The 40,524-nt window shown below is 50.7% G+C and carries 35 protein-coding genes and 1 pseudogene; 13 read left to right on the top strand and 23 right to left on the bottom strand.

All coding sequences use genetic code 11. From position 1 onward, the window contains the following. Positions 1-188: 188 nt before the first annotated feature. Both ACTJJS_RS20370 and ACTJJS_RS20365 read right to left on the bottom strand, forming a co-directional pair. The gene (locus tag ACTJJS_RS20370; RefSeq protein ID WP_440665045.1) at positions 189-1,355 is read right to left on the bottom strand and encodes a hypothetical protein; all 1,167 of its coding nucleotides are present in this window, start codon (positions 1,353-1,355) and stop codon (positions 189-191) included. Then, positions 1,352-2,317 (bottom strand): DUF2157 domain-containing protein, encoded by a 966-nt coding sequence (locus ACTJJS_RS20365; protein WP_440665044.1) that lies wholly within the window; start codon positions 2,315-2,317, stop codon positions 1,352-1,354. Before ACTJJS_RS20365 ends, ACTJJS_RS20370 begins: the two co-directional genes overlap by 4 nt. Positions 2,318-2,441: 124 nt before the next feature. On the opposite strand from ACTJJS_RS20365, the gene ACTJJS_RS20360 reads away from it, so the two are divergent. Both ACTJJS_RS20360 and ACTJJS_RS20355 read left to right on the top strand, forming a co-directional pair. After that, positions 2,442-3,314 (top strand): SMP-30/gluconolactonase/LRE family protein, encoded by an 873-nt coding sequence (locus ACTJJS_RS20360; RefSeq protein ID WP_168872141.1) that lies wholly within the window; start codon positions 2,442-2,444, stop codon positions 3,312-3,314. A 183-nt stretch (positions 3,315-3,497) separates the two neighbouring features. After that, positions 3,498-3,791 (top strand): GNAT family N-acetyltransferase, encoded by a 294-nt coding sequence (locus tag ACTJJS_RS20355; protein WP_168872142.1) that lies wholly within the window; start codon positions 3,498-3,500, stop codon positions 3,789-3,791. 166 nt (positions 3,792-3,957) lie between these two features. On the opposite strand, the gene ACTJJS_RS20350 is transcribed toward ACTJJS_RS20355, so the two are convergent. Next, a complete protein-coding gene (locus tag ACTJJS_RS20350; protein WP_168872143.1) occupies positions 3,958-4,455 on the bottom strand; it encodes an OmpH family outer membrane protein in 498 nt (165 codons plus the stop codon). Between the two features lie 267 nt (positions 4,456-4,722). On the opposite strand from ACTJJS_RS20350, the gene ACTJJS_RS20345 reads away from it, so the two are divergent. From ACTJJS_RS20345 to ACTJJS_RS20330, 4 genes are all read left to right on the top strand, one after another. After that, positions 4,723-5,358, top strand: coding sequence for an RNA polymerase sigma-70 factor (locus tag ACTJJS_RS20345; RefSeq protein ID WP_247654969.1), 636 nt, complete (start codon positions 4,723-4,725; stop codon positions 5,356-5,358). A 10-nt stretch (positions 5,359-5,368) separates the two neighbouring features. Next, a complete protein-coding gene (locus tag ACTJJS_RS20340; protein ID WP_440665043.1) occupies positions 5,369-6,349 on the top strand; it encodes a FecR family protein in 981 nt (326 codons plus the stop codon). Positions 6,350-6,364: 15 nt separating this feature from the next. Next, on the top strand, positions 6,365-8,173 hold the full coding sequence (locus tag ACTJJS_RS20335; RefSeq protein WP_440665042.1) for an LA_2272 family surface repeat-containing protein: 1,809 nt from the start codon (positions 6,365-6,367) through the stop codon (positions 8,171-8,173). A gap of 73 nt (positions 8,174-8,246) precedes the next feature. After that, the gene (locus ACTJJS_RS20330; RefSeq protein WP_440665041.1) at positions 8,247-9,386 is read left to right on the top strand and encodes a hypothetical protein; all 1,140 of its coding nucleotides are present in this window, start codon (positions 8,247-8,249) and stop codon (positions 9,384-9,386) included. A gap of 79 nt (positions 9,387-9,465) precedes the next feature. On the opposite strand, the gene ACTJJS_RS20325 is transcribed toward ACTJJS_RS20330, so the two are convergent. Further along, positions 9,466-10,332 carry a hypothetical protein gene (locus ACTJJS_RS20325; RefSeq protein ID WP_168872147.1) on the bottom strand — a complete coding sequence of 289 codons (867 nt, stop codon included), beginning with the start codon at positions 10,330-10,332 and terminating at the stop codon, positions 9,466-9,468. Positions 10,333-10,393: 61 nt separating this feature from the next. Then, the gene (locus tag ACTJJS_RS20320; RefSeq protein ID WP_440665040.1) at positions 10,394-11,260 is read right to left on the bottom strand and encodes a helix-turn-helix transcriptional regulator; all 867 of its coding nucleotides are present in this window, start codon (positions 11,258-11,260) and stop codon (positions 10,394-10,396) included. Between the two features lie 112 nt (positions 11,261-11,372). Here ACTJJS_RS20320 and ACTJJS_RS20315 point away from each other — a divergent pair, with 112 nt between their 5' ends. From ACTJJS_RS20315 to ACTJJS_RS20305, 3 genes are all read left to right on the top strand, one after another. Continuing rightward, complete coding sequence (locus tag ACTJJS_RS20315; protein ID WP_440665039.1) at positions 11,373-11,792, top strand: hypothetical protein; 420 nt, start codon at positions 11,373-11,375, stop codon at positions 11,790-11,792. Positions 11,793-11,963: 171 nt separating this feature from the next. Further along, positions 11,964-14,495: a phosphocholine-specific phospholipase C gene (locus ACTJJS_RS20310; protein WP_440665038.1), complete on the top strand. Its 2,532-nt coding sequence runs from the start codon at positions 11,964-11,966 to the stop codon at positions 14,493-14,495. Between the two features lie 218 nt (positions 14,496-14,713). Then, complete coding sequence (locus ACTJJS_RS20305) at positions 14,714-16,285, top strand: L,D-transpeptidase family protein (RefSeq protein WP_440665037.1); 1,572 nt, start codon at positions 14,714-14,716, stop codon at positions 16,283-16,285. Here ACTJJS_RS20305 and ACTJJS_RS20300 read toward each other — a convergent pair. Continuing rightward, the gene (locus ACTJJS_RS20300; protein WP_440665036.1) at positions 16,282-16,971 is read right to left on the bottom strand and encodes a murein L,D-transpeptidase catalytic domain family protein; all 690 of its coding nucleotides are present in this window, start codon (positions 16,969-16,971) and stop codon (positions 16,282-16,284) included. The genes ACTJJS_RS20305 and ACTJJS_RS20300 overlap by 4 nt on opposite strands. A gap of 318 nt (positions 16,972-17,289) precedes the next feature. Between ACTJJS_RS20300 and ACTJJS_RS20295 the strand changes: the two genes are divergently transcribed. Both ACTJJS_RS20295 and ACTJJS_RS20290 read left to right on the top strand, forming a co-directional pair. Further along, positions 17,290-19,005 carry a DUF885 family protein gene (locus tag ACTJJS_RS20295; protein ID WP_440665035.1) on the top strand — a complete coding sequence of 572 codons (1,716 nt, stop codon included), beginning with the start codon at positions 17,290-17,292 and terminating at the stop codon, positions 19,003-19,005. A gap of 29 nt (positions 19,006-19,034) precedes the next feature. After that, positions 19,035-19,811, top strand: coding sequence for a DNA-formamidopyrimidine glycosylase family protein (locus ACTJJS_RS20290; protein ID WP_440665034.1), 777 nt, complete (start codon positions 19,035-19,037; stop codon positions 19,809-19,811). A gap of 19 nt (positions 19,812-19,830) precedes the next feature. Here the strand turns inward: ACTJJS_RS20290 and ACTJJS_RS20285 are convergent, their stop codons facing one another. The 15 genes and pseudogenes from ACTJJS_RS20285 to ACTJJS_RS20215 form a co-directional block, all read right to left on the bottom strand. After that, a complete protein-coding gene (locus ACTJJS_RS20285; protein ID WP_440665033.1) occupies positions 19,831-20,574 on the bottom strand; it encodes a DUF72 domain-containing protein in 744 nt (247 codons plus the stop codon). Positions 20,575-20,611: 37 nt separating this feature from the next. Then, entirely contained in the window at positions 20,612-21,424 is an 813-nt protein-coding gene (locus ACTJJS_RS20280; protein ID WP_168872155.1) for an SDR family NAD(P)-dependent oxidoreductase, read from the bottom strand. A 12-nt stretch (positions 21,425-21,436) separates the two neighbouring features. Continuing rightward, positions 21,437-22,330, bottom strand: a complete 894-nt coding sequence (locus tag ACTJJS_RS20275; protein ID WP_440665032.1) for a phytanoyl-CoA dioxygenase family protein — start codon at positions 22,328-22,330, stop codon at positions 21,437-21,439. A 46-nt stretch (positions 22,331-22,376) separates the two neighbouring features. Beyond that, positions 22,377-22,472: pseudogene (locus tag ACTJJS_RS20270) on the bottom strand (hypothetical protein); the annotation flags it as partial. A gap of 149 nt (positions 22,473-22,621) precedes the next feature. Next, complete coding sequence (locus tag ACTJJS_RS20265) at positions 22,622-23,206, bottom strand: nucleotidyltransferase family protein (protein WP_440665031.1); 585 nt, start codon at positions 23,204-23,206, stop codon at positions 22,622-22,624. After that, on the bottom strand, positions 23,206-24,363 hold the full coding sequence (locus tag ACTJJS_RS20260) for an XdhC family protein (RefSeq protein WP_440665030.1): 1,158 nt from the start codon (positions 24,361-24,363) through the stop codon (positions 23,206-23,208). The genes ACTJJS_RS20265 and ACTJJS_RS20260 overlap by 1 nt, the downstream gene beginning before the upstream one ends. Before the next feature lie 4 nt (positions 24,364-24,367). Beyond that, positions 24,368-26,551, bottom strand: coding sequence for a xanthine dehydrogenase family protein molybdopterin-binding subunit (locus ACTJJS_RS20255; protein WP_440665029.1), 2,184 nt, complete (start codon positions 26,549-26,551; stop codon positions 24,368-24,370). Further along, complete coding sequence (locus tag ACTJJS_RS20250; RefSeq protein WP_440665028.1) at positions 26,548-27,528, bottom strand: FAD binding domain-containing protein; 981 nt, start codon at positions 27,526-27,528, stop codon at positions 26,548-26,550. Before ACTJJS_RS20250 ends, ACTJJS_RS20255 begins: the two co-directional genes overlap by 4 nt. Next, positions 27,525-28,163, bottom strand: coding sequence for a (2Fe-2S)-binding protein (locus tag ACTJJS_RS20245; protein ID WP_440665027.1), 639 nt, complete (start codon positions 28,161-28,163; stop codon positions 27,525-27,527). The genes ACTJJS_RS20250 and ACTJJS_RS20245 overlap by 4 nt, the downstream gene beginning before the upstream one ends. 145 nt (positions 28,164-28,308) lie before the next feature. Next, entirely contained in the window at positions 28,309-29,892 is a 1,584-nt protein-coding gene (locus tag ACTJJS_RS20240) for a RagB/SusD family nutrient uptake outer membrane protein (protein ID WP_440665026.1), read from the bottom strand. A 21-nt stretch (positions 29,893-29,913) separates the two neighbouring features. After that, a complete protein-coding gene (locus tag ACTJJS_RS20235) occupies positions 29,914-33,252 on the bottom strand; it encodes a TonB-dependent receptor (protein WP_440665025.1) in 3,339 nt (1,112 codons plus the stop codon). Positions 33,253-33,524: 272 nt separating this feature from the next. Then, entirely contained in the window at positions 33,525-34,682 is a 1,158-nt protein-coding gene (locus ACTJJS_RS20230) for a FecR family protein (RefSeq protein WP_440665024.1), read from the bottom strand. Positions 34,683-34,803: 121 nt separating this feature from the next. After that, on the bottom strand, positions 34,804-35,403 hold the full coding sequence (locus ACTJJS_RS20225; protein WP_168872165.1) for an RNA polymerase sigma factor: 600 nt from the start codon (positions 35,401-35,403) through the stop codon (positions 34,804-34,806). A 218-nt stretch (positions 35,404-35,621) separates the two neighbouring features. Further along, positions 35,622-36,173: a hypothetical protein gene (locus ACTJJS_RS20220; RefSeq protein ID WP_440665023.1), complete on the bottom strand. Its 552-nt coding sequence runs from the start codon at positions 36,171-36,173 to the stop codon at positions 35,622-35,624. After that, positions 36,166-37,380, bottom strand: a complete 1,215-nt coding sequence (locus ACTJJS_RS20215) for a tetratricopeptide repeat protein (RefSeq protein ID WP_440665022.1) — start codon at positions 37,378-37,380, stop codon at positions 36,166-36,168. Before ACTJJS_RS20215 ends, ACTJJS_RS20220 begins: the two co-directional genes overlap by 8 nt. Before the next feature lie 89 nt (positions 37,381-37,469). On the opposite strand from ACTJJS_RS20215, the gene ACTJJS_RS20210 reads away from it, so the two are divergent. Next, on the top strand, positions 37,470-37,862 hold the full coding sequence (locus ACTJJS_RS20210) for a hypothetical protein (protein ID WP_440665021.1): 393 nt from the start codon (positions 37,470-37,472) through the stop codon (positions 37,860-37,862). Positions 37,863-37,867: 5 nt separating this feature from the next. On the opposite strand, the gene ACTJJS_RS20205 is transcribed toward ACTJJS_RS20210, so the two are convergent. Beyond that, on the bottom strand, positions 37,868-38,845 hold the full coding sequence (locus ACTJJS_RS20205) for a sugar phosphate isomerase/epimerase family protein (RefSeq protein ID WP_440665020.1): 978 nt from the start codon (positions 38,843-38,845) through the stop codon (positions 37,868-37,870). A gap of 176 nt (positions 38,846-39,021) precedes the next feature. Between ACTJJS_RS20205 and lepB the strand changes: the two genes are divergently transcribed. Next, a complete protein-coding gene (gene lepB / locus ACTJJS_RS20200) occupies positions 39,022-40,221 on the top strand; it encodes a signal peptidase I (protein ID WP_440665019.1) in 1,200 nt (399 codons plus the stop codon). Between the two features lie 56 nt (positions 40,222-40,277). On the opposite strand, the gene ACTJJS_RS20195 is transcribed toward lepB, so the two are convergent. After that, positions 40,278-40,524, bottom strand: a 247-nt coding sequence (locus tag ACTJJS_RS20195; protein ID WP_440665018.1) for a hypothetical protein, incomplete at its 5' end; no start/stop codon positions are given.

Here is a 40,524-nt window from a genome sequence, read left to right as displayed (position 1 = left end):
AAGTAGCTCATTTGGTAGAGCACGACCTTGCCAAGGTCGGGGTGGCCGGTTCGAGCCCGGTCTTCCGCTCTAAAGCCTGATCATGAATATGGTCAGGCTTTTTTTATGCCCTGTGCTTTCAGGTCTTCTCCATAAAAAAAGCGCACCGTTGCCGATGCGCCGTTTATATCCATAGTTTCATTTATTTTTTAGAAATCACCGCTGGCGCCGCCGCCACCGCCTGAACCGCCACCGAAATTGGTACCGGTGTCTGCCGGTCGCGCTCCCGGCGTGAACGTCTGCGCGATGATCAGCGACTCTACTTTCAGCCGGTCTGCCATGCCTGGTTCATCAGAAGCTGCATAGGTAAAGCCGTTTTTAGGCGTATGCAGGTACCTGATCAATGCCCAGGCACCACCGGTTAGTACCAGTCCGCCAATGACCATAGCTGTTTCCAACGGCATTACGCTGTGGTAATAACGGATGGTAAAGACGATCATGGCGATTAAAATAATGCCGGTACGCAGCAGCACTGCATCTTTTTTCCTGACGCCCAGGAATATATACAGTGGCGGGATAATAACGGTGAGTATCCAGAAGATCCATCCGCCCGGGATACCCTGGCCGGGCTTAAGTTCCAGCATAAACATGGAGTTGGTCGTTTCCCTTACTACATAATAGTTGCCCGCCATATAAAGCGTTATCAGCGATAGTACCCGCAGCAGCGTGAGGCAATCCGCATAATGGCGGAGGGCCGGGCGTTTCTCCATTTTGGTAGCGATCAGGTAAACCGCCAGCGACAAGGCCATAAGCAGAAAGGGCAATGCCTGTACGCCGTACGGGATATACAGGGCCTGCCAGAAAACGAGCAGCAGGAAAGACAGGTAAGCTACAGCAGAAGAAACCATGTCCGCGTAACGCAATGTGCCCAGCACGGTAAGCCCGAAAACCACCAGGGCGACGGTCTTCTCAGAAGTATTATGGGATTCGAGGAATATGCCGGTGCAGAGCAGCCCGACAGCGCTCCACAACAGCGCTTCGTTTATCCCTGACCGGTAGGAGCCTTTCTGGCTGATCGCAAATTCCAACGCTCCTATACACAGGAGGGAGGCTATGACCAGCATCACCCGGAAAACGGACATCGATTCGCTGGTGATAGACAGCAGTACGAGAAAACCAGCGGTGAAAGTTGCCACGATGGTAGTGAGGATGAACAAGCCAACACGGGTAATCGGGTGGGGCGTGTACAGTTTAGCCGGGTGTGCGGCACGTACAGCTTCCAGCGTTTCGGCGCTGATGCAGCCCTGCCGGTGTGCTTTGGCTGCCTCGTTTTGTATATCGAAATTATCGAGGGTAGTAGTAGGCCAGGCAATCATTGTTTGATTTTTTTGCTGAGGTTAACCAGGAAGAAGATGATCGCTACTGAAGATGCTATCACATAGAGGAAGCCTCCGTAGATATCGCCCAGTTGATGGAACACCGTGCGTGCCAGGAGGATCGTAAAGGCAATGTAGCCGTACAGCACCGCCAGCAGTATGAAATAAAAAGAGTGGTCGCGGAACGCGCGGTACCAGGTGAGGTATACGCCTGCTGCTGCCAGCAGGAACCACAGGAAATACCATTTTTCAAAAATGCACATGCCGGCAATGGTGGCGATGAAGAAGATATGCACGCCGAAATTGCGATAGCTAAAGGCAAAGTGTTTTTTGAAATCACGTTTTTCCGATAGTTCCGCCATGCCCACCAGCGCTGCGCCCAGCACCGCGCCGGTATATATCAGCGAATGGTTGCTGAAGTCATTTTGCGACAGCACCTGGAATGGCGTAATGGCGATACCCGCCCAGGCGGCCAGGTTGGTGATGGCCATAGACAGGATGCCCAGATGGTCGAAGTAGTAGGCTGTAGCAAATAATACCACCATGGGAATAAAGGTGGCGAGGCCGTAGGCCGTACCAAAAGCGGTATACTGGTATTGCAGGTATCCGATAAATGTGACGAAAGTAAGGCTGCCTAACAGTAACGCATAATCGTAGAATGCATTGGGCGATTCCGTTTTTTCGCGGGAGAAAGGAGGGCGGTGCCTGAAGCAGTAGGCGTAACAGCCGATGCATAGCAAAGCGATGAAAAGAAGAATAACCTGGTGGCCGATGGTATCAATGTTTTTATAAACCAGGATGCCGAGGCCGCCGCTCAGTAGCAATACGCCGAGGTACAGGGCTGTTTTGATTTCCCAGTGAAGGGAGAAAAGGCGGGTGGTTTCGGTGTGGGTAACACGTTGCATTTCCTCGTCACTGATCAATCCTTCTTTTTGGAGTTTGGAGAAAGTATCAATGTTCATTGGGTGAAATTACGAATTACGAATTACGAATTACGAATTCAGGTCCGTTTTCTGAAGAAGTTACTAAATAAACCTCGCATAAGGGAGCTTAAAATTCGTAATTCGTAATTCGTAATTTCACTCAATGGAACTTTATCAGTCAACTTTATTTTCTGCCGGCCCTTTTGAATTGGGCGAAGGCGCTTTCTGGTGGCCGGAACGTTCGGCATGGTGCTGGGTGGATATTCTGGGCCATTCTCTTTATATCATGGATAGTAAAGGCCATCGTACCCAATATCATATAGGCGAGTACGTGAGCATGATGGTGCCGGTGCAGGGCAGTAATGAGTTGTTGCTGGGGCTTCATGGCCGTGTGGCGCGTTTTTCACCGGAGCAGGGCGTAGGGCGTACGCTGGCCGTCCTGGACGGTAACCCCAGTCTCCGTTGCAATGATGGCAAGTGCGACCCCGCCGGCCGCCTGTGGATAGGCACCATGCACCTGATCAACCAGCAGGGCAACGGCGCTTTGTATTGCCTGGACCATAACCGCCCGCCGGTAATCAAAATCCCGCAGGTCAGTATTTCCAATGGGTTGGTATGGCATGGCGACCGGATGTACTTTAATGATACGGTCACCAACAAGGTACAGGAGTTTGCTTATGATGTAAACTCCGGGGAAATCCGTTTCCTGCGTAATGCCGTGGTCATTCCGGCAGAACTGGGATCACCCGACGGGATGACGATAGACAGCGAAGGGATGTTGTGGATCGCCCAGTGGGGCGGTGGAGGCGTATACCGCTGGAACCCGGTCAACGGGGAGCTATTGGGCAAAATAGAGGTGCCGGCCCCGCATGTGTCCTGCTGTGTTTTTGGCGGGCCGGACATGCAGGAAATGCTGATCACGACGGCAAGGGAGCATATGACTCCCAAACAGATTGAAGCCTATCCTATGAGTGGAAACGTGTTTCACGCCAAGCTGCCTTTTAAAGGCCTGCCTGTCAGTCATTTTAAATATTAGTTTAACATAGATGTAAATGTTTCACGGGAGTGTCGTATTTTTTTCGTACATTTGTAAGGATGAACAGGCATTTTTAGGGTATTTTAATACCATTCGCAGCACTATCTTATCCAACTTCCCTTTATAAATACTTCCCTTTAGTACGCTACTGAAACATTGAAGTGTATAAACTAATGAACAGTCATGAAGGATTTCAAAATTATCGACAACAAAGAAGCCAGACAGTTTGAGGCGCATATCGCCGGACAGATGGCAAAGGTTATTTATGAGAGAAATGGTAGCCGCATTTTCCTGACAGGCGCAGAAGTGCCTCCGACACTGGAAAAACAAGGCGTACTGCCGATGATGCTGGGTAAAGTGATGGAGGAAATTTCTGCACAGAATATCCGGATGGTCCCTTCCAGCAAAAAAGTAGCAGAATACGTGCGCAGCAATCCTAAATGGAAAACACTGCTGGCGCATGGGCTCCACATCTAATGCGGAGATGTAAAGGTTATTAAATTAAACGGGCTGTTTATTTATTGGGCTGTTGCAGGAAAAGTTACTTTTTCCGAATGGCGGTTGGAGAGGAGTATCTTCAAATGGCTACAACGAACCCAATAAATAAATCAGCCCGTTTTAATTTTAGGATTTTGAAAATTGGCTATTTCAGTCCCAGCTTGGCTTTTACCGGTGTCATCAGATCGTCGGCATCAGCGCCTATCAATACTTCATCCTTGGAATTGTCAATCACCAGCGTGTAGCCTTTTTCAGCAGCAACCGCTTTCAGCGCTTTTTTTGCTTTGTCCATGATCGGTACTAACAGCTGTTGGTCTTTGAGCTGTAATTTCTCTTCCATCCGCTGGCGGTAATCCTGGATGCTTGCCTGCGCATCCTGTAATTCTTTTTCTTTCGACTCTTTCACCTGTTGGCTCCATTTGGTGCCAAGACTGTCATATTCCTGCAGTTTGCGCGTGTATTCCGCTACCAGGTATTGTCCGTCTTTTGCCAGCTCCTGCTGATATTTTTGCAGTGTGTCAGTCGCCTGTTTAGTCTCGGGCATAGCAGCAATCAGTTGCTGAAAATTGATATAGGCAGTCTTTTGCGAAAATGCTGCAGTGCTCATCAGCAGCATCAAAGTGACAGCGCAAAAATATTTCATGATATAGTTTTCAGCAATATTATGGAATAGATATATAAGAGAATGTTAAATTGTTGTTGTGCGGGCTTATCAGGCCATTTCTCTTGATAATTTAACCTGATACGGTTCCCTTTTGGATGGATGTTTTTGCTGGCTGATATCCCGTTGTTAACAATTTAATATTAATGTTAATGTATTTTTCCGCACTTTTGCGCGGCGGCTGCCAGGCACTTTTATGTGAATTTTTTCGTTTCCCCGTAGGGGTAACAGCCAACATGGGTGTCGTCTATGAAAGCATTTCAATTGGCAGAAGGACTTATCTTTGACTATAGTTATCAAAACCTACGCATGGAGTTGCAACATCCAGGTGATACTTCGTTACTGGAAAAAGAAGACGTATTAACTTTTGAACAGGCATTTAAAACCCATTTTAAAGGCTTGCACGCCTATGCCTGCACCATATTGAAAGATGAAATAATGGCGGAGGAAATGGTGCAGAATGTATTCTGCAAACTATGGGAGAAATCAGGAGATATTAAGATCAAACAAACCATCTCCGGTTACCTGTACAGGGCAGTTTATCATGAGAGCATCAATTATCTGCGCCATCAGAAAGTAAAAGCTACGCATCAGGCACATACCCAATATCAAATGAGCAATAACAGGGATACCGGCAATACTTCCGGCAAAGTGACCATGCGGGAACTGGAAGAAAAACTGGACAAAGCGCTGCGCGACCTGCCGGAAAAATGCAGGACCGTATTCCAGTTGAGCCGCTTCGAAGAATTAAAATACCAGGAGATCGCTGATAAACTCGATATCTCGATAAAAACAGTCGAGAACCAGATGGGCAAAGCCTTGAAGCTGCTGCGGCTCAACCTGGTGGATTTCCTTCCCCTGTTGTTAATATTGCTCCATCTTTAAACCTTCTACCGTGAAAAAGCAAACTGACCATATAAATGATGATCTGCTGGTGAAATATATGCTGGGCATCACCACACCGGTAGAAAAACAAGCGGTGGACGCATGGATGGCCGCTGATACGGCCAACGCCAAATATTACGAACATTTTCAGCTCATCTGGAACGAAAGTAAAAAGCTGGCCGCTGTCAGCACCGTTAATGAAGACGACGCCTGGAAACGTTTCCAGCAAAGGGTGGGCGCCAGCGAAGACGCAGGCGGCGCCCGCGTGATCAAAACCGATTTCTCTACCTGGCGCCGTAACCTGGCCATAGCAGCCACTTTACTGGTACTGCTGGGAGCAGCAGGGTTCTGGTTCATGAAATCGTCCCGCCCGCAACATACCATCTACGCCAGCAATGCTGTCAGACTGGACACATTGCCCGACGGATCATTCGTTACCCTGAACAAACAATCTTCTATCAGTTATGCTACCTCTTTCAGCAGAGAAAGACAGGTGAAACTGGAAGGCGAAGCCTTCTTCAATGTGGCACAGGACCCGGGACGCCCTTTTGTGATCACCGTAAACGACGTGACCGTAAAAGTACTCGGAACATCGTTCAACATCAAAAGCACCAACGGTAAAACAGAAGTCATTGTGGAAACAGGCGCAGTAGAAGTAACCAAACAACACTACAGCGTACAACTGCAGCACCACGAAAAAGCTGTTGTCACAGACAAGGACGCAGCGCCGGTGAAACAGGAAAACACGGATGAGCTGTATAATTACTACCGCACCCAAACATTCGTATGTAACAACACCCCGTTGTGGAAACTGGTGGACATACTGAATGAAGCGTACGGTGTTAATATCGTAATCGCCAACGCCGGCAAGCGCGATCTGCCGATCAACGTTACCTTCAGTAACAGTTCGCTCGACAGTACCCTGAATATCATCGGGCTTACCTACGGTATCACCGTAGAACAAAATGGAACCAATATCACCCTGAAATAATTGTAGCTGAAGTGTATGCCGTTTAGCAGAACATTGACAATATTGATACTGATCATCACCCTTCCGTTTTATACACAGGCACAAGGCCTGCTCAACAAGACCGTGACGGTGGAGGCAAGAAAACAAAAGTTATCGGAAGTATTAAATATCATTTCCCGACAGGGTGGTTTTTATTTCTCCTATATCAGCAACATTCTCCCGCAGGACAGCCTGGTCAGTATATCGGTAAAAAACAAAACAGTCCGGCAAACCCTTGACCAGCTGCTGGACGGAGAATATCTCTACAAGGAATCGGGCAACTATATCATTCTCTTTAAAAAATCTCCCGGACAAAATTATTATCAGATCACGGGGTTCGTCACGGACAGTAAAACAGGGCAACGGGTACCCAATGCCAGTGTGTACGAACGACAGCAACTCATTTCAACTTTAACGAACAACGATGGATATTTCAGGCTGCGGTTGCGGGATAAAACCCCTACCGCAGCCATCAGCATTAGTAAGGACCTGTATACCGACACCTCCGTAACGGTGCACGGAGGGCAGGACCAGGAAGTGGCCGTGAATATTTCGCCGGTAAGCTATCAGTTACGGGTGGTGGAAATCACCGGCCATAATACGAAGGTGGAAAAGACCTGGTGGGGCCGCACGATATTGTCTTCCCGCCAGAAAATGCAGAGCCTCAACATCGGCAGTTTCTTCGCAGACAAGCCTTATCAGGCCTCACTGACGCCCGGACTGGGCTCCCATGGCAAGATGAGCAGCCAGGTGGTCAACAAATTCTCGATCAATGTTATTGGCGGTTATACCGCAGGTGTAGATGGTTTTGAACTGGGCACCGTGTTCAATATAGTGAAAGGTAATATGCAGCATGTGCAGATAGGCGGTGTTCTCAATGTGGTAGGTGGAAAAACCAACGGCGTGCAGCTGGCCGGTGTACACAACCAGGTGCTGGATTCCATGCGTGGCGTGCAGGTAGGCGGTGTGAGCAACATCGTGGAAGGAAGCACCAATGGCGTACAGATTTCTGGTGTTGTGGGCCAGATACACGGCGACATGGAAGGGGTGCAGGCGCAGGGCGTGGTGGGCATTGTTAAAGGCAATGTAGCTGGCTGGCAGGTGTCTGGCGTGAGTAACCACACATACGGTAACATGTCCGGCGCACAGATAAGCGGCGTGTACAACTATGCCGACCGTGATGTCAGTGGCGCCCAGATATCAGACCTCGGCAATATCAGTCATGGTACCGTGAGAGGTGTGCAACTCGGCGTCCTTTTTAACTACGCCAGACATCTGAAAGGCGTGCAGATTGGCCTGGTCAATATCGCAGATACTTCTTCCGGTTACACCATCGGTCTTGTTAACATCGTCAAACATGGTTATCATAAACTGTCGATATACACCGGTGACGTCATTAATTATAATCTTGCCTGGAAAACGGGCAGCAGTAAGCTGTACAGCATTTTGGTCGCAGGGATGAACACCGGCGACAGGAAAGTATATTCTTTCGGATATGGTATCGGAAGAGAGTTCAATTTCAACAAACATTTGTTCCTCGGTGTAGAGATCACTGCTCAGAACATGTATACAGGCAGTGATGAAGACTTCTCCCAGCTGATTCGGATAAGGCCTTCGCTGAATTATCGTATCTCTGATAAAATATCCATCTTTGCGGGACCTTCTTTGTCACTTCATGTGTATGATAAATGGAACCCCAAACCAGGCTACCTGTCTGAAGTTCCGGGACCAGCCTATCATCCTTTCAAACTCGGGGATTCCGGCAATGGATGGATAGGATGGCAGGCCGGCATCACTATTTTCTGATTTTTGTTGTACTTGCATAGGGGTAGTTGTTTTCTGACGTGTCGTTAATCAATACGCATTAATACACACAGATATGAGAACAGATACCTTGACCAGAATTACCGTTTTATCCCTCCTGACCGTTATCAGCTTAACCGTTAAGGTATTGGGACAATCAGCTGTCAGACCGGCACACGTGGGCATTGTTTACCCACTCAGCACCAACGGCACACAGGCTGCCGAATACACCAACCGTTTTTCACTGCATGCCATTGCCGGATTGTCCGGGGGCGAAACAGGCGCCGCTATATCCGGTGTGTCCAACATTATCAAGGGACGTGCCACAGGAGCCGCTGTGGCCGGCTTTTCCAATCATATCGGCCTGCTGCAGAATGGCGCCGCTATTTCAGGGTTTATGAACTCGGTAAAACAAACCTCGCAGGGTGTAATGGCGACGGGCTTCATTAACCTGGGAGGAGAGATGCGCCGCGGATACCAGGTGGCCGGTTTTGGGAATTTCGCACACAAAAGCGATCCCACCAGCGGACAGATATCCGGTTTTATAAACCATACCGACAGCGTGGGCGAGGCTGTTACGGGCTTTATCAACAGCCATCGCTCCGCTAAGGTACAGATAGCGGGCGCTATTAATGTGACCAAAGATGCAAATGTACAGGTAGGAGGTCTTTTGAACGTCGCTAAAAAAGTGAAAGGCGTACAGGTGGCAGGTTTGCTGAATATTGCCGACAGCAGTGACTATTCAATTGCGCTGATCAACATCGTGAAGCATGGCGAAAAACAAATCAGCCTCAGCATCGATGAAACATCCAACACGATCCTTGCCTTCAAGTCCGGTGGCCGTGTGCTGTATGGTATCCTGGGCGTAGGATATAACTTCAAAAATGATTCTGCTACGCGTTATGCATTTCAGGGTGGTATAGGCGCGCACCTGTTTGTGAACTCCCACTTCCGCGTTAACATGGAAGCTGTTCATACCACCAATACCGACTTCCATAAAGTGGTCTTCAACAAAGGTACTTTTGGCGTTTACCCGGCCTACCGCTTTGGCAACAACATAGAAGTGTTTGCCGGCCCTACTTTTAACTGGGTACATACCAAAGACGGTGTGGGCGAAGATCTGGCGCCTTACTACATTTGGTCCAAACATCGCAGAAACGACAAGTTTGACGGCGCATACATTGGCGGATCATTGGGAGTGCAGGTACGATTGTAATTACCGGCTTGTGTTTTATAAAAAGTAAAAGGAGCAGACCACGACCTGCTCCTTTTTTGTTTTAATATATTCGTTCACGTTATTTTCCGGGAGAGAAGCGCAGGACATTGCCTTCCATCATAGCAGGCGTGACCACGTCTCCGTTTTTGTCGAGTGTGAAATCGGCAGGGCCGGGGATGGGTTCTTTATTGACCGTGGTGGTTTTTCCTGTTTTGAGATCTACTTCCAGGACCACGCCTTTCTTTTCAAAGGCCACCCAGTCAGAAACCAGCAATGTATTGTGGTTGGTGAGCATGATGCCATCGTAGTAACCGGTGCGGTCTGTGAGGCGGACAAACTTTTTATTTGCCGGCGCCAGGTCTACGTAGCCTATTTCACCATTGGGCGTGCCGGCGGAGCCAAAGCCGCATACGTAGAGGCGTTTCCGTTTACTGTCATAAATAACGCCGTTGGCGCCCTTTACCGGATTGTCGAATGTCAGCTCTTCGTAACGGGGATGTGCGCCCAGGTGTACGAGGTATACTTTGTTGATGTCTGTGGCAGAAACAAAAACGGTGGAATCGTTCATAGGTGCGATATCGTTGAGCATTACGCTGCCGGTGGCCGCCATGTCGAGCGTGAAGACCTCTTTGCCGGTAGATATGTCAAATCCCCTGAGCTTGTCCACGTCTGGTGTGTAGAGGATATTATGCAGAATCCATGTGCCTTTGGGCGAGTCCAGTCCGCTGGCGAATACTTTGACTTCTCCCTGGCTGTTCATTTTGTACAGCACACCGTCGCCGTCTTTTTTGGTAGGGTCTCCGCCGGTGTCGGAAATGTAATAATCGCTACCGTGAATGTATACACTTTCAGGGGCTTTCATGGCCGTGCGGTTAAGCTGCTGCATCTGGCCAAAGCTGCTGCCGGCAGCGGCCAGCAAAGGAAGCAGCAAATGAATTGTTTTCATAATGTTGAGTGTTTAAGGCAAAGGTAGGGGCGGTCCGGGGCAGCACGATAACAGAAAGCGCTCAGAAAATAGCAATTTTGGCCCGTTGCGCATTTTTAGGCGTATCGCCGTAGCGGCTTTTGTATTGTTTAATGAAATAGGAAGCGCTTTCAAACCCGCATTCGTCCGCTACTTCATTCACATTTTTCTGTGTATTCCGCAGCAGGTAATTGGCATGTTTCAGCCGTTCATCGTTGATCCATTTTTTAGGAGGCGCATGGTATATTTTGGCGAATTCCCTTTTGAAGGCGGAGAGGCTTAATCCGCACAGGGCGGCATATTCCTGAAGAGACAACGGTTTCAGCAAATGTTCACGGATAGTGAGGGTGAGATTTTCCGTGCTGGTATCGAACATGTGATGCAGGAAAGCCAGTACCTGCGCGCGATGCGGGCCTGCAAGCAATAACAGGAATACTTCCTGTATTTTCAGTTCCAGCAGTTTGCGGGTATTTTCGTTGGGCCGTTCCATATAGCCGATGATACTGTTGCGCACATTGACCAGCTGTTCAGAGCATGGCAACACCATGGGGATATTTGTACGCGCTTTTTTGATGTCGTCCATTTCCTCCAGGAAAGAGCGGAGGATATGATCATCCACACAAAGCATCAGGCCCTGAAAGGTGCCTTCAGGTTCCGGGAGCAGGGCAGACATGAAGTAAGTACCTCTTTTGAGCAGTATCAGATCGCCTGCTGCCGCTACAATTTCCTCATCCGGCAGATGGATGTGTTTACTGCCTGAAATGATGAATACGAGGGTATTTCCGGTAAGGAACCCTTCGGCTTTGGCCTGGCGTTCCACCAGTTTAAACCATGCCAGGGCAGATTTACCGGCGCGGTTAATACACATGCCCGGAAAACTGCCGAATTCCTGCGGTAAACGATACAACATACAACGCAGATTAAAAAAAATGAAGCTTTTTACAAATATCAGGATTTCTCCATTTATAGGAGGAATATTTATGGCATTGTATTTGAATAAATCCATACCAAACACCTTGTATATGAAAAGATGGCTATACTTATTACCCCTGCTCATGATTGCCGCGGTATTCTCCAGTTGTACCAAAACCACCAATGAAGTTGTTATTCCCAACAAAACGATCTTCTTCACCATGACGCCTGATCAATGGACGTTGGATAATAACGGTGTGTATTTCATTCAATTCAACAACCTCCCGGAACTCGACCAGAACGCCAATCAGAACGATGGCGTGGTGGTGTCTATCGCCCGTCAGCAGAACGGAGGCTATGAGCTCTACGAGCTTTTACCGGAAGTGTTCAACAATGAATCCTACAATGTGATTCACACTACGGGCAAACTGGTAATAGAACTTCGCGGGCCTAACAATACAGTTGCCCAGAAGCCTAATGTGACCATGAAATTCAAAATTGTGATCATACCATCCAATAACGTGTCTTAAATTTTTTGAACTTAATATGAAGGGCTTTCGCAGCAATGCGGGAGCCTTTTTTTATTGTCTTTATCTGACCTTTCGTCCTTTGTTAATTGTGGCATAACATACTTTTTGTTATTTTAACCCGCTTAAAGCAACCCTGTTGGATGCTTACAGCTGAACAATAAAAAGTATTTCATGAACACCAGAAGAGATTTTATCAAGAAAGCAGCCCTGCTGTCTGGTGCCGCCGGCGTAGCCGGGACCCTGCCCGGGTCCATCCAGCGTGCATTGGCCATTGACCCCCATCCCGGTACCACCTTCCGCGATGCAGAGCACATCGTGGTCCTGATGCAGGAGAACAGGTCATTTGACCACTGCTATGGCACCCTCAGAGGCGTAAGAGGATATAATGACCCCCGCGCTATCCGGCTTCCCAACAATAATCTCGTATGGCTGCAGACCAACGACAAAAACGAAACATATGCGCCTTTCCGGTTGAACATCCGCGACACCAAAGCTACCTGGATGAGCAGCCTGCCGCATTCCTGGGCCAACCAGGTAGATGCACGCAACAACGGCCGTTATGATAAATGGCTACAGGTAAAACAGTCAGGCAATAAGGACTGGGCGCCGATGCCACTGACGCTGGGCTACTACAACCGCGTGGATATCCCTTTTTATTACGCCATGGCAGACGCCTTTACCGTTTGTGACCAGAACTTCTGTTCCTCGCTGACCGGCACCACGCCCAACCGTCTGTATCTCTGGACCGGCACCCTGCGTGATGAGCAGAAAGCCAGCGCCAAAGCCAACGTATGGAACGAAGATGTGGACTACGGCGCTGAAGCTCACTGGACCACTTTCCCTGAGCGGCTGGAAGACAATGGCATCAGCTGGAAAATTTATCAGAATGAAATCAGCGCCGCAGGCCTCGAAGGGGAAAAAGACGGCATGCTCGCCAATTTTACAGACAATCCCATCGAGTGGTTTGCCGCTTTTAATGTGCGGTTTGCCACCGGCCACATAAAATATCTGCAACGCCGCATACAACAGCTGCCGGAAGAAATCGCGAAGCTGACAGCGGCCATTCCTGCTGCTGAAGGAGAGAAAGCGAAAAAAATGCAGCAGCAGCTGGAAGAGAAAAAGCAGGAACTGGAGAAAGCGAAAAAAGATGCGGAAACCTTTACCGCCGCCAACTTCGCCAAACTGCCCCAACGGGCGCAGCAACTGCATAACAAAGCCTTTACCACCAACATTGCGGACAAGGACTATCATGAACTGGAAACGCTCCAGTACAAAGATGGCGATGTGGAAAGATCTGTACAGGTGCCCAAGGGCGATATCCTGCATCAGTTCCGCACCGATGTGCATAACGGTCAGCTGCCTGCGGTTTCCTGGCTCGTAGCCCCCGGCGAATTCTCCGACCACCCCGGTTCTCCATGGTATGGCGCCTGGTACGTGTCTGAAGTGCTGGACATTCTCACGCAGAAAGAAGAGGTATGGAAGAAGACTATTTTTATCCTCTGTTACGATGAGAACGATGGATACTTTGACCATGTGCCTCCTTTTGTTGCGCCCTTCAAACCCGGTACAGGCCTTGTCTCCAAAGGGATAGACACCGCGGTGGAATACGTCACCAAAGAACAGGAGCAGGCCAAAGGCCACGTAGGGAAAAATTCCGTGCGGGAAAGCCCTATTGGTTTGGGATACCGTGTACCGTTGGTGATTGCTTCACCCTGGAGCCGTGGCGGTTATGTGAACTCACAGGTGTTTGACCACACTTCCATCCTTCAGTTCATGGAAGATTTCCTGCAACATAAAACCGGTAAGGCTATTAAAGAAACAAATATTTCCGCCTGGCGACGTACCGTATGTGGCGACCTCACGTCTGTATTCCGCCCGTTCAATGGCGAAAAAGTGAAGGTGCCTTTCCAGGAAAGAAATGAGTTTATCGAAAGCGTCTACAACGCGCGTTTCAAAAAGCTGCCGGACGAGTTCAAAAAACTCACCGCTGCCGAAATTGAGAAAATCAATACCAATCCGGCCAAGGCAGAATGGATGCCACGGCAGGAAGCCGGTACCCGTGTGTCCTGTGCGTTGCCTTACCAGTTGTACGTAAATGGTAAGCTGGGCGCTGACAAAAAAACATTTGACATCAGCTTCGCCGCTTCCAATGAGGTGTTTGGCAAAAAAGCCGCCGGCTCGCCGTTTAACGTGTATGCGCCCGGCAAATACCTGCAGGCAGACAGCCGTGAAATGGAACCGGTGCGTACCTGGTCTTATGCCGTGACGGCCGGCGACCAGCTGAAAGACGCCTGGCCTTTGTCTTCTTTTGAAGGTGAACAATATCGCCTGCGTGCGTATGGTCCCAATGGCTTTTACCGTGAATTCGCCGGTAACGCCCAGGACCCGCAGGTAGACGTTACCTGCGAGTACCAGCGTTCACTGCGTAACCGCAAACAGCTTACCGGTAATGCAGACCTGCATATCGCCAACCGCAGCAACAAAGCCATTACAGTGACTATTACTGATAATGCCTATGGCAAAGCAGTGGTGCGCAAAACCATTGCCGCCAACACACAGGCCGCCATGATCATTGATAACAGCAAAAGTCAGCACTGGTACGACTTCACCCTAAAAGTGGAGGGGCATGACCAGTTTGAGCAACGTTTTGCCGGCCGGGTGGAAACCGGTGCGGAGAGTATCAGTGACCCGGCCATGGCTTAGTCAATTACAAATTACGAATTACGAATTACGAATGAAGGGCCCTTTTATGGAAAGGTTATTTAGTAGCCGCTTTATACAACAGCTTTTAATTCGTAATTCGTAATTCGTAATTCGTAATTGATTTCCACGCTTTGTGTCGCTGCAGCCACAGCCACAGCGCTGATACCGCCGGCTACAGCCTTTTTTCGTTCTGGTGTTTATTTTGATATGAAAAAGGCATGAGATACCTTTTTCTGCTTACCCTGCTGGTATATCTCCTGTCAGGCTGCAATAGCCCTTCAGCGCCTGAGCATGCCGACGTAGCGACCGCTGACGTGCTTACCCCCAGGAACACGGCGATCACCGCCGAAAATGCCTATAATGACCTTTTTCTGGACACCACCGCCCTTGAGCAGTTTATTAACAAGCGGCAGTTGACCGATGCCGTGGCCAACCGGTTGCGCAGTTTTTATAACGCGCGTAACTATCAGTTTGCCTGGATAGACAGCCGTGGCCTTACAGAAGAAGCCGCAGCCTTCCGCAGCCTGTTCAACCAAAGCCCGGACACTACCGGCGATAAGCCGTTAAACAATAAGCTGGACCGGTTGCTGGAAGAAGACACCTTGCATGCGAAGGCGACCGATCCTGATATGATACAAACGGAACTGATGCTTACGTGGCGGCTGGTGCGGTATTTCCGGCAGAACGGCGGCAGCGTGGAACAAATGGAGCACATGGTGCCCATGCAGAAAGAAGACATGATGGAGATGGCGGACTCCATGCTGCATACCAGCGAGAAACAGTACCCGGCCATCGCAGGCCTGAAGCCTGCCCTGCGGCAGTACCGCGATATCGTCAAAAATGGCGGATGGAAGCCCGTGGATTCATCAGTCCGGGCTATAAAAAAAGGGCAGTCATCTCCCGTGATCATCTCCATAAAACAGAGGCTGGCGATAACCGGGGAGCTAAAGGAAAAAGACAGCAGTGATGTATTTACTGACGAACTGGAAGCCGCCGTGAACCGCTTTCGTAACAGTCACGGCTACTCGGAAAACGGCGTGATCAATGACACGGTCATCCGGGCCATGAACGTGCCTGCGGAGGAGCGCTTAAAACAGTTGCTGATCAATATGCAGCGGATGAAGTGGTTGCCCGCCACCCCGCAGGGAAAGCTGATCGTAGTGAACATTCCGGCCTTTATGCTGCATGTGACCAACGAAGGTAAAAAGGTATTCGACATGCCGATAGTGGTGGGGAAAGAAGGGCATAGCACGACGATGTTTTCCGGGAAATTAAACCAGGTGGTGTTTAGTCCTTACTGGAACATACCCCGCAGCATTGTGAGGAAGGAAATATTGCCGGCCATGTCGCGTAACAGCGGTTACCTGGCGCGCAAGAACATGGAGATCACCGGGCATGTGAACGGATTACCGGTGGTACGGCAAAGGCCGGGCGCCCGCAACGCTTTGGGACGGGTGAAGTTCCTGTTCCCCAACAGTTTTAATATCTACTTTCATGATACCCCCGAAAAAGGATTGTTTAACCGGGACGACCGTGCTTACAGCCACGGGTGTATACGGCTGAAAGACCCTGTCGCCATGGCCAGGTTTATATTGGAGGACTCACCCCAATGGACCGACGAAAAAATTGATGAAGCCATGAACAGCGGCAAACAAAAATATGTGGCCGTAAAACATCCGGTACCGGTGATTATCACTTACTTCACCGCCTGGGCGGATGAGGAGGGTGCGTTACATCTGGTACGGGACGTCTACGGCCACGATGCGGTGATGAAACAAAAAATGTTTTAGCTGTTCACACTGTCTTTTACCAGCATCCTGGAATGCATGGAGTAGTATTTGTCCGGGCTGTACAAAAACAGGCAGGTGCCGTTGGCAATGCGCTGAATGACTTTGCGGTGCACGCCTTCCGGAATGGCCGGGCAACCGAGGCTGCGGCCGATATAACCCTGGCTTTTGATCAGTGCTTCGTTGACATAGGCGGCGCTGTGCATCACGATACCACGACTGAGCGCGTTGTCGTTGATGCCTGCTTCTTCACCTTCCAGGCGCAGGGAATAACCATGCTCCCCGTTATAGGTGTCGCCGGTCACATAAAAACCCAGGCTGCTCTTGTAGCTGTTCGTTTTGTTGGAAAAGGTGCTGGCCAGCAGCGTACCTGAATTCCTGCCATGAGATACCAGCGTGTTAAACAGCAGCAGTCTGTTTTTGATGTCAATCACAAAAAGCCGCTTTTTGCTGGAGGGCAGCGAAAAGTCGATAATGGAAAGAATGTCCGGGTTTTTGAGCCGGCCTTTACCTTCAAGTTGATTGTAGCCTTGCAGTGCGCTTTCAAATGCTTCCCGGGACAAGCCGGTAGTGTCCAGTCGCATGCTTTCATACAAACTTTCCTCCTGCAGTGAGTCGTTCACTGCCGGTCTGAGGGTGCGGTATGCGGTGGCAGGATTTTTTTCAGCTGAGGTAAGGGTGGTAATCAAGAATACAAAAAAACCGATGGTTGCAATAAAAATTAACGGTTTAATAAACTTCTTCACTTTCAATGTCACTCCGTAAAATATTTATCAAGGTTAGAGAATAACGATTAATCCATATCAAACGAAAATAACGAATATCGCCGGGATATGTTGCCCTAAAAAACGCTCTTCCAGCTCGCTTCCGGCTATTTTAACAAGATGTTGACATACATAAAAAATGTTGATATGGAGCAATTTTGGTGTAAAACGGGACAATTTCAGCATAGGATGCCAGGGGCGGATGATTATCTTTAATGTCAGATTTAAAACAGCTTTTGCATTATGATAAAAAAATACCTGGTCCTTATTCCCTTGCTGTTCCTTTTTGTCCGTACCCATGCCAATACGGGTGAGCCTGTTAAGGAACTGATCCAGCAGATGGCCTTAGACGTAGACGATCTGCACCGGGTATACATTTTCCGGTACAGCCCGGAGTATTTTGACCGTATGCGCACGTATTATCAGCAAACACTGGCATCGCTGGCATCATTGTCATTTGCGTCATTGCCGGTGAGCGACCAGGTGGACTATATCCTGCTGAAGCGCAAGATAGGACAGGAGCTACAGGAGATCAGTGAAAATGAGGCATTGTACAAGCTGCTGCAACCAGCCGTCATTCCCTTTGCGCAAACACTGATGACCATGCAGGTGAAGCGCCGTCGCGGTGACAATCCTGACGTGCCCAGGATCGTGGCCGACCTTGGCACAGTGCAGCAACAAATCACTGCTGCACAGGCCGCATTGAAGAATAAAAGTTCCCTGACGCCGGCACAGGCCCGCCAGGCAGCAGAGATCGTAGATGACCTGCGTAACGGCCTCAAAAACGTATATACTTTCTATTATGGCTACGAGCCTGCGTTTACCAAACAGGTGAAACAGCCTTATCAGCAAACAGACAGCCTGCTGGGCCTGTATGGCCGCTTTCTGGGCCATGAACTGGCAGATAAAACCGATAAAACACTGGATGCCTCCGGTATCAAAGGCACGCCCATCGGCCGCGAAGCGCTCATCAAACAACTACAGTACGAGATGATCCCATATTCTCCGGAAGAGCTGGTGGAGATGGCCAACAAAGAGTTCGCCTGGTGTGATGCAGAAATGCTGAAAGCATCTGCTGCGCTGGGTTTTGGGAAGGATTGGAAAAAGGCGCTGGAAAAGGTGAAAGAAAACCATGTGGAACCTGGCAGGCAACCGGAAATGATACACCGGCTGGCAGACGAAGCGATTAAATTTGTGGAAGACAGCAACCTGGTGACGGTACCGGCACTGGCCAAAGAAGCCTGGCGCATGTTTATGCTGTCTAAAGAGCAGCAACGCTTTGCGCCGTTTTTCCTGGGAGGCGAGTCTATTCTGGTAGCCTACCCGACAGATGATATGGACGAAGCTACCCGGGCGATGAGCCTGCGCAGCAACAACTACGCGTTTTCCCATGCCACAGTGTTTCATGAGCTGATACCCGGCCATAACCTGCAGGGTTTTATGAACAAACGTAATAAAGCCTACCGCCGTATGTTCAGCACGCCTTTCTCCGTAGAGGGATGGGCGTTATATTGGGAAATGCTCCTGTGGAACAAAAATTTCCACAGCACGCCCGAACAGAAAGTAGGCGCGTTGTTCTGGCGCATGCACCGTTGCGCCCGCATTATCTTCTCCCTGAATTATCACCTGGGCAAATGGACTCCTCAGCAGTGTATCGATTTCCTCGTTGACCGTGTAGGCCACGAACGCTTCAGCGCATCGTCCGAAGTGCGCCGCTCCTTTGAAGGCGACTATGGCCCGCTGTATCAGATCGCTTACATGATGGGCGGGCTGCAGCTGCGGGCATTGCACCATGAGCTGATTGACAGCGGAAAAATGACGGAAAAACAGTTCCACGACGCTTTCCTTCATGAGAATGCCATCCCCATTGAGATGTTCAGGGCTATTATCACCAACCAGCAACTGACACCGGATTTTAAAACAAAATGGCGTTTTGCGGACCAATTGTTGCAGCAATAACGAATCGTTACTTTTATAAAAAAATTGCCATGCCTGAATTACCTGACCTGAACGTGTTCAGCCACAATCTGGAAAAAGCCCTGCTGCACAAACAGCTGGAGACAATTGAGGTGGTCGTGAAAAAGAAACTGCGTACGCCTGAAAAAGAGCTGAAGGCTGCACTGGAAGGGCAGCGTCTGGAATCTATCCGGCGTGTGGGAAAGGAACTACATTTCGAATTTAAAAATGGCCATGTGCTGGGGATGCACCTGATGCTGCATGGCAAACTATATTTATTTGACCGGCAAAACGAGCAGAAACATACTATCTGCACGTTGTTGTTCAAAGATGGCAAAGGCCTGGCCCTGACGGATTATCAGGGCCAGGCAAACATCTTCCTGGACCCTGACCCCAAAGAGGCGCCTGATGCACTTTCCAAAGAGTTGACCGAAGCGTGGCTGAAAGCCGCACTGGCCAAAAAGAGGACGGCCATCAAAAAATTCCTGACAGATCAAAAAAACATTCTTGGCATTGGCAACGCCTATGCAGACGATATCCTGTGGGAAGCGCGTATCTCACCTTTTTCCGTTGCCAACCAGATTCCTTCAGCGGCGGTAAAATCGCTGCACAAAGCCATCCATAAGGTATTGACCAACGCGGAGAAAAATATTCGCAAACATCATCCTGACATCATCAACGGAGAAGTGCGCGACTATATGCTGGTGCATAGCCACAAGCTGACGGAAAGTCCTGGTGGCGCAGCGATACAGCATGTTTCATCAGGCGGTAAGACATATTACACGAATGAACAAGTGGAGTATAAATGATTTCACTGTTTTGATATTCTCAGACTTGTAGCAAAGATTTTAGCTCAGTCGCATTTTTTAGTGCGTACCCATGACCGTCGTTATTGAAAAAGGCCCAGACGGCGTGATTGTCATCATGCCATTGTTTAATTTTGGCTGCGTAGGCGGCCATCGTTTTATGGCTGTAGGCAGTGTCGTAGTGACCGTTAGGGCCATGGAAACGGATGTATATATGCTTTGCCGTTATTCTTTCTGCAAACGGCCAGCGACCACCGGAATCTGCGATGACCCACGCTATGTTATATTTCTCCAGCAGCTTAAAGGCGTCTTCCTGTAACCAGCTGTCGTGCCTGGCTTCCAGCGCAAACTCATAATCCCGGTAGATGGTTTTCAGGAGGTCAAAAAATACGTGTAGCCGTTCCGGTTCGAAAACCAGGGACGGCGGTAGTTGGATTAATACCGGTCCCAGGCTCTTTTTCACGGGGTCGAATATACTGAAATAGCGTTCCAGTGGTTCTGCCGGGTCCAGCAGCCGTTTTATGTGTGTAATGTACCGGCTGAGTTTCGGACAGAACCAGAAACGTTTTGGTACCTTATGTACCCAGTTTTCCACAGTGCCTGGTTTGGGCAGATGATAAAAGCTGGTATTGATCTCCGTTGTTTTATATGACTGCGCATAAAACGCCAGATACTCTACCGGCTTTAATTCAGGAGGATAGAAAATATCCTTCCAGTGTTTATAGCTCCAGCCGGAAGTGCCAATATAAATACCCTTTTTTGCCATATGCAACAGGGTACAAAAGCTGTTCCGGCATTACAGATCAGGCTGTTGTAATGGCTACCGCCGGTGTTTCTTCCCGTTGTTCATAAATGTTGCCCGCAATTTTTTCTACCAGTGGTTTGGGGAAAAATTTAGGCAAGAATGCATTCAGTTTGTTGATGAACCCGGGCACAATTTCCGCTTTGCCTTTAAATAATCCGTTCACTGCTATTTTAGCCACGCTTTCCGGCGTCATGTTGAACCGGTCCGCAATTCTGCGGGTGTTGTTGCCCATGCGGGCGCGGTTCACGAAATCAGTGTCGGTGCTGCCCGGGCTCAATGCACTTACCGAAACAGGCGAGTGGCGCAGCTCATAGCGCAGGCCTCTGGTGAACGACAGCGCAAAGGCTTTTGTAGCGGCGTAGATATTGAGATAGGGGACGGTCTGATAGGCCGTGGTGCTGGCGAGGTTGAGCAACCATGATTTTGGAAACCGGCGCAGTACCGGGATATAGGCGTATGATAATCCCACCTGTGCTTTGATGTTCACATCGATGATGTTGAACTGTTCTTCGAGGGAGAGATTTTCAAAAGCGCCGTTGATACCATAGCCGGCGTTGTTCACTACCACCGTCAACTGTTCGTGCCAACGGCTGCTCCATGCCGTGACTTTCGACAATGCATCCGGTTGAGACAGGTCCTGATGGAGCGTGTGTACATGGACGTGATAAAGCCCCACTAATGCTGTCGCAGTTTCCTGCAAAGATGTATCGTCGAGGTCCACCAGTAGCAGGTGATAGTTTCTTTGTGCCAGTTCGGCTGCAATGGCTTTGCCAATACCCTTGGCTGCGCCGGTTACCAATGCGTAAGACATACGTATAATATTTTAGATAGCAGTACTATTGACTTTTGAGAGTTTGCCTTCGGCGGCTTTAACAGCGGCCCATTGCGGTTTCCCGCCGTACAGATGCTGTTTCAGCTGCGCCAGTTTGTGATAAAATGGTGTGGGGGACTGTGCATGTTTTGGCTGATAGGCGCCGGTCACCACGGGGATGTACATCACCCTGCGGCGGCTTTTTTCGCCGATGAAAGGCGACTGTTGCACGCGATGCCATAGCCGGCCGTCATGCACGGTAAGGTCGCCGGCTTCAATATCGAAGCCTGTTTCCCGGTCGTCCGGCGTATGATCGATGAAATATTTTTTACGGAACAGCAGCCGGAAAAGACTTTGATGGTGTGTGCCTGCAAGCACCCGCAGGCCGCCGTTTTCCAGGGGGCAGTCGTCCAGGTGGATGCCCACGTTGAGCATAGGCAGTATCCGTGATCCCAGGAAAAGGTCACGGGGACTGTCGGTATGCCATCCTAACTGCCGGAACTGGCTGTTGTCGGTATTTACATAATGATTGATGACGAGGCCGTCTTTTTCATTTTCGCCGATGCGGCCGTCATAGGGCGATAGCAGGTTGGTCAATGCGAGCAGGCGTTCATCTTTCAGAAGTTCGCGCAGCGCATTGCTGTAATGGGAGGCAAATGCGATACGTTGTACCAGCGGCGCGCCGTTGATGTCGCTGCCAAATTTCAATGGGATACCGTTTACTTTCTGTACCTGGTTGCGTAGCAGGAAATCCTGTACCTGTGCCACTTCGCTTAAAATGAGAGACAACGATTCTTTGTCGAGGAAGTTCTTAAACTGTATAATACCATGTTGCTGGAAGTAATTCAGTTGTGGCGCAGTGACAGTTTTCCCCAGATGAAATACGGGTTGGTTGTTCGTTTTCATGACGAGCAGATTTTGTAACAGTAAAAAATGAAGATTTGAAATGATGCTATACGTGCGGAAGTTGGTGGGGAAGACCGCAGCAGAGGGGAGCAGGATTAACAACAACAGGAGCCGGCAGTAGGTTGACTGGCTGACAGAAGCCTTTGCAGGCGCAGGTTTAGATATCGATGGTGATTTTCCATAATGGTAGATTTTATTAGTCTACTAATTCTGTAGACAAATGTAGGAAAAAAGATCTGATAAAAAATACAACGGCCTGATGTTTTTTTTCGATGATTGATAATGATGGGGTTAGCGGAGATTTTCGAGATCTTCCGGGGTATCGATATCTATGATGCCTTCGGGAAAGGGGATGGTTGTTACCTCCTGTTGGTATTGCAGGATGATTTTTTTCGCGCCTTCCTGCCCTGTTAACGCCAGTAAACCAGGAAAACAGGCGCTGCTGAATATTACAGGCGTACCAATGACCGGGCCGTAACTACAGGCGGTGATACCTTTATTTTGGTGGTAGTGAGTGGTGATCAGCTCCTCCAGCAGGGTTGGGGTGATAAAAGGTTGGTCGCACAGCAGGATAAGGACGTCACTAACGTTATGGTCTATACGTATCAGTTCCCGCACGCCGGTTTGTATAGAGCTGCCCATGCCGCTTTCCCAGTCAGTGTTGATGACGATGTTGGTTTCACTATCCTGCAGGTCGGGCAGGATAGTGTCTGCAAAGGCGCCCAGCACCACTACCACGGGGTTGGCGGTGGTTTGCCGTGTGGTTTGGATGATCCGTTGCAACAAGTTTTGTTGCTGAAAGCGCACCTGCTGTTTGGGTGTGCCCAAACGCCGGGAGGCACCGGCAGCAAGGATGACCGCACCTGGATGCCTCATTATAACTGTTTTTGGATAATCTGTTGCCGGGCGCGCTGATGGATCGCGGATGGATTGTTGCGCAGGGAATCGCCGGGTGCGCCGGCCATGACAGCCTTCACTTCGCTGATGATGGAAAGGGCTATCTCTTCTGGTACGTCTGCACCGATATCCAGTCCAACGGGACCGTATATACGTGCCTGTTGTTCAGGGGAGACCACGGTGCCGGCATCTTCCATTTCCTGTAGCATCCGTTGCAGTTTCCTGGCGGGACCGAGGACGCCCGTATAAGGAAGGTGATGTGGCAGCAGTGCCGTAAGCAGGGCGATATCGTAGTTGTAGTTATGTGTCATCAGTACGGCGGCGGTATAATCATCGGGTTGCAGGTGTTGCAGCACCTCTACCGGTTTAGCGGCAATCACGCGGGTGGCTTCCGGAAAACGCTGCCGTTGGGCATAAGCCGGCCGGCCGTCCACCACGATGGTGTGCCATCCCAATATCGCCGCTATTTTCACCAGTGGCTGTACGTCGTTGCCGGCGCCGGCAATGAGCAGTTGTAATGCCGGTGGATGCCAGGCGATAAGCGCGGTGATTTGTTCGCTGCCATTGTCGTATGTTTTCACGGCGGAGCGCCGCGCCGTAAAGGCCGCACATACGTCTGACAGTACGGCGGTACGCAGCGGGCCGTCTTCAAGGTGGACCTGTCTTTCACCGCCGTCGGTGACGAGAATACAGGTGCCTGGCTGCGGAGCGGAACGTTGTTCGAGATTAAACAGTGTAACCATGACCGTAGTATCGCGTCTGCCTGCATGTTGTTGCAACAGCGTGAGCGGGTTCATGGCGAGGTGTGGCCCCAGCGGTTCCAGGAGGATGTGTATAACGCCGTTGCAGCCCAGTCCCACGCCAACGGCAGCATCATCTTCGTCTGTCGTATCGTAGGTGACCAGCATGGGTTTTTGTTGCATCATGGCCAGCTGGGCTTTGCGCAGCGCATCGCCTTCGAGGCAGCCGCCGCTGATAGCGCCTGTCAATGCTCCGTTTTCGGTGATCAGCATGCGTGCGCCGGGTTGGCGGTAGGCCGATCCTTCTACATGTACAACGGTGGCGAGGGCCGTTTGCAGGCCTTGCTCAACGGCGGCAAGGTACGCCTTCACAATATCTTCCAGCTCTTTCTGCATGGTATTAAATCAGTTTGTCGGGAGTGATGGGCAGGTCGCGGACCCGCTTGCCGGTAGCATTGAATACCGCGTTGGAAACAGCGGCAGCAAAGCCTATCAGGGCTATTTCGCCCATGCCTTTGGCGCCCATCGGGTTAATAACAGGATCTTTTTTATTGATGAACAGCACGTCTGTTGGCGGTGTGTCTGCATTCACGGGAACATGGTAGTCCGCATAGTTGTTGTTGACATAACGGCCGAAGCGGTGATCGATCAGGGCTTCTTCCGTGAGTGCCATGCCGATGCCGCCTACCACGCCGCCAATCATCTGGCTGCGGGCCGTTTTGCTGTTTACGACGGTGCCTGAATCGGCCACGCTGACGATATGTTTGATCCGTACCACGCCAGTGGCCGGATGTACATGTACCTTGGTGAAATGAACAGAGAAGGAGTACATGGCGTACTGTTTCCGTTCGTCGCCGGCCTGGGAGGTGGTGGTGACCACTAGCTCCGGCAGCTGCTGCTGTTGCAGTACTGCGGCATAATCCAGCCGGGTGTTGCCGGCTACCAGCCGGCCGTCTTCATGCTGAATGTTTTCCGCTTTCAGGTTTTTGAACGCCGGGATGTTGGCGATGGCCATTTCGCCCAGTTTCTGTTGCAGGTTGCGGCATACGTCATTCACGGCGCTGCCAACGGTGGATACCGTGGAAGAGCCGCCCTGGCGGGGCGCTTCGGGGTATTCCGATTCTCCCAGCAGAAATTTTATTTTTTTAACATCGATGCCGGTAGCATCGGCGGCTATCTGTACCATGGCGGTGGCGGTACCCGGACCGATGTCTGCGGCGGCGCTGCGTACCACCAGGGTGCCATCGGCTTTGAAAGTGGCGCTGGCGGTAGCTCTGCCACGACCCGCGCCAAATACGCCGCTGCTCATACCATAGCCTACCAGCCAGCCGTCTTCTTCCAGTTTGCCGGGAGTTTGACTGCGTTGATGCCAGCCTATTTTAGCGGCGCCCATTTCGTAGGCTTCTTTCAGGTATTTGCTGGAGTATGGGAGGTTCTTTTCCGGGTCTGTGTCGGCATGATTGATGATGCGCAACTGTAACGGGTCCATCTGTAGCTTATGGGCCAGTTCATCGATGGCGGATTCCAGTGCGAACGCGCCGGTGGCTTCGCCGGGGCCACGCATCCATACCGGTGTGCTGAGGTTGAGCGGCACCAGCTGGTAGTGTGTGTTTACATTGGGACAGGCATACATCATGCGGGTTATGTTCACAATCCCTTCTGTAAAATCTTCATACGGTGAAGTGTTGGCCACGGCCTCATGGGTGATGCCGGTCAGTTTGCCATCGGCAGTAGCGCCAATGCCTATACGTTGTTTAGCCGCAGGGCGATAGCCCACCAGGGTGAACATGTCTTTGCGGGTGATGACCAGTTTTATTGGTTTGCGTATCTTTTTTGCAGCGATGATAGTGGCCACTTCCATGGGCCACATGCGGAGGCCCATGCCGAAAGCGCCGCCCACGAACTGCGAGTGTACGGTGATCTGGCTTTCCGGCAGTTGAAAGAGTGTTTTTAATGACTGTTGTACGCTTTTCACACCTTGTGTTTTGGCGTACAGCGTCAGTTTATCGGGTGTTTCCCAGTGGGCGATGATGCCCGCCAGTTCCATCGGGTTGTGCACTTCGATGGGGATATTATATTCCGCTTCCAGGTTGACCGGCGCTTTTTTCCAGGTATCAGCCTCGCCGCGCAGGTAGTCTTTCATGTTTTTGTTCTGAAAGGCCAGGTCCATGCTGCGGGCCATATCCGTCTGGTGTACTTCCTGTGCATAGGTGACTTTCACCAACGTGGCGGCGTATACCGCCCGCTCCAGTGTATTGGCCACCACAATGGCCACTGGCTGGCCGTTGGAATAAATGCGGTCGTCATGGAATATTTTGAGTCCCTGTTTAGGATTGGGATTTTCCATTTTATAACCGGGAACCGGCGGTGCGTTGAGGTGAGACACCACGTCTGCCACGCCGGGCGCTCTGAGCGCTTTTGTAGCGTCAATAGCGGTGATACGGCCACTGCTGACAGGGCTGCATACCAATGCGGCATACAGCATGCCTTCCGGCTGATGGTCAGCGAAGTAGCGGGCGCCTCCGGTTACTTTGAGGCGGCCGTCAACACGGTCCATGGATTGTCCTACTGCTTGCTTTTTCATACGGCAGCTGCTTTTTGTAAGGCGGTGACGATACTGTTTTGTGCCATGGGCACTTTGAATGCGTTGTGTGTATAAGTGCGGGCCGACTGCGTGGCCACGGTAGCGGCTATACGGAAGTTATCTGCCGTCGGTGTTTTGCCGATCAGTGTTTTTTCCGCTTCGTGCAGGCGCCAGGGTTTGTGGGCCACGCCGCCCATCGCCAGGCGGGCGCCGCGTATGGTGTTGTTGCTGATATCCAGTGCTGCGGCCACAGAGACAAGGGCAAAAGCATAGGAAGCACGGTCACGCACTTTCAGGTAATATATGTTTTTGGTAAAGGGACTGTTTGGTATTTCTATACCGGTGATCAGTTCGCCTTTGCTGAGGTTGTTGTCTTTGTCGGGCGTATTGCCGGGCAGCCGGTGGAATTCGCCGAAGGGAATGCTGCGTTTGCCTTTGGGGCCGGCCACCAGCACGGTGGCATCGAGGGCTGTGAGGGCAACGCACATATCGCTGGGATGTACGGCGATACACTGATCGCTGGCACCAAAGATGGCGTGCATCCGGTTGATGCCACCGATGGCGCTGCATCCGCTGCCGGGCGTCCGTTTATTGCACGGCATGGTGATATCGTAAAAGTAGCTGCAGCGGGTGCGCTGCATCATATTGCCGCCGGTGGTGGCCATGTTGCGCAACTGCTGCGAAGCGCCGGCCAGCAGCGCCTGTGACAACAAGGGGTGATGTGTTTTTACCAGCGGATGGGCTGCCACTTCACTATTGAGCGCCAGGGCGCCGATATGCAGGATATTATTGTTCAACGCAATGTTTTTCAGCGGCAGCCGGTTGATGTCTACCAGCCTCTCCGGTGCCAGCACGCCGTTTTTCATCAGGTCGAGCAGATTGGTGCCGCCGGCTATGAACCGGGCGGCGCTGTCCCTGGTGATGGCGTCAATAGCGGCCTGTTGGCTGGCAGGCCTTACATAGGAAAACTGGTTCATACGATATGCCCTCCCTGTTTTACTTCCGTAATAGCTGCTACGATATTGTCATAGGCACCGCAGCGGCAGATGTTTCCGCTCATGAACTCGCGTATCTCTTCCGGAGAGCCTGCATGCCCTTCGCGGATACAGGCCACGGCCGACATGATCTGACCGGGCGTACAATAACCGCACTGGAAGCCATCATGCTTAATAAAAGCTTCCTGTACAGGGTGTAAGGTATCTCCCTGAGCCAGTCCTTCGATCGTAGTGATTTTTTTTCCTTCCTGCATCACGGCGAGGGTAAGGCAGGAGTTGATCCGCTGACCGTTGACGTGTACTGTACAGGCGCCGCATTGACCATGGTCGCAGCCTTTTTTGGTGCCTGTCAGGTTCAGCTGTTCACGGAGGAGGTCGAGCAGGGTCACCCTCGGCTCAACAGACAGCTGGTAAGCTTTCCCGTTGATTTCCAGGCTGAGCGGCATTTTTTCAAACAGGCCGGCGATCGCTTCGTCATGTTCGCCTGCTTTTACGACCAGTGGCGGGGTGAGCGCCAGGGCCATTAGCGCGGAGGACTGCTTCAGGAAATCACGCCTGGCTTCGTGTTTATCTTTTTTTCCCGGGCAGGACGGGTTTTCGTTGGGTGCTTGTGACATATACACAAGGGTTTTATTCAGCAATAAGGTACAAATATTTAGGAATTTTTCGATTTACGATTTTTGGGGGATGGTAAAAAGAGGAAGACCGAAGCGAGTTTAAATCGCTTCGGTCTTCTTATCAAAATTGTACGTCAAAAAATTCTTAGTAACCAGGATTTTGCCCCAGGGTTTTGTTGATGTCCCTTTCTTTCTGCGGAACAGGCCAGAGGTAATCCCTTTGTGGATTGAAGTTACGCTGCTCAACTACCACATGGTTGCCGGTCAGCGTCACTTTACCGGTGGTGGCGTCTACGGTGCCGAGGCGGGTGCCATATACGGTGCCGGTCCTAACGGTGCTGCCTATCTGCCAGCGCTGGATATCATACCAGCGGAGGCCTTCCAACGCCAGTTCCACGCGGCGTTCGCGACGGATGAGCGTACGCAGGGAAGCGATGTTGTTGTACACAGCGCGGTCTACCACAGGCATGCCGGCGCGGGTGCGGATATCGTCCAGTGCCTGATATACGCTGTTGTCCATCACACCGGATTCTATCTGTGCTTCAGCGTAAGTGAGCAGTACTTCTGCATAACGGATCACGATGATGTTCACACCGGTATTCCACATGTCAGGGAAGTCAGACAGGAAAGGAACAAACTTTCTTACGAGGTAACCGGTAGGAGAGTTGTTGCCTTCGCTGTAGTAGTCGGCGCCGCCTGAAGTGATCGGGTCATAGAACTTGCCACTGTACTGTAATCCGGGATATACAACGTTGGCGGCTAAACGAGGATCTCTGTTGGCGTACGGATTGTCTTCACTATAGCCGGAAGCAGGATCGTCGATGGTTTTGCCGTTGGTCATTTCGTAGGCATCTACCAGTGACTGGGTAGGGCTGAGAGAAGCCCATCCACCATAACCAGAGGAAGGCAGGATACCCAGGTCGGTATTGGCATTGTCTTTCTCGTTGGCTTTGTACTGAACATCCAGGATCACTTCCTGGTTGTTTTTCTTATCCTGACGGAAAAGATCGGTGTAGTTGGGATAGAGGCTATAGCCCAAAGCCATTACTTTTTTACAGTCTTCAATGGCAGCAGCATAGTTTTTGTCAAACAGTTCCACGCGTGCCCTCAGTGACAAAGCGGCGCCTTTGGTGATGCGGCCCACATCGCTGCCAGAGTATTTATCAGGCAGTATCAGTGCAATGGCTGCGAGTTCATCGGTGATGAATTTGCGGACATCCGCGCGGGCAGTTCTGCTGATGCTGTTGGCTTCAGCTACGCTGATATTTTTGGTTACCAGCGGAACGTCGCCATAGAGCTGAGACAGCAGGAAATAGCGGTATGCGCGCAGGAAGCGGGCTTCTGCCTTGAAACGATTTTTCAGGTCATCGCCGATGGTGGCTTTGTCCACATTTTCAATAAACCAGTTGCATTTTTGGATGGTGACATAATCCCATTGGCTTACTACCTGAGGATCGGTAGCAGTGGCGGTGCCGTTGCCGAGGTGCTGGAAATTGTCCCATGCCCATTGGCTGTAGCTGTTGTCACTTACAGCATCCATGTAGAGGATGTTGGTGCTGGTTTCCCATCCTTTGTAACACCCGTTGAGCGCGGCGGATGCAGCAGCTTCGGTGGTCCACAGGGATTCATTGCTGTAACCATCGGAAGGGGACTTGTCCAGAAAATCTTTCTGGCAGGCGGTCTGTGTGAGTACGCCTGCAAGCAGTATATAGAGAAGGTTTCTTTTCATGATCATGATTTTTCGTAACGGTTAAAAACTAACATTCACGCCAAAAGTGTGCACTTTCACCTGCGGGTAATAATAGATGCTGCTGGTGATAGACGCTTCCGGATCTATCCATTTGTAGAGATGGTCAAACGTGAGGATGTTCTGGCCACTGTAGTAGAAGCGCAGTTTGGTCAGTCCTATGCGTTTGATCATTTTTTCAGGCAGTGAATAACCCACCTGGAGGTTTTTCAGGCGCAGATAAGAACCATCTTTCACCCAGAAGGAAGAAGGCGTGCCGCTGGGATCATTTTGTTTATAGTTATACCAGGCGCGTGGTAAAGAAGCATTCGGGTTGTCTGTTGTCCAGGTGTCCAGCAATGCTGAAGTAGGCTTGTTGGCGTTGCCACCGACAGCGCCGATTTTACCTGCATCGATATAGTTTTTAACACCGGCAGCGCCCTGGAAGAAGATACCGAGGTCAATATTTTTCCAGGAAGCATTGAGGTTCAGGCCAAACGTTACTTTCGGGAAGTAGTTGCCAAGGTATTGCCTGTCATCTCCGGTGATTTTGCCATCGCCGTTGATATCGCGGTATTTCAGATCGCCAGGTGCTGTGGTAGGTAACTGGGTAGCTGAATTTTTTACTTCATCTTTTGACTGGAAGATACCGTCTGCGATATAACCGTAGAGGGAGTTTACAGGATAACCTACCTGCTGGAAGGTGTAACCGTTAATGATAGGGCCGGAACCACGGAGGTCGGTCACTTCGTTGTGAATAAACGCTGTGTTGAAAGCGGCGCTGTAATTAAAGTCTCCTTTGGTATCCGCATAGCTCAACACAAATTCCCAGCCGCGGTTCAGCACAGAGCCTGCATTCTGGGCAGGCGCTTTGAAGCCGTACGCTGCAGCTACAGGAATGGCGAGCAGGATATCATTGGTCATTTTATGGAAATAGTCCGCAGAAAAATTCAGTTTACCGTTGAAGAATCCTGCATCGATACCTACGCCTGTTTCCGTGGTGCTTTCCCATTTGATGTCCGGGTTGGCGCCGTTAACCGGGGCCACGCCTGGCACTACGCCGGCTGCCGGTCCGCCTAATACATAGTTCTGGTTGCCGACAACGGTGAATATGTAGGGATAGTACGGGTAGGTAGGATAAGCTGCGTCATCTATTCCTTTGATGTACTGGTTGCCCAGCATGCCCCAGGAAGCTCTCAGTTTCAGGTTGGACACCACCGGTTTCAGCGCCTCGAAGAACGCCTCCCTGTCGATGTTCCAGCCGGCGGAGAAAGACGGGAAGGTGCCCCATCTGTTGCTCTTTGCAAAGCGGGAAGATCCGTCATAACGCAGATTAGCTTCCAGCAGGTATTTACCGTCTAAGTCATAGTTCAGTCTGCCGAACCAGGAGCGCAGGCCCAGTTGATAACCGTAGTTGAGCGCATATTGTCCTTCAGTGGCACCGAGGTTAAGATCGGTCAGTTCGTTGTTCAGATAGCCTTTACGGTATCCTTCATCAAAGGAGTATTTTGTTTGTTCCTGGGAGAAACCACCCAGTATTTTGAAGTTGTGCTTGTTGAAAGATTTGGCATATTCCAGCAATGCCTGCTGGGTAACGGTGTTGCCGAAGTTATTCTGATCGGTAACGGAGCTGGGGCCCTGGTAGAAGGTTTTGTCCCCGTTGGCATTGTAATATTGTTGATCAGCCCTGAACTTCTTAATGTGGTTGATCTTCATGATATAAGCCAGGGAGGGCTTGAAGTGCAGGTTTTTTACGATCTCCCAGTCCACGCCCACGTTACCTACCAGGTCGTAGTAGGAATAGGTGTTCAGGCTGTTGCCTTCCAGCCATGCCATGGGGTTGCCGTCGCCAATGGAGCCATATTGACCATTGGCATATTTATAAGGTATACGCGGGTTGATCCTGTTGATCTGTCTTACCAGCTGTTGGAAATCGCCGGTGTAAGGATTGGAAGGTTCTTGCTGACCGGTAGAAGTAAAGCCAATGTTCGCATTTACTTTCACGTGGTTGGCCACTTCGGAAGTCAGGTTGAGACGCGTCGTATATCTTTTGGCGTTAGTTTTCTTTACAAGGCCGTTTTCGTCGAAGAGACCGAGAGACAATGCATACTGTGTTTTCTCGGTGCCGCCGGTGAGGCCCAGGTAATGGTTTTGCTGGATACCGCTGCCTTTATAGAAGAGGCCGAGCCAGTCTGTGTTCGGGTAGTTGTAAGGGTCGGAACCGTCTTTGTACTTGGCGATTTGCGCCGGCGTATATTTGGCTGCGCCGCCCTCATTGATGGACGCTTGGTTTTCCAGTTCGGCTACCTGCCAGGAAGGCAGAAAGTCAGGCAGACCTGTCGCTTTTTGTTTGCCTACGTAAGCATTGTAACTAAGTTGCGGTGCGCCTTTTTTGCCTTGTTTGGTGGTGATGAGAATGACGCCATTGGCCGCGCGGGAGCCGTAGATGGCCGCGGAGGCGGCGTCTTTCAGCACAGACATGGAGGCGATATCGTCCGGGTTGATATTGTTCAGGTTGGCCACGTTGGTCACTACTCCGTCTACTACGATCACCGGATCGGTGGTATTGAGCGTACCGATACCGCGGATGCGGATTTTAGCGCCGTCGGCACCGGGTTGGCCGCTGTTGGCAGCCATTACGGTCACACCGGGCATGGTGCCCTGTAACGCGTTGCTCACGCTGGTAACGGGCCTGTTGGCCAGTTCTTTGCTGCCGATGCTGGAGACCGCGCCGGTGAGGTTGGCTTTTTTCTGGACGCCGTAACCTACGACTACCAGTTGTTTCAGTGAAGCCACATCAGACTGGAGGACGATGTTGAGATGTGTTTTTCCTTTCAGGGCTATTTCCTGCGCGGTATAACCAATGCTGGTGATGGTCACCACGGCATTTTCATCCACGCCGGCGATCTGGAACTCCCCGTTAGGGTTGGTGATAGCGCCTTTGGTAGTGCCTTTCACCATCACGGAAGCGCCCGGGATGCCTGTGCCGGTTTCATCTGTCACCCTGCCGGAGATGGTTACCGGCGGAGGGGTGTTGCTTACTTCCGCTTTTATATTTTTTTCTGTTTTTTCATTACGGGTGATGAATACCGTATTTCCCTGTACCTCGTAGCTGAGGGACTGGTGTTGCAGCACGATGTCCATTGCGGTGTGCAGGGACGCGTTTTTCAGTTCCACAGTTACCGGTGATGTGTTTTTCAGGTCTTCCCGGTCGTAGAAGAACGCATATCCGGTTTGTTGGCGGATAACGTTCAGCACTTTCTGGAGACTGGCCGCGCGGGCGGACCAGGTGACGGTTTGGGCGCTGGTGGCAGCGCTTACCTGTAAAATAGCCGTCAGGAGCAGTAGAGAAGTTAGCTTCATAACTAACAAAAGTTTGTTGAACAGCCCGGCCTTTTTTGGATGACAACCGGGTCCGGAATTACAAATAGCCTTTACTTGCATACTTTTGCAATGTTTGGTTGAATTAATGAAGAATGTTTACCGACTTGTTTGTTGGTTTAGCTGAACTAAGGCCGGGGTTCTGACGCCAATCTTTATCCCCGGCTTATTTCATTAAAGTACATGGGAGTGCCTCTATGTTAGCCTGAATTGATCATTGTTCCTGTTTTGTTTTTCATCGTTCTTTATAAAGGTTATGGCTGGATAATAATCCGGTGGCCATCTTCTATTCTGTATTTGATCCTTGTTTTGGACAGCCCTTTCAACACCTGTGCGAGGGTGAGGCTGCGACCTATTTCCCCGTTAAACACGCGCTCTGGTATTTTCCCTTCATAGCTGACCTCCAGGTTGTACCAGCGGGCCAGTTCCCGCATGACAGTCGGTAAATCCGCGTTGGTGAAGGAGAAGTACCCTTCTTTCCATGCTGTGATGGCGGACAGGTCCACCTGGTCGGCCACTTGTACGTCCGTATGTCCCACCCTGGCCTGCTGGCCTGGTTTCAGCACCATTTGGCGGTTGTGGGCAGACACTCTGATGGCGCCTTCCACAAGGGTGGTATTGATGGTGGCTTCGTCTGTATAGGCGTTGATATTAAAATGAGTGCCTAATACTTCCACGGTGGTATTGTGAGCTGCGACGCGGAAGGGCATGGCAGCGTTTTTTGCTACATCAAAAAAGGCTTCGCCTGTTACGCTTACTTTCCTTTCCTGGCCGGCGAAGGCGGTGGGATAGGTGATAGACGAACCGGCGTTGAGCCATACTTTGGAGCCATCGGGGAGGATAAGGCTGTATTGTCCACCAAGCGGTGTGCTCATGGTGTTGTACAGTATTTTGCCCTGACTGCTGCCAGAGGCATCGTATACCAGTTGACCGTTGGCCAGTTTGGTGACTTTGCTGCTGCCTTGTTGCGCCAGTACGCCGTTGGTGGCACTGTCGAGTGTTATTTGGGAACCGTCGCTGAGGGTGAGTATGGCTTTGTTGCCGCCGGGGGCCACATCGGGCGTGGCTTGTGCGTGTACCGGCACCGGTGCTTTGGCCGGTTGCAGCCACCACCAGGCGGCGCAGGCCAGCAGTAACAGGCTGGCAGCGGCCACCCATCTCCAGCGGAGGGGTTTTATGCGGGTGGCGGGCCGCGACTTGTCGGCCGCGAGGATATCGGTCACCAGTTGTTGCCATTCCGCAGGGTTGTTGCTGTCCGGGGCCGTGGGGCCGTGGAAGGCTTCTATCTGCGCATTGACCATGCCCGTTTCGTCTGCCTGGACCATCTCCAGCAGTTCCGTGTATTCCTCTTGCGTGGCGAGGCGTTTGCGGGCCTGTGACAATAGATATATCAGTCTTTCAGTATCTGGCAATGACGTGGTTTTAGTATCGCGTGAACGTTGGATTTTGGTGCGGGATGACCCGGTTGCAGGGGTATCCCTGCCTATACGTACCGTGAACAATGCGATAGTACCTATCTGTCTGAAAAAAAATTTAAAAAAAGTGGGAGAGGCTGTAAGAAAGCAGCATCAAAGGGATACTAATGCCATGTTTGAGGAGGTATTCACGGATGGCACGGAGGGAGCGTACAAGCGAGTTTTTGACGGTTTGAACGGAGATGTCCAGCTGGCCTGCAATTTCGGCGATCTTCAGGCCGCTTTCCCGGCTGAGGAGGTATATTTTCATGGCCTGCGGTGGCAGCTGAGCGATGGCTTCCCGTATCAACCGGGACGTTTCGGAGAGGGACAGGTTTTCTTCCGTGACGTTGGTATATTCATCTTCGCTCCAGGACAGCTGGTGACGGGCTTTTTCGCGGACGCCCTGTTTTTGGAGCCAGCTGTAGGAACGGTGATAAGTCATTTTGAAGATCCAGTTGCGGGGGCTGCTGACAGCGGACAGCTTATCCCGTCCCATCCACAGGCCGAGGAATACTTCCTGGATGATATCTTTTACCGGCGCTTCTTCCTGGATAATCTGGAAGATGACAGGCCTGATGCGGGGCACATAAAGATGAAACAGTGCTTCAAACGCTGTTTCGTCCCCTTCCGAGATCCGGTCAAATAATATCGTCTCCTGTGCTACGTCGTGCTGCATCCTGCGTCCAGATACTTATCAATCAATTATTTGGCCCCCGGCGAGGTCACTACTATAAAATGAATGACGGGTATAACAGTGTAATGAAAGAAATGGCAACCGGGGTCGTCAAAGATAACATGATAAATCGGTAAAAAAGCCAGAACCTTTGGAGAGGAGATGCGGTAATGGAAGCCCGTGCCGGTTGTAATCCGGGGCGTTAGTCCCAAGGCCCGGGACTATGGTTTGCCATTCCGGGCATCAAAGTCCTGTATTTCCTGTTGCAGCTGGCGTTTCCGCAGGAGGTAGGTTTTGAGGTCCATCCGGGATTTTTCTGCTTCCAGCGCTGAAAGGGCCTGGTGGAGTTTGATCCTTTCGTTGCGCAGCAGGTTTTCCGGTGACTGGCGGGCGGCTATAAAAGCCGGGGCTTCCCGTAATACTTCCAGGGAATAGCCTTGTTGTGCCCATTGAAGGAAATCGTCGCTGAGAACGTCCATGCATTCCGGGTCCAGGGCGCCGTACCCGGTGATGTACACGGTTAACGCAGGTTGGGTGGTATTGAGAAAGATACCGCAGCCTCCGCTGTCGTCTGCAATGCTGAGATAGCCGGGAAGGTAACGTTGTACCTCATAGTCCTGGTTTCTGGTGACGATATCGTTGGTGCCATAGAGGTTTACCAGATCGGTGACGAGGCGGCTTTCCCGCAGTTGCTCCGTTTCGAGGAAGCGGGCATAGGCACCCGGCAGGGTGATGCCGAGTGCTGTTGCTATTTGTGAGAGGGTATTATCCATTGTTTTTGAGATGGGAGAGCCATTGTTGGGCAAATTCATTGCCTGGTTCAAGGGCCAGCACTTTTTCAAACGAGTCAATGGCCATGGGCACATCTTCCATTTGGTAGAAGAGGATGGCACGGTTGAGGTGTACATAACTGTTGTCCGGAGCAATGGCCAGCGCTTTGTTATAGGAGGCCAGTGCTTCTTCATAGTTTTCGGCCAGCATGTACAGGGAGCCCATATTGACGAGCAGACCGGGTTCATCAGGGGCCAGCTCAAGGCCTTTGATGGCGTATTGCAGCCCTTGTAACAGGCGTGTTTCAATACTTTTTTGGGCGGCTTCATCATAGCCGTTGTCTTCCATATCGGAAATGCTTTGATGAATGCCCTCGAGAAGGTTGCGCACCTCGTTGTCATACCAGCCGGCGGTTTTCTCCACTTCCTGTGTGAAAGGAACGGCGTCCAGGTCCAGGGCTATGTCTTTGTCCAGTTCCGCGGCTGTTTTCATTTTCCCTTTGGCGGGAGCGTACCACCACTCGCAGAATTTGCCGAGTTCACCGCCTTCGGGCAGCTCGTCGATGGGTGGCAGGTTTTCCTCATAGATGGCGTCGTTGGCGACTACGTGACCCAGTATGGTTTTCAGGGCTTCCTGGTCGATGGGTTCATTTTCCTGTTCGGCGGCCATCACCATGTAAGGCAGCAGGTGGTACCAGCTGGCGAGCACATCGCGGTATTGTTGTTGCGCGGCGTTGTCGGCAATGATGTGGGCCATGGTGAACACATCGAACAGCTGCGGCGGCACAGCGTCGGCGCCCTGCAGCGTGCCGTTGGCCACAAAAGCCTCCCACAGGGTGGAACCGGCATCACAGTAGAGGATATACTGCTGCTGTTGCTGGTCGAAGTGGGCGTAACCGGCTACCGGGTTGGTTTCTGCGTCCCATTCGTTTTCCGGTTCGGTATAAATAAAGCTGAACTTCTGAGCAGCGGCAAGGCTGTCCAGGAATGCCTGGTGTTGGGCATAAGCAGGATGCGCGGTTATCGGGAACGTATACACGAAACGGTGTTGTGTCAGGATGTCCATCACCCGGAAATGGGTAAAGCCGGTATCAAACTGCGACTGCAGTTCATACAGGCTGTAAAAAAGGCTTCTGCGGTCCAGGGAATTATCCTGGCTTTCATGCAGGCAGTAAACGGACATCTCCACCAGGGATTCTATTTCATGCATCGACATATCTTAGGTACGCTTTGTTTGAAATGCGAAAGTACGTCATTATGGAAAAAGCCGTGGGGTGGCATCTGAATTAAAAAAATGTTATGAAAAACGTCCTGGTCCCTATGGTAAAAACAGGCCTGGTAGGTTGCAGCCTGCTGTTGTATTTCGGAAGTTTCTTTGAATCGCGGATGTATGAAATGGAGTATTGGTGGATAAGGCTACTGGTGGCTGGTGGGGGAAACTGGCGCGATGACTGGCCGGTACATATTTGTTTCACATTGACGATGATAGCGCAGCTGGGAATATTACTAAGTATCGGAATGCGGATGCGGCTTACCTGGCAGATTATTTTTGCGAGTGGCCTGATTGCTTGCGTGGTGGGGATGTCGGCCATTATCGGGCAGTTTTCCATGACATTGTCCTGGGTATTACTCGGTATACTGTATGCCGCTTTGCTGGTGGGATTGATACCCCGGGCTTTAGCCCGGGGCTGAGGAATTTATTTCAGTAATACGTTCTTCACGTAATTGTAACTTTTGGTGATGCTGTCAAACGGATCAATGGTGATTTTGTCCTGCTCAACGAAGATATGCTGTACGCCGGCCTGTTTCGCCTGGGCGAAGATCTGCCGGAAGTTGATGCTGCCGGTGCCTACTTCTGCGAAAGACACGCTGGACAATAACTGCATGGAGGTCTTGTTTTCATTGCCGGCAGCAGTGAGACTGGCAGTGTTCTTTTTATCCATGTCTTTTACGTGCCAGGCTATGAAACGGCCGGGCGCTTCGGAGAAGAGCTTCAGCGGGTCTACGCCGGACTTCACGGCCCAGAAGAGGTCCAGCTCAAAGGACACCAATTTTGGGTCCGTGTTTTTAAGCATCACTTCATAGCCGGTGGTGGCGCTGTCTGCCAGTTTTTTAAATTCCCAGTAGTGGTTATGATAACCGATATGAAGATTTGATTTCTTACACAGTTCGCCGGCTTTGTTCAGTTGGTCGGCCATGAACTTATAATCGTCCATTTTCAGTTTTTTGTCCCACAAGGAAAGCGGCAGTACGGGCACAATAAAATACTGCTGGCCCAGTTCCGCAGCCAGGTCGATCTGTGGCTGCAGGGCAGCGGGGTTGCCGTTGCCGCGGGTCAGGTAATCGTTGAGCTGATAGTGCCCGCTGGGAGTGGCCAGCTGATATTCCTGGAACAGGGCTTTCAGCTCCGACGGTTTGAGGCCCCAGAAAGTGCCTTTGTCTTTTTCACCCTGATAGCCGTAATAAGTCTCCACTTCTTTATAACCGATCTGCGCTACGCGGATGATGGTGCTTTTAACGTCTTTGTCCAGCTGGTCGCGCAGCGTGTACAATTGCAGCCCGATGTTGCGGGTGAGGCCTTTTTTTTCCGTCTGTGCAAAAAGATGGCCGGGAAGCATCATGCCGGCAGCTAGTAATCCGGCCTGTTGAATAAACGAACGTCGTGAGTTATGCATGTAATAATATTGTTTGCAACGTGGATAATGACCGAAATTAAGAAAAACGGTTTTATCATCGCGGAAAATGTTGCTGCTGCTTTACTGCAGCGGGTTTGCGGCTAAATAATTTTTATCCGGATATGGTTTTAATTGGTTAAATTGTTTAGACAACTCATTATCCTAAAGCCAACTCGATGAAGCTATTTTTCTGGAAGAGGAAAACGGCCGGGGGACCCCAAAAAAAGAAATCAAAAGTCAGGGAATGGATAGATGCGGCCATTTTCGCCGTCGTGGTGGCCACACTGATCCGGACCTTCCTGTTTGAGGCCTTTATGATCCCCAGCGGCTCTATGGAAAGGACCCTGTTAATCCACGACTATCTTTTTGTTAGTAAGATCAGCTATGGTCCGCGTATTCCCATGACGCCACTGGCGTTCCCGTTTGCGAATCACACCCTCCCCTTTACCAAAACCGCAAAAGCCTATTCCACCGCGATACAATGGCCCTACAGAAGATTGCCCGGCTTCAGTGACATAGAAAGAAATGATGTGATCGTGTTTAACTATCCTTGCGGCGACACGGCTTTGTACAGCAAATCGGGTGATGACGCGGATTATTACGTGATGAAACGGAACATGACGCCCGACACGCTCAAAATGTTTTACAGCGATCCCATTTACCGGCCGGTAGACAAACGCGAGACCTGGATCAAACGTTGTGTAGGCATCAGTGGCGATACCATCATGGTGGCAGACGGACAGCTGTTCGTAAATGGCAAACCCGGATTTGAGCCACCGAACGCGTTGACCAGCTACCGGGTGAAAACAAGAAGCGGTAAACCGTTCAATGATAAAGAGGAAAAGGACCTTGGCCTGTCTGGCGGATATGGCCTGGGAACAGATTCCAGTCGTTATTATACCTACGATCTTACGAAGGAAGCAGTGGCACTGGTAAAGAAATGGGGCGATACCATTTATGCAGATCCCAAAATACAAATACGCAAAGGCATTTTCCCCGGAGACCCTGACAAATACGCCTGGAGCGAGGATGTATACGGGCCGGTGTACGTGCCTAAAAAAGGTGCCACGGTGCAGTTGGATACCTGTGTACTACCATTTTACCGCCGTGTCATCGTCAACTATGAGCACAACCAGCTGGAGGTGAAAGGGGATAAAATATTTATCAACGGCAGGGAGACAAAAGCCTATACTTTCAAAATGAACTACTACTGGATGATGGGTGATAATCGTCACCAGTCCATCGACTCCCGTTTCTGGGGCTTTGTGCCGGAAGACCATCTGATTGGCAAAGCCTGGGTGATATGGTTCAGCTTCCATAAAACTTATAAGGATTTTTATATCCGCTGGGGCAGGTTTTTTACGCTGATCAAATAAAAAAGGCGAAGCCATCTTCAGGTAGCCTCGCCTGGTATGTATGACAGCAGGGAAAATCAGCGGGCGTTGTCCGCTTTCACTTTATTGAGCAGCTGGTCCAGCGCGGAGCGGTCCAGCAGACGGCCTTTCGTGACTACGGCATTTATTTTTTCTGTATTGTGAATGTCTTCCAGCGGGTTGGCACGAAGCAGCAGGATGTCCGCTTTTTTACCGGCGGCAAGCGCTCCATAGCCTTGCTGATGCAGGAACAGGGGAGAGTTGATCACAGAAGCCTGCAACGCCTGTAACGGTGTAAGCCCGAAA

Origin of the sequence: Chitinophaga sp. 22308 (genome assembly GCF_052045305.1) — a bacterium.
Taxonomy (GTDB): Bacteria; Bacteroidota; Bacteroidia; order Chitinophagales; family Chitinophagaceae; genus Chitinophaga; species Chitinophaga varians_A.
This window is presented reverse-complemented; position numbering and strand designations above follow the sequence as displayed.

Excerpts from the sequence above, each read along its gene's own strand:
- ACTJJS_RS20370 (WP_440665045.1), bottom strand. The coding sequence starts at position 1,355 with ATGATTGCCTGGCCTACTACTACCCTCGATAATTTCGATATACAAAAC.
- ACTJJS_RS20365 (WP_440665044.1), bottom strand. The coding sequence starts at position 2,317 with ATGAACATTGATACTTTCTCCAAACTCCAAAAAGAAGGATTGATCAGT.
- ACTJJS_RS20360 (WP_168872141.1), top strand. The coding sequence starts at position 2,442 with ATGGAACTTTATCAGTCAACTTTATTTTCTGCCGGCCCTTTTGAATTG.
- ACTJJS_RS20355 (WP_168872142.1), top strand. The coding sequence starts at position 3,498 with ATGAAGGATTTCAAAATTATCGACAACAAAGAAGCCAGACAGTTTGAG.
- ACTJJS_RS20350 (WP_168872143.1), bottom strand. The coding sequence starts at position 4,455 with ATGAAATATTTTTGCGCTGTCACTTTGATGCTGCTGATGAGCACTGCA.
- ACTJJS_RS20345 (WP_247654969.1), top strand. The coding sequence starts at position 4,723 with ATGAAAGCATTTCAATTGGCAGAAGGACTTATCTTTGACTATAGTTAT.
- ACTJJS_RS20335 (WP_440665042.1), top strand. The coding sequence starts at position 6,365 with ATGCCGTTTAGCAGAACATTGACAATATTGATACTGATCATCACCCTT.
- ACTJJS_RS20330 (WP_440665041.1), top strand. The coding sequence starts at position 8,247 with ATGAGAACAGATACCTTGACCAGAATTACCGTTTTATCCCTCCTGACC.
- ACTJJS_RS20325 (WP_168872147.1), bottom strand. The coding sequence starts at position 10,332 with ATGAAAACAATTCATTTGCTGCTTCCTTTGCTGGCCGCTGCCGGCAGC.
- ACTJJS_RS20320 (WP_440665040.1), bottom strand. The coding sequence starts at position 11,260 with ATGTTGTATCGTTTACCGCAGGAATTCGGCAGTTTTCCGGGCATGTGT.
- ACTJJS_RS20315 (WP_440665039.1), top strand. The coding sequence starts at position 11,373 with ATGAAAAGATGGCTATACTTATTACCCCTGCTCATGATTGCCGCGGTA.
- ACTJJS_RS20310 (WP_440665038.1), top strand. The coding sequence starts at position 11,964 with ATGAACACCAGAAGAGATTTTATCAAGAAAGCAGCCCTGCTGTCTGGT.
- ACTJJS_RS20305 (WP_440665037.1), top strand. The coding sequence starts at position 14,714 with ATGAGATACCTTTTTCTGCTTACCCTGCTGGTATATCTCCTGTCAGGC.
- ACTJJS_RS20295 (WP_440665035.1), top strand. The coding sequence starts at position 17,290 with ATGATAAAAAAATACCTGGTCCTTATTCCCTTGCTGTTCCTTTTTGTC.
- ACTJJS_RS20290 (WP_440665034.1), top strand. The coding sequence starts at position 19,035 with ATGCCTGAATTACCTGACCTGAACGTGTTCAGCCACAATCTGGAAAAA.
- ACTJJS_RS20285 (WP_440665033.1), bottom strand. The coding sequence starts at position 20,574 with ATGGCAAAAAAGGGTATTTATATTGGCACTTCCGGCTGGAGCTATAAA.
- ACTJJS_RS20280 (WP_168872155.1), bottom strand. The coding sequence starts at position 21,424 with ATGTCTTACGCATTGGTAACCGGCGCAGCCAAGGGTATTGGCAAAGCC.
- ACTJJS_RS20275 (WP_440665032.1), bottom strand. The coding sequence starts at position 22,330 with ATGAAAACGAACAACCAACCCGTATTTCATCTGGGGAAAACTGTCACT.
- ACTJJS_RS20265 (WP_440665031.1), bottom strand. The coding sequence starts at position 23,206 with ATGAGGCATCCAGGTGCGGTCATCCTTGCTGCCGGTGCCTCCCGGCGT.
- ACTJJS_RS20260 (WP_440665030.1), bottom strand. The coding sequence starts at position 24,363 with ATGCAGAAAGAGCTGGAAGATATTGTGAAGGCGTACCTTGCCGCCGTT.
- ACTJJS_RS20255 (WP_440665029.1), bottom strand. The coding sequence starts at position 26,551 with ATGAAAAAGCAAGCAGTAGGACAATCCATGGACCGTGTTGACGGCCGC.
- ACTJJS_RS20250 (WP_440665028.1), bottom strand. The coding sequence starts at position 27,528 with ATGAACCAGTTTTCCTATGTAAGGCCTGCCAGCCAACAGGCCGCTATT.
- ACTJJS_RS20245 (WP_440665027.1), bottom strand. The coding sequence starts at position 28,163 with ATGTCACAAGCACCCAACGAAAACCCGTCCTGCCCGGGAAAAAAAGAT.
- ACTJJS_RS20240 (WP_440665026.1), bottom strand. The coding sequence starts at position 29,892 with ATGAAAAGAAACCTTCTCTATATACTGCTTGCAGGCGTACTCACACAG.
- ACTJJS_RS20235 (WP_440665025.1), bottom strand. The coding sequence starts at position 33,252 with ATGAAGCTAACTTCTCTACTGCTCCTGACGGCTATTTTACAGGTAAGC.
- ACTJJS_RS20225 (WP_168872165.1), bottom strand. The coding sequence starts at position 35,403 with ATGCAGCACGACGTAGCACAGGAGACGATATTATTTGACCGGATCTCG.
- ACTJJS_RS20220 (WP_440665023.1), bottom strand. The coding sequence starts at position 36,173 with ATGGATAATACCCTCTCACAAATAGCAACAGCACTCGGCATCACCCTG.
- ACTJJS_RS20215 (WP_440665022.1), bottom strand. The coding sequence starts at position 37,380 with ATGCATGAAATAGAATCCCTGGTGGAGATGTCCGTTTACTGCCTGCAT.
- ACTJJS_RS20210 (WP_440665021.1), top strand. The coding sequence starts at position 37,470 with ATGAAAAACGTCCTGGTCCCTATGGTAAAAACAGGCCTGGTAGGTTGC.
- ACTJJS_RS20205 (WP_440665020.1), bottom strand. The coding sequence starts at position 38,845 with ATGCATAACTCACGACGTTCGTTTATTCAACAGGCCGGATTACTAGCT.
- lepB (WP_440665019.1), top strand. The coding sequence starts at position 39,022 with ATGAAGCTATTTTTCTGGAAGAGGAAAACGGCCGGGGGACCCCAAAAA.